The sequence below is a fragment of the Streptosporangium sp. NPDC023825 genome (genome assembly GCF_040639575.1).
Lineage (GTDB): Bacteria > Actinomycetota > Actinomycetes > Streptosporangiales > Streptosporangiaceae > Streptosporangium.
Genome location: NZ_JBFAAE010000032.1, coordinates 56346 through 97743 on the forward strand (window position 1 = coordinate 56346; position 41398 = coordinate 97743).

Consider the following 41398-nt stretch of genomic DNA (forward strand, 5'->3'; position numbering starts at 1 on the left):
GGTGTCCGTCATTCCCTGTCCTCTACGTTGTACTTATACGACGTACATGTACGGTGCACAGTGGAACCCGTACGGCGTATAGTTGTCAAGCGTGATGGGGAAACTGACCCGCGAGGCGGTCGTCGAGCAGGCGCTGGAGATCGGCGACGCCGAAGGGCTGGCGGCGGTGACCATCCGGAGGCTCGCCCAGGAGCTGGGCGTCACCCCGATGGCGCTCTACTGGCACTTCAAGAACAAGGAACAGCTGACCGCCGGCATGGCGGGCCACCTGATCGAGGGTTTCGTGATCGAGGGGGGCTACGCGGGCCCGTGGCAGGAAGGGCTCCGCGAGCTCGTCGCGGGCCTGGTCAGGGTGCTGCGGCGCCACCCGTGCGCGGCGGACGTGCTGGGCGCGGTGGACCACATAGAGGTGCCCGCCTACCTGGCGGTCTGGGACACGGCCCTCGGTCTCGCCAAGCGCGGCGGGTTCTCCGGCGACGAGAGCTGCATGATCTCCCAGTACCTGCTCAGCGGCGCGATCGCGCTGGCGGCGGGTCCGAGGAAGCCCTGCCCACCCGGGCTCCCCGAGCAGGAGGCGGCCGAGCGGATGCGTCTCAAGCGGCTCAGGCTCCAGTCGCTGCCGCCGGACGTCTACCCGCACATCGTGGAGATGGCCGTGCCCCTCTCCGAGGGCGGTGCCCCCGACCTCTACGACACCTTCGGCGTCGACCTCCTCATGGCCGGCATCGAGGCGCTGTCCGCCCGTTCAGGAGGGGGCTGACCCCGCGCGGCCGGAGCGGCGGGGCCGGGCGAGGGCGGCGGTCAGGGCGCCTGTGAGCGCGACGGCGAACAGGACGGCGTAGGTCCGCTGGAAGCCGGTCATCAGATGCTCGACGGCGACGGGGGAGACGCGCGACAGCGTGCCCGCGTACACCTGCCCGCGCAGCTCGGCGCTGACCGAGCCGGTCAGGACGCTGAGCGTGAGCGCGACGCTCAGCACGATCCCGACGTTCATGATCATGAGCCGGAAGCCGTTCACCACGCCCAGGCTCCCGGGGGGCAGGGCGGACATGACCTGGGTCGTGTTGCCGGTCAGGAAGGTGCCGCTGCCGCAGCCGCACAGGAACAGGCCCACCGCGATGATCCAGTACGGCGTGACGGGGTCGGTGTTCAGGAGCAGGACGCCCAGGCCGGCCGTGCTCATCAGGGCGCCGCCCACCGACAGCGCGTACGGCCTGACGCGGCGGCCGAGGGCGCCGGCGACGGGGGAGGCGAGGGCCATCCCGATCGGGACGGGGAGCACGCCCAGGGCCGCGGTGACGGCGTCGACGCCCATGGCAGCCTGGAAGTAGAGGGCGACCAGCAGGATCAGCGCGGAGCGCGCCAGCGCGTTGCAGAAGGAGGCGAGGTTGGCGAAGGCCAGCATGCGCTCGCCGAACAGCCGCAGGTCGAGCACGGGATGCGAGGCCCGGCGCTCCACCACGACCAGTACCGGCACCAGCACCGCCGCGATCGCCGCGCCGACGATCACCACGGGGCTCGACAGGCCGCGCGAGCCCGCCTCGGACAGCGCGATCAGGGCGGCGGAGAGGGCGGCGAACACGATCAGGTTGCCGAGCGCGTCCACCGGCCGGCGCTCTCCCCGCGGGACGCGGCGCAGCGTGAACGCGCCCCAGGTGAGGGCGATCAACCCGGCGGGCACGTTCATCCAGAAGATCCACTGCCAGCCGGCGGTCTCGGCGACGAGGCCGCCCAGGGTGGGGCCGGCGAGCTGGGCGACCGAGAGGGTGCCGATGTAGACGCCCATGCCCTGGCTGAGCCGGTCGGGAGGGAAGGCGTCGGTGATGATCACGGTTCCGTTGGCGAGGATCATCGCGGCACCGACCGCCTGCACCGCGCGCATCGCGATCAGGAACCAGATGCCCGGCGAGAGCCCGGCCAGCAACGACCCGGCGGTGAACAGGACGAACCCCGCCAGGTAGATCTCCCGGCGGCCGAGCAGGTCGGCCACCCGGCCGAAGAACACCAGCGTCGCGGTGTTGACGAGCAGGAAGGCGAGCAGGACCCATCCCGCGGAGAACGCGTCCGCGTGGAAGTGCCTGACCACGGTGGGAAGCGCCACGTTCAGGGTGCTGCCGGAGATGCCGATCATGACCAGGCCGAGGCTGGTGACCGAGCAGACCCGCCACGCGTAGCGGAGTTTCGAGAGGTATTCAGGAGATCCGGGCAGGTCTTGGGGGATTGCGACCATGGCTCCCAGTCTGACGTACGTTGTACGTCGGCCGTGATCCGGTCTCACCCCGAAGCGCGTCCCGGCCTCCGCGTGCCGAGGGCGTGCCCTTCCTCTCCGGGGCGGGCACGCCCCTCCGCTGATCCGCACGGCCGGTCGTGCGGCCCTTCTCGGTACGGCGTGCCCTCAGCGGGCCCGTTTGCGCAGGCCCTCCATGTCATGGATGATCACGCGGCGCCGGCCCGTCTCGATCAGCCCGCGGTCGCGCAGGGAGCGCAGCGCCTTGCTGACCGCCTCGCGGGAGGCCCCGGTCCAGCCGGCCAGCTCGTCCTGGGAGAGGGGCAGCGCCACCCGCACCCCGCCGTTGTCCGGCTCGCCGTACCGCTCGGCCAGCTCGACCAGCCGGGTGGCCACGCGGCCGGTGGTGTCGAACGCGCCGTACTCGATGCGCTTGCGGTCGGAGTCGCGCATCTTGCCGGTCACCATCTGCATCAGCAGTACGGCGACTCTCCCATGGGCCTGCAGGTACGAGGAGAAGTCGCGGACCGTGATCCCTTCCACGGGTTCGAGGGCGGTGACCGTGGCGGACCTGGGCAGCCCGTCGATCGCCGCGAACTCGCCGAGCAGCGCCCCGGGCCCGCGCACCGCGAGGACCACCTCACTGCCGACCGCGGTGTGCGAGGACACCTTGACGCGGCCGGAGGTCAGGATGAGCACCCAGTCGCTCACGTCGCCCTCGGTGCATATCGTCGCGCCCCTGTCCCAGCGCCGGGGCCGCCCGGCGGCGTACAGGGCCTTTACCTCGTCCTCTGTGAGCAATGTGATGAATTCGCCCGGTTCGGGGGAAGAAGTCATAACCACCTCCTGGCGATCTCGATTGTGTTCGGGTGGCTCTCGCGGCGAAAGGTACTTTTACGAGAGTCCAGACAGCACGTAGGCATGGACAGGTTGTTCCCTACCCTTGAGGTTGAGCCAGCCCAGGGACTGGGTCTTGGCCTGGGGGCCGATCAGGTCGAGGGTGGTCTGGCCGATCACGACGCTGCCGGGCTCCGCGATCCCCTCGAGCCGGGCGGCCACGTTGACGCAGTCGCCCATCGCGTTGAACCCGCGCAACTCGGGGCTGCCGATGTTTCCGACGAGTGCCTCACCGGTGTTGACGCCGATCCTGAACCGAGGATATCCAGGCATTCCCGCCGCGATCTCCTCGGCCGCCTCCTGCATCGCCAGCCCCGCCCGCACCGCGGCGAGGGCGTGGTCCTCCTGCCGGGCGGGGGCGTTGAACAGCGCGAGCAGCGCGTCGCCCACGAACTGCACGATCGTGCCGCCGTTACCGAGCACGATGGGCACGGCCGCGGTGTGGTAGCGGTTCAGCATCTCGACGATCTCACCGGGCGCCACGCGCTCGGAGAAGCTCGTGAAGCCCTTCAGGTCGGCGAAGAGCGCGGTCAGCTCCACCAGCTCGCCACCGAGCGCCGCCGTCTGCGGGTCGGCGAGCAGCGACTGGGCCACGTCCGGCGACATGTACTGCCGGAAGAGGGTCTCCAGCTCGCTGTAGAGCCGGGCGTTCTCCAGGGAGATGGACATCTGGCCGGCCAGCGTGGCGGCGAGCGCCTCGTCCTGCGGGGTCCTGCCGATCGGCACCTCCAGCGCCCCGGCCAGCCTGCCCTTCACCGTCAGCGGGTGCAGGACCTTCCCCTCCAGCCGGATCGGCCTGTCCTCGGGGAAGTCCCGCTGGCCGTACTCCTTGGAGTTCACGGTGACCCGGCCGTTGTCGACCAGCTTGATCCGGACGTCCCCGTACGCCTGCCGCACGCGGTCGAGGCCCTGGGCCAGCATCTCCTTCTCCGGCAGGCCCACGCGGGCCTGCCTGCCGATGTCGGCCAGCGCCGCGAGCCGGTCGCTCAGCTCCCGCTCGTTGGCCAGCGCCTCGCCCGCCCGGTCGAGCACCGCCACCTGCGCGTCGGTGAGCCCGAACTTGCCCGCCAGCCTGTTCGCGATCGGGACCCTGCTCTCCTCCCTGCGCCGCAGGTGGCCGACGAGCTCCTCCAGGGCGGCCTCGTAGTCGGCCCTGATCCTGCTGACCGTCGCCGACAGCGCCACCGAGTCGAACAGCCCCGCGCTCGTGCCCTCCCGCCGGAACTGCAGGTAGGCGCTGTAGGCGACGAAGACGAACGCCGTGGTCAGCAGCGCGTGCCACAGCCACCACGACAGGTGCCAGTTGCGGTGGGACAACCCCGCGATCAGCGCCTCGGCGAGCAGCGCGTACGCGGTGACCAGGCTGATCAGCACGACCGCCGGGCGCCTGCGGTGCAGCTGGAACATCATCGCCGCCGCCACCGCGAACAGGGCCACCCCGACCCACTCCACCCCGCCCAGGCCGATGTTCTCGGGAGGCGGACCGCTGAGCGGTGTCAGGCGCGGCACCAGGCAGGCCACCCCCCACAGGGTGATCAGGAGGGCGAGACCGCCGCGCAGCCACATCTGGTTCCTCAGCACGGCCGCGGCCGCCCGCTCGCCCAGCGGCAGTGCCGACGCGAACGCGAACATCGAGGCCACGAGAAGACCGACCGGGTGAGAGAGGTCGAAGCCGTAGCTTATTTTGTCCAGGATGACCGTCGGGGTGGTCAGCCCGTGCACCAGGAACGATCCCGCGCCGCTCAGGAAGACCAGCGAGACCAGCAGCAGCCGGGCGTCCGCCCGCCGGGCCGACGCCTCGCCGACCATGAGGCCCAGGACCAGGTTGATTCCGGCGATGGTGATGATCAACCAGAAGTGGCTGGGGTTGTCATGGAGGACGATGTTCAGGTCGGGCTCGGCGAGCAGCAGCCAGAGGCCGAGCATCGGCAGCGCCAGATGCAGCGCCCACACCACGGTGCGGATCGGCTGGGTCGCCGGTGGTAGGTACGGTTCCCGTCGGGCCCGGTCTTCCGTGACCGCGTCTGTCGGGTTGATGGTCGGCACGGTGGCCTCCGCGTCTGGAGAACCCTGCGGGTTCCCTGTCTTGTTCGTCCACGCCCAGCGGGCGGGTTCCCCCGAACGGTCCGATTATCCCGTACGGGGCCGGTGTCGGCAGGCGAGTTAATCGCCGGGCTTTCGACACCGAAGTGTGATGTTTCAGGTGGCAACCGTTGGAACGGTCGAAACGTGTACTACCTGTACCTCTCCCATCACACCATGCTCTGGTGTCGCAGAAAGGAAGCCCAGTGGCTATCACGTTGCCGGGCGGACGCACGCTCGCCGTAGTGACCGTCGGCGTGCTCGTTGGAACGTTGTTCACCGCGAGCGGCAGCGCCGTCGCCTCGTCGGCGGCGGCGGAGATTCACGCGTGCGTCCACAAGCAGACGCGCTACACCCGGATCGTCAACGCGACGGCCAGGTGCAGGCCGACCGAGGTCCGGATCAAGTGGGGGCAGACGACCCAGGGCCAGCAGGGCATCGCCTCCGCCGGCCCGCAGGGCCCGCGAGGCGCGCAGGGTCCCAAGGGCGACACCGGACCGCAGGGTCCGCAGGGGCAGCAGGGCCTCAAGGGCGCCGCCGGCCCGCAGGGTCCCAAGGGTGAGGCCGGCCCGCAGGGTCCCAAGGGGGATGACGGCAAGCAGGGGCCGCAGGGCCTCAAGGGCGACGACGGCCGGAACGGCATTCAGGGCGAGAGGGGCCCGGCGGGTCCGGCCGGTCCCAAGGGCGACGACGGCAGGCCGGGCGCCCCCGGCCCCAAGGGTGCCGACGGCAAGCCCGGCAGGGACGGCGACGACGGCCGGAACGGCAGGGACGGCGACGACGGTAAGAGCGCCTACGAGGTCTGGCTCGAACTGCCGGGTAACAGGGGCAAGTCCAAGACGGAGTTCATCGCGTCGCTGAAGGGCCCCAAGGGCGACCCCGGCACGCCGGGATCGGGTGGCGGCGGCGGAACCCCCACCGTCACCACCGTCAGCACGCAGTTCAGCTTCGGTGGCCAGGGCGGCAGCCAGAGCGTGAGCTGTGGTCCGGGCAAGGTCGCCACGGGCGGCGGCTTCAGCAGCAACGGCAGCGCTTCCGGCCAGATCTACACGAGCGCGCCCACCGGCTCCACGCCCACCGGCTGGACCGTGAGCGGCAAGAACAGCAGCGGCACCGTCTACGCGATCTGCATGTAGTCCTGACCCCGGGCCGGGCGCGGAACGCCGAACACGAGATCGAGAGAAGGCGTTCCCGCCGGTCACGGGGGCGAGGGCAACGGCAAGACCCAGGGCGTCGTGCACGTGATCCGCACGGCCGCCCGGTCGTCCGACCCGTTCGCGGGAACGCGACGGGCGGGCGGCGCGGCGGGAACCCCCCGTCCCCGTCGCGCCGTCCCCCGGCGCCGACCGTGTGATCCATATAAACGGGCCAGGCCCTTCACCCTCATGCGAGAGCGAAGGGCCTGGCCCACAGGAGCGTCTTCTCATCCGGGAGACGATCAGCCGAAGATGCCCGGCAGGGTAGCCGTGTGCGTCTCCCTGAGCTCGGTGACCGGGATGTCCAGGACGCCCGCCACGTTCAGGGAGTCGCCGCCGGTGGTGCCCAGGCCGTAGCAGGGCACCTCGCGGGCCGCGCACAGCTCCGCGAAGGCGTCGAACGACTCCGGCGCGACGGTCACCAGCACGCGGGCCGACGACTCGCTGAACAGGTCGACGAACGCGTCGTCGCCCGTCAGGGCGACCTCGCAGCCCACGCCCTGGGCGATGCAGGCCTCGGCGAGGGCGATGGCCAGCCCGCCGTCCGACAGGTCGTGGGAACCGGTCAGCAGCCCCCGCGAGGCGGCCTCGGCCAGCACGAGGGCCAGGTCGCGCTCCGACTCCAGCCGCGCCACGGGCGGCAGGCCGCCCAGGTGGCCGTGGGCCACGTGCGCCCACTCCGAGCCGCCGAACTCCTCCTCGGTCTCGCCGAGCAGGACGATCCTGTCGCCGTCGCCGGTGAAGCCGGTCCGCACGCGCGTGGCCACGTCGTCGATGACGCCCAGCACGCCGACGACCGGCGTCGGGTGGATCGGGACGGAGCCCGTCTGGTTGTAGAACGAGACGTTGCCGCCGGTCACCGGGACACCGAGGGTCTTGCAGGCGTCGGCGAGGCCGCGCACCGCCTCGGAGAACTGCCACATGACCTCGGGGTCCTCGGGAGAGCCGAAGTTGAGGCAGTTGGTCACCGCCAGCGGCGTCGCGCCGGTCACGGCCACGTTCCGGTACGCCTCGGCGAGGGCGAGCTGGGCCCCCGCGTACGGGTCGAGGCGGGCGTAGCGGCCGTTGCCGTCGGTGGCCAGCGCGATTCCCCTGGTCGTCTCCTCGGCACCGGGCATGGCCTCGCTGACGCGCAGCACGCCCGCGTCGGCGGGCTGGGCCAGCACGGTGTTGCCGCGGACGTACCGGTCGTACTGGGAGGTGACCCACTCCTTGGACGCGAGGTTCGGCGAGCCGAGGAGCTCCAGCAGCGCCGCGCGCAGGTCGGCGGGGCGGTCGAGGCGGCCGGGGTCGTCGCCGTTCAGCGCGGCCTGGCCGGCGGGCTCGTGGAACGGCCGCTCGTAGACCGGGCCCTCGTCGGCCGCGGTGCCCGGCGGGATGTCGACGATGGTCTCGCCGTGCCAGGTCATCACGAGGCGGTTGGAGTCGGTGACCTCGCCGATCACGGTCGCGGGGATGTCCCACTTCGCGCAGATCGCCATGAAGGCGTCGATGTCGTCGGGGGCGACGACCGCCATCATGCGCTCCTGCGACTCGCTCATCAGGATCTCCTCGGGCCGCAGCGACGGATCGCGCAGCGGGACGAGGTCGAGCCTGACGTCCATGCCGCCGGTGCCCTTGGCCGCCAGCTCGGTGGTCGCGCAGGAGACTCCGGCGGCGCCGAGGTCCTGGATGCCGACGACCACGTCCGCCTGGTACAGCTCCAGGCAGCACTCGATCAGCAGCTTCTCCATGAAGGGGTCGCCGACCTGGACGCTGGGGCGCTTGGCCTGCGACTCGTCCTCGAACGTGGCCGAGGCCAGCACCGAGGCGCCGCCGATGCCGTCGGGGCCGGTCAGCGCGCCGAACAGGACGACCTTGTTGCCCGGCCCCGGGGCCACCGCGAGCTTGATCTGGTCCTTGCGCAGCAGGCCCACGCACAGGGCGTTGACCAGCGGGTTGCCGATGTAGCAGGGGTCGAAGACGACCTCGCCGCCGATGTTGGGCAGCCCCAGGCAGTTGCCGTAGTGGCTGATGCCCTCGACCACGCCGGGCAGCACCCGCCGGGTGTCGGGGGCGTCGGCCGCGCCGAAGCGGAGCGCGTCCATCACCGCGATCGGCCGGGCGCCCATCGACATGATGTCGCGGACGATGCCGCCGACGCCGGTCGCCGCGCCCTGGTGGGGCTCGACGTAGGACGGGTGGTTGTGCGACTCGATCTTGAAGGTGGCGGCCCAGCCGTCGCCGATGTCCACGACCCCGGCGTTCTCCCCCATGCCGACGAGCAGCGCCGCCGACTCGGGGGCCTTGGTGCCGAACTGGCGCAGGTGCACCTTGGACGACTTGTAGGAGCAGTGCTCGCTCCACATGACGCTGTAGATGGCCAGCTCGGAGCCGGTGGGCCGGCGGCCGAGGATCTGGCGGACCCGCTCGTACTCGTCGATCTTCATGCCCAGCTCGGCGTACGGCTGGCGTTCGTCGGGGGTGTCCTCGGCCCGCTTGACGGTGTCGAGACTCATGCGTTCACCAGCTTCTTCAGGATTGAGGAGAAGAAGGCGCGCCCGTCCGTGCTCGGGGCGCCGGTGAGGTCCTCGACGGCGTGCTCGGGGTGCGGCATGAGGCCGACGACGTTGCCGGCCTCGTTGCGGATGCCCGCGATGTCGTTCAGGGAGCCGTTGGGGTTGCCGCCGGTGTAACGGAAGACGACCTGGCCGCCCGCCTCCAGCGCGCCCAGGGTCGCCTCGTCGGCGACGTAGCGGCCCTCGCCGTGCTTGACCGGCAGCACGATCTCCTGGCCCTCGGTGAAGTCCGTGGTCCAGGGGGTGGCGGTGTTCTCGACCCGGATGCCCTGGTCGCGGCAGATGTAGTGCAGCCCGGCGTTGCGCATCAGCGCCCCGGGCAGCAGGTGGGCCTCGCAGAGGATCTGGAAGCCGTTGCAGGTGCCGAGCACCGGCAGCCCGGCTCCGGCGGCGGGGATCAGCTCCTCCATCAGCGGCGCGAACCTGGAGATGGCCCCGCAGCGCAGGTAGTCTCCGTAGGAGAACCCGCCCGGCAGGAAGACCGCGTCCACCCCCTTGAGATCGGGGTCCGCGTGCCACAGCGGGACGGCTTCGCCGCCCGCGTGGCGCACGGCGCGAGCCGCGTCCTGATCGTCAAGAGTTCCGGGAAAAGTGACCACGCCCACGCGGGCAGCACTCATCGTCTTCCTTTCAGCGTGGAGACCCTCGCCTTTAGGCTTGGGAAGGAGACGCGGCAAGGCGTCGCACGGGCTACCCTGTTCGGACGGTGGCGATAACCAAGCCGCCGTACGCATGACCCGCACCACCCTCGCCGCTGGGCTGGCGGAGAGAAAAAACGCCTGTGGAGCCGGTGTAAGACCTCAAAGGGGAGAGTTTTTCTCTTGACGGGCAACCGGTGATGAAGCAGGAAAACCGACCCGTGAGAGTTGGAATCCCCTGGCTTCAGCCGTGGGGAAGAAGTCAAGACAGCGTTCCCCTCCACAAACGAGCACCGCGCCGGCGTCTCACACACTCGGACGTCGGTCCGCGGCGGTGCTCCCAGGCTATCCGCTCCCGGCGAGCGGTCAGGCGCGGAGTGTCCGATCGCACAGCTCAGCGGACGGCGGCCGGGTCCGTACGGTCTTGTTCCGTACGGTCTTATACGGCGGCGAGCACCCGGCCACGGGGGTAGGTGGCGTCGTCGTCCCAGTCGAGGTGCTTGCGCAGGTGCACGACGGTGCCCCGGCCGGGGGTGATGTCGAAGGAGATCTCGTCCACCACGGCCTGCATGATGAGCAGGCCCCTGCCGTTCTCGGCGTCGGTCGGCGGATAGTACTCCGGCACCCGGACGAGGCCCTGGCCCCGGTCGATGATGCGGACGTCGCAGCGGCCGTGGCCGACGGCGGTCTCGACCTCGTAGCGGTTGGCCGGACCCCCGTGCCGTACGGCGTTGGCGCACGCCTCGGTCACCGCCAGCAGGATGTCGGCGATGCAGTCTTCCGTGACTCCGAGCGAGCGCAGGGAGTCACCGAGCGCTCTGCGGACCATCGGAATACCGACGGCCTGTCGCGGCAGAGCCAGCGAGAACTCCATGTCCACCGGTTTCCTCCCGGGGTCAGACGTCACCTCGTGAAGGCTTCCCTGCAGAATCCGGGCTAACCGCAAAATAACCGTAATGTTATTGACTGGTGGTCAAGCCGTGGGATTGCTCCGCCCACAAAGTCGGATATAGCCGGATCTGGGCGGTTGATCTGCGGGGAGTGACGGCCTAGGACTCGACGGTGACGGTGTAGTCCTCGATCACCGTGTTGGCGAGCAGGGTCTCGGCCATTTTTCGGACGTCCGCAAGTGCCGCCTCGTCGGCGGGCCCTTCGACCTCCACCTCGAACCGCTTGCCCTGCCGTACCGCTGAGACACCGGAGAAGCCGAGCCGCGGCAGTGCGCGGGCGATCGCCTGCCCCTGCGCGTCGAGAATCTCGGGCTTCAGCATGACGTCGACGATGACGCGCGCCACGGTGTTCCTCCTGGTTGTGACGGGGACGGTCCGGCGCCTCAAGAGTAACGGGCTCCGGCCGCGCTCCGGCGCGGGGGCCGATCCGGATCCGGATCCCGTGCGAGGAAGCCCGGGCCGTACGCGCGAAGACGACGGGAGCCGGACCCGCGCCGGACCCGCGCCGGACCCGCGCCGTGCGCCCCAAGATGACGGGAGCCTGACCCGCGCCGTGCGCGCGAAGACGGCGGGAGCCCGAGGCCCGGGTCGTACGCGCGAGAGGGCCGGGGCGGCTCCGCGCCACGCGGACGAAACAGGCGGGTGAAAGGGAACGCGCGGGGAACGGGGAGCATATGGACGCCGAGGCAGGTCTTGCGCACATGTATGTGACCTCTGCCACGATGGCCACAAGCGCGGGCGAACCACCACCAGACGGGTCGAACGCGTCGCGAATCGGCCGGACCACGGTGGAGAACCCATCCAGACGGCCCCGAGCACACAGGAGTGGCACGTGACAGCCGACGCCTCTCGTGGTGCGGAAGCACCTCCGGAGCTCATCCAGCTGCTGACCCCCGAAGGAGAACGGGTCGAGCATCCCGACTACGACATAGATCTGACGCCCGAGGAGATCCGCGGGCTCTACCGGGACCTGGTCATGGTCCGCCGCGTCGACCTGGAGGCCGTGGCCCTGCAACGCCAGGGCGAGCTGGGCCTGTGGGCCTCGCTGCTCGGGCAGGAGGCCGCGCAGATCGGCTCCGGCCGGGCGCTGACCGAGGCGGACATGGCGTTCCCGACCTACCGCGAGCACGGCGTGGCCTGGTGCAGGGGGGTCGACCCGGTCAACCTCCTCGGCCTGTTCCGCGGCGTCAACCACGGAGGCTGGGACCCCGCCGAGCACAACTTCCACCTCTACACCATCGTGATCGGCAGCCAGACCCTGCACGCGGTCGGCTACGCCATGGGCATCCAGCGCGACGGCGCCGAGGCCGCGAGCATCGTCTACTTCGGCGACGGCGCCACCTCCCAGGGCGACGTGAACGAGTCGTTCATCTGGGCGTCGGTGTTCAACGCGCCGGTGGTGTTCTTCTGCCAGAACAACCAGTGGGCCATCTCCGAGCCGCTGGAGAAGCAGTCGCGCATCCCGCTGTACCGCAGGGCCAGCGGGTTCGGGTTCCCCGGCGTCCGGGTCGACGGCAACGACGTCTTCGCCTGCCTGGCCGTCACCCGCAAGGCGCTGGCCGACGCCAGGTCCGGGCAGGGGCCCATGCTGATCGAGGCCTTCACCTACCGGATGGGCGCCCACACCACCTCCGACGACCCGACCCGCTACCGGGTGGCCGCCGAGCTGGAGGCGTGGAAGCTCAAGGACCCGATCGAGCGGGTCAGGGCCTACATGTTCAAGAACCAGATCGCCGACCAGGAGTTCTTCGACGCGGTCGACGCCGAGGCCGACGAGCTGGGACGGGACGTCCGCAAGCGCTGCCTCGAACTGCCCGACCCCGAGCCGCTGGCCATCTTCGACAACGTCTACGCCGAGCGGCACTCCCTGATCGACGCCGAGCGTGCCGAGTTCGCCACCTACCTGGAGGGGTTCGAGGCATGAGCATTCTCACGATGGCCAAGGCGCTCAACGAGGGCATGCGCAAGGCCATGGAGGACGACCCCAAGGTCCTCGTCATGGGTGAGGACGTCGGCAAGCTCGGCGGGGTGTTCCGGGTGACGGACGGCCTGCAGAAGGACTTCGGCGAGCAGCGGGTCATCGACACCCCGCTCGCCGAGTCGGGCATCGTCGGGACGGCCATCGGCCTGGCGCTGCGCGGCTACCGGCCGGTCTGCGAGATCCAGTTCGACGGATTCGTCTTCCCCGCGGCCGACCAGATCATCACGCAGCTCGCCAAGATGCCGCTGCGCTCGCTGGGCAAGCTGAGACTGCCGGTCGTCATCCGGATCCCGTGCGGCGGCGGCATCGGCGCGGTGGAGCACCACAGCGAGTCGCCCGAGGCCTACTTCACCCACACGGCGGGGCTGCGCGTCGTGGCCTGCTCCAACCCGGCCGACGCCTACACCATGATCCAGCAGGCGATCCGCTGCGACGACCCGGTGATCTTCTTCGAGCCCAAGCGGCGCTACTGGGAGAAGGCCGAGGTGGACGTCGACCCCTCCGGCTGGACCCCCTTCGACGAGGCCAAGGTGGTGCGGCCGGGGACGGACCTCACCCTGCTCGCGTACGGGCCGATGGTGAAGACCTGCCTGGAGGCCGCGAAGGCGGCCGAGGAGGACGGCCGCTCCCTGGAGGTCGTGGACCTGCGCTCGCTCAACCCGCTCGACACCGCGAGGGTCGTGGAGTCGGTGCGCCGGACCGGGCGATGCGTCGTGGTGCACGAGGCGCCGGTCTTCAACGGCTTCGGCGCCGAGGTCGCCGCCCGCGTCACCGAGGAGTGCTTCTACCACCTGGAGGCCCCGGTCCTGAGGGCCGGAGGGCCCTCGACCCCCTACCCGCCCTCGCGGCTCGAGGACCACTACCTGCCCGACCTGGACCGGGTCCTGCACGCAGTCGACCGCGCGTTCGCGTTCTGAGGAAGGGCTGGAGATGAAGGAGTTCAAGCTCCCCGACGTGGGAGAGGGCCTGACCGAGGCGGAGATCGTCCGCTGGCACGTGAAGACCGGGGACCCGGTCAAGGTCAACCAGATCATCGTGGAGATCGAGACCGCCAAGGCCGTCGTCGAGCTTCCCTGCCCGTTCGAGGGCGTGGTGGCCGCGCTGATGGCGGACGAGGGCGAGGTCGTGGACGTCGGCAGGCCGATCATCTCGGTGGACGACGGCACGGGTCCCCCTCCGGCCCCCGCTCAGGCGGCGGAGGGGACGGCGGACCGGGCGGGAGCCCTGGCCGACGACATGGTGCCGACCCCGCCGGCCGAGGTGCGGCAGCCGGTGCTGGTGGGCTACGGCGTCAAGCCGGGTGCGGCCAAACGCCGTCCCCGAAAGCCGTCCTCCCCCGAAGGCGCGTCCGGTGCGTCTGCCGCGGCCGATACGTCCGGTACGCCTTCCGGGGCTACGCGGCCCGACGAGGCGGCGCCTGGCACGCCCGAGGGAACGGTGTCCGCGGCGCGGTCCGGCGTGAACGGACCTGGCGTGAACGGGCCCGGTGCGGTCACGGGCTCTTCCACGGCCTCGCCCACGGTTTCCCCGCCGGGGGCGGGGCGGGGCGCGGTCCTGGCGAAGCCCCCGGTGCGGAAGCTCGCCAAGGACCTGGGGGTCGACCTGACGTCCCTCCTGGGGACCGGTCCGCACGGGTCGATCACCAGGGACGACGTCCAGGCCGCGCTCGCCGCCCCCGCCCGGGAGAACGACGTCCAGGCCGCCCCCGCCCGGCCGCGGGTACCGGCCGTGACGTGGGAGGGCGAGGACGAGGAGCGGATCCCGGTCAAGGGGGTCCGGAAGGCGACCGCGCAGGCCATGGTGGCGTCCGCGTTCACCGCGCCGCATGTGACGGAGTTCCTCCAGGTGGACGTGACGGCGACCATGGACGCGGTCCAGCGCCTCCGCGGGCTGCCCGACTTCGCCGAGGTCAAGGTCTCCCCGCTGCTCCTGGTCGCCAAGGCGGTGCTCGTCGCCGCCCGCCGCTACCCGATGATCAACTCTGCCTGGGACGAGGCCCGCCAGGAGATCGTGGTCAAGCACCGCGTCAACCTGGGGATCGCCGCGGCCACCCCCCGCGGCCTGCTCGTCCCCAATGTCAAGGACGCCCACCGCCTGTCGCTGCCCGACCTGGCCGGCGCCCTGGGAGCCCTCGCCGAGACCGCCAGGGCGGGCCGCACCCAGCCCGCCGACATGGCGGGGGGCACGATCACGATCACCAACGTGGGCGTCTTCGGGGTGGACGCGGGGACCCCGATCCTCAACCCGGGCGAGTCGGCGATCCTGGCCTTCGGCCAGGTCAGGGACATGCCGTGGGTGGTGGACGGTCAGGTCGTGCCGCGCAGGGTCTGCACGCTCGCCCTCTCGTTCGACCACCGGGTGGTGGACGGAGAGCTGGGCTCGCTGTTCCTCCGCGACGTCGGCGCCATGCTCGAGGACCCGCTCCGCATGCTCGCCTGGGGCTGACCCCACGACACCGACGGGTCCGCCCCCTCCCGGGGGGCGGACCCGAGGACCGTTCGCAGGCGTGTCCCGTGGACGGCCTGGAGGGGCCCGTGGCCCCGTGGCCCCGTGGCCCCGTGGCCCCGTGGTCCCGGTGGCCTGCGTGTCTCGTGGATGGCCGGGAGACAGGCGCGTGTTCCGTGGCCGGACGGGAAGCCCGGCGTGGTCCCGTGGACGGTTCGAGGCAGGACCCTTCCCCGCCCCCAGGGGTCTGGCCTTTCCCGCCCCCCAGGGATCCTGCTCTCTTCGCGCCCGCTCCCCGGGGGTCCTGCTCTCTTCGCGCCCGCGCCCTGGGGGGCCAGGTCTCCCTGGGGGGCCGGGTCTCTTCGCGCCCGTCGGAAGGCGGGGAGGGCGGGGCCTTCCGATATACCCCGAAGTGCCTGCCTGGCATTTTCCGGCTTCGCGTGTCAATTGCCGCGACGGGAAAACGACGAGGGCTTCGAACGGTCTCACCCGGCCGCCGGGACGCCGTACCGGCCGTCGGTCGGGCGGTAATGAGAAACCCCTTTTTGGCTCCTGTGGATCAAGCTTTAAGGTGTGTATCCCCAGCTCGGACGAGGGTGTGGAGCGACACTGGGAACTTGTGTGAGCCTTTACCCTCAATACGTTTTATGGCTTCCGCGAATGGCTTGTTAAAACATCTTTAATGCGTGCTGAATTTGGTGATTTGTCAGGGTATGGGTGCTAGTGTCGTGGTTGGTAAGCGCGACAAGCTCAGCACGAAGGGGGAAGCCATGACTTTCAAGCAGCTCTTCCCGACCGGCCGGTTCTTGGAGTGGGGATGCTGCCGTCGTCGCCGCCGCTGTGGATGCGGGGGCGGCGGGTGGTGGTGGTAAGCCAGATCCGGTGCTAGCGGAAACAAATGAGAGCCGGCGGGTCAACCGTCGGCTCTCATTCTCAAAGTCGCTCTCGCCTCACGGGGCGAGGGCCGCGGTGCGCCGTCCCCCGCTGGCGCCGACGGTCTCCATTCGCAGGACATTCCGGGAATTCTGGCCCTACACCCGCGGCATCCGCCATCTGCTCGTGGCCGGTGGCGTGCTCGCCATCGTCGCGGCCGTCTGCGAGGTCGCCGCGATCGGCCTGTTCGGGTACATCACGGACGAGGTCCTCAGCAAGCAGAACCTGGGGGCCTTCTGGCTTCCCGCCGCCGCCTGGCTGGGCCTCGCGGCGACCGCGGGACTGGTCTCCTTCGTGGGCTCCTACCTCACCGCCCTCGGCGGCGAGCGCTTCCTGCTGCGGTTGCGCGACAGGGTGTTCGAGCACATCCAGACGCTCACGCCCGACTTCTTCGACAACCGCCGCCTGGGTGACCTGATGGCCAGGCTCACCGACGACATCGAGGCCATCGAGGAACTCATCGGCTCCGGCCTGGTCAAACTCTTCACCACGCTCGTCAGCATCGTCTTCTTCGCCGGTGCGGCCTTCTACATCAGGTGGGATCTGGCCCTGCTGACGTTCCTGCTGGTCCCGGCCTTCCTGCTGGTCGCCAAGATCTTCGCGAGCAGGTTCAGGACCGTGTCGGCGCGCGAGCGGCTCAGTAACGGGATCATGAACAGCGTCATCGAGGAGGGCCTGTCCAACCAGTCGCTCGTCCAGTCCTACAACCGCCAGGGCGTCGAGGCCGAGCGGCTGCACGGAGAGGGAAGCACCTGGATGCGGGCCAACGTGGCACAGGCGTGGCTCTCCTCCCTGTACGGGCCCGTCCTGCAGGTCATCGAGACCGTCTGCCTGATCACCATCCTCGGGTTCGGCGCGTGGGAGATCTCCTCGGGACGCCTCACCATCGGCGGCCTGCTCGCCTTCGCCGCCTACCTCGCCTACCTCTACCCGGCGGTGCAGAACCTGGGGCAGATCGCCCTCACCGTCTCCGAGGCGGCGGCGGGCTCCGACCGCGTCATCGAGATCCTGACCACCCGGCCGACCGTCACCGACCGCGACGACGCCGTCCACATGGGACGCGGACGGGGCCACATCGAGTTCCAGGGGGTCGGCTTCACCTATCCGAACAGGAGGAGGCCCACGCTGCGGGACCTGTCCTTCGCCGTCGAGCCGGGGGAACTGGTCGTGTGCACCGGGCCCAGCGGCGTGGGCAAGTCCACGATCGCGAAGCTCCTGCTGCGCTTCTACGACCCCACGGCCGGGCGCGTCCTCCTCGACGGGATGGACATCCGGGAGCTGTCACGTGAGTCGCTGCGCGACAACATCACCATCCTGCAGCAGGAGAATCTGCTCTTCTCCGGGACCGTACGCGAGAACATCGCCTACGGAAGCCCCGGCGCGGACCCGGACGCCGTCGTCAGGGCCGCCGTGATGGCGGACGTCCACGACTTCGTCACCACGCTTCCCCTCGGGTACGACACGCCGATCGGGCAGCGCGGCAGGCTGATGTCGGGCGGGCAGCGCCAGCGGATCGCCATCGCCAGGGCCATCCTGCGCGACGCGCCCGTGCTCGTCCTCGACGAGCCGATGACGGGCCTCGACGCGCCCACCGCGGCGCGGATCATGGAACCGCTCAAGCGGTTGATGGCCGGGCGCACCACCATCCTGATCACCCACGACCTCCGGTTCATCCCCGAGGCGGCCCACAAGATCGTGCTCGAAGCCGTGCCGAGACGCTCCAGCCAGATAAGGATCAAGTCCGCCGGGCGCCGCGGGTCCGCACTGCGCCCGGCGTGAGGGCGGATTTCCCCGCAAAATCGGCGGATCGGCGGCAGCATCGTTCGGCGCCGCCGTGGCGCCGCCAGGGAGCCACCGTGAAGGCGCCAGGGAGCCACCGTGAAGGCGCCAGGGAGCGGCCGGGAGGCGGCCGGAATCCGGTCGAGATGTGACCCGGGGCCCGGCCGGGACGGGCAGGGCCTGGTCCGGACGGGGTGCGGGGCGCGGGGCCGAGGATGGGACCGGGGCGCCGCAGGGTCCCGAAGCGCCTGGCCGTACGCTGGCCGGGCACTCAGGACACCTGGGTCACCCGAACGAAGGGAAGATCATGTTCCGGCATGTCGTGCTGTTCACCTGGACGGAAGAGGCCACCGAGGAGCAGCGGGCCAGGGCCGCCACGGAGATCGGCAAGCTGCCCGAAACCATCACGGAGATCCGCTCCTACACCCTCGGTTCCGACGCGGGCGTGAACCCGGGCAACCACCAGTTCGCCATCGTCGCGGACTTCGACAGCGTCGACGACTACATCGTCTACCGCGACCACCCGCTGCATGTGGCCACGGTCGCCGAGCACCTCAAGCCGATCATGGCCTCGCGGGCGGCGGTGCAGTTCGAGGTCTAGGGCGGCACGGTCTTCGAGCTGCCGGCGTATTCGCATCCCCCCACAGGACCGTCCACCGGTCTCCGAGGGGTCGATCGCCGCCGGTGGCTGCGCGTCGTCCACGGGCTGGGCTCCGCGCCGCACCGGCTCGTGACCACGGCGGGGACGCGGGCGGGAACGCCCGGTTCGAGACGCGCGGGCGATGGCCATGCCGCGCGTCACCAGGGTACTTCGCCCGCGTCCTCGAAGAACTTCCCGGTCGGGCCGTCGTCGGGGAGGGTCGCGAGTTTGACGGCGATCGCCGCGCCCTGTCCGGGGGTGCGCACGCCGCGGAAGCCGTTGAGGTCGGTCGCGACGAAGCCGGGGCAGCCGACGTTGATCAGGATGTTCGTGCCGCTCAGCTCCCGGGCGTACTGGACGGTGACGGCGTTCAGGAAAGTCTTCGACGGCGCGTACGCCACGGCCACCGGACCCGTCGTCTGCTCACCGGCGACTCCCGACTGCCGGGTGAGGGAACCGACGCTGCTGGACGTGTTCACGATCCGCGGCGAGGCGGAGCGGCGCAGCAGCGGCAACATCGCGTTGGTGACGCGGATGACGCCGATCACGTTGGTCTCCACGACCGCCCGGATGGTGGCCGGATCGACCCGGCTGGGCTCCTGCGGCATGCCACCGGTGATGCCCGCGTTGTTGACGAGCACGTCGAGGCGCCCGGCCCGCTCCTCGATCAGCCGTGCGGCGGCGGTCGCGCTCGCGTCGTCGGTCACGTCCAGCGGTACGCCGAACGCGTCGACGCCGGTCGCGCGCAGCTTCTCCACCGCGTCCGTACGGCGCTGGTCGTCGCGGGCGCCGACGCCGACGCTCCAGCCGAGGGCGCCCAGGCCCGCCGCGATCTCGTACCCGATTCCCTTGTTCGCGCCCGTGACCAGCGCGATCGTCCGTTGACTCATGGGAACGATGCTGCCCCGGACCTCGGCGAGGGGTCCAACACCGATCAGGTGAGCAGCGATACCGTCAAGGTATCGATCCCGGGTAGCATGACCACGTGGAGACCCGGGAACTGCGTTACTTCGTCGCTGTCGCCGAAGAGCTGCACTTCGGGCGCGCCGCGCGGCGGCTCGGGATGGCACAGCCGCCTCTGTCGCGGGCGATCCAGCAGCTCGAACGCCGGCTCGGGGCAGCGCTGCTGGACCGGACCAGCCGCACCGTCACACTGACCGAGGCCGGCTCGGTGCTGTTGGCCGAGAGCCGGGCGGCCCTCGCCGCGGTCGACGCCGCCGAGCGCCGGACCCGCCGCGCCGCCCTCACCGCGACCGGCGGTCCCGGCCTGATCCTGGCCGCCAAGGCCGGCGCGTCCAGCGAGCTGCTGGCGAAACTGCTCGGCCTCTACGCCGCCGAACCCGGCGCGACCCCCGTCGAGGTCACCCTGTGCGGCCCGGGCGAGCAGGAACGGCTGCTGCGCGAGGGCCGGGCCGACGTGGCGCTGCTGCACCGGCCGTTCGACTCGACGGCCGGGTTCGACACCGAAGAGCTCAGCACGGAGAGCCAGGTCGTGGTCCTGCCGGCAGGGCATCCACTCACCCTCCGGACCCACGTGCACCTGGCCGACATCACCGCGCTGCCAGGCCTGCCGCTGCCACGCTGGCCCGCCCCCGACGGCACCTACCCGCCCGGCCCCGGCCCGCAGGTCCGCGACCACACGCAGTTGCTGCAGACGGTCGCACTCGGCCGCGCGTGCACGATCTTGCCGGAGTCGTGCCGGAACCAACTGCACGATGACCTCGCCGCCGTGCCCGTGCTGGACGCGCCGACGGTCACCACCGTGATCGCCTGGCCACCGCACAGCCGGTCCAGAGCCGTCGCCGACCTCATCCGGATCGCGACACGCCTTTGAGGCCCTAGACCTCCGGCGGATGGTTCTCGCGGTGCATCAGGCGTTCCTCGGACGTGTGCCCGCGCTTGGGGGCCATCACGATGCTCAGCACGACTCCGACCGCACCGACGATCATGAAGATCACGCCGATCACGTCGATGTGCACGGCCTCGCCGAGGACGTCGGGTTCGATGGCGAAGCGGAGGATGGCGCCGAGCGTGAGAAAGAAGATGCTGACCCCGACACCCATGAGTTCCTCCGGGTAAGGCTGTCCGCCAGGTAAAGGGAAGGTCCGAGGTTGGTCATACCCTCTCTGGCGTGATCACACCACCGAGAAGGACCTTGTCCGCGGCGGTGGGCCCGGACGAGCCCAGCCACACCGGCACCCCGAGGGCCTCCGCCACCGCCGCGGGCCAGTCGTCGATCCCGTCGGCGTAGCGCGGCCCGGCCTCTCGCAGCCGTTCCGTCAGCCCGGCCTGCCCGTCGAGGTCGCCCGCCGCGCCCACCGGAAGCTCGCCGATGTCGTACGACACGCACATCCGCGACACCGGCGCGTCCAGGTGGGTGAGCGCGAGGGCGTCGGCCCCGCCGGAGACCGCCAGCGCGTAGCGGTGGGCCACCGCGTCGAAGTGGCCGGTGCGGAAGGGCCCCTGCCAGGGGCCGGTCCCGTTGTGGGCCTCGGGCAGCGCGAGCGCCGCGTCCTCGGTGACCAGCGGCCCCGGGCCGTGGCGCGGGGTGTAGGTCCGCAGCACGCCCAGCCGCGTGGCGGGCACCCCGTCGAGCAGTTCCAGCGCGTTGGCGAAGGTCGTCGTGCTCCAGGTGGTGTACGGGTGGAAACCGTGCCACTCGTCGAGCAGCACGCCCTGCGCCCCCTCGAAGACCACGGGCCGCCGGCGCAGCAGTGCGGTCATGAACGAGGAGCCGACCAGGATCACCCGCTCGGCGAACGCCCGGTAGGCGTCGACGCAGTCCTCCACGGGCGGCCCGGTCACCCCCAGGGCCTCGCGGAGCGCGCGCAGTTTGCGGGCGAGCCTGACCGGCTCCTCGCAGTCGCCCGCGACGGGCGCGAGATCGGGGTGCTCCAGGGCGTAGGCCATGGTCTCGCCGACGCCCATCCCGCACGACCCGTGCCGGTCCGCACCGCGCGCCAGCTCCCTGGCCCGTCCCGCCGCCACGTGGTACGGCGTGGCGAGCAGGGCGTCCCGGTCCACGGTGAGCAGGCAGAACGGGTCGGCGACGCCCAGCTCGGCCAGGTGGTCGGCCTCCCTGGCCAGCGACAGCGGATCCACGACCATGAACCTGGACAGATGGGTCGGCACACCCCTGAGCGTGCCCGAACCGAACTGCGCGAACGTGTGCTGTCTCCCGTCGGGCAGGACGACGTTGTGGCCCGCCTGCCCACCCCCGTTGAACCTGACGACGGCCTGGACGGGCTCGCGGGCGCAGAGCCAGTCGACGACGGTGCCCTTCCCCGCGTCGCCGTACCCGAGGTCGGTCACGATCACGTGCTCACGCATGCGGCCACCCGTTCACCCTCGTCTCCTCCCCTTCCCGTCTCCCCGGCGAGTCGTTCCTCGCCGGCCCCTCCACACGAGTCCCCACCGGCGGGGGCGTCTCGGTCCTTTCACCGGAGTTCGCTCTCCCCGCAGGGGCGTTGTCCACCGGAGGTCCGCCCGGCGGGGGCGTTGTCCACCGGAGGTCGCTCTCCCGGCGGGGGCGTTGTCCGCTCGGCGCCGGACCGGAGGTCCCTCCCCGGCGGGGCGTTGTTCCCGCCGGGGAGGGACCGTCTCCCTTCGTGATGGCACTCCCCGCCGCTTTCGCGGTGGCCGCCGCACGGCGGGGAGGTCTTCTAAAGCCGCATCACGCCGCTGTCGCCGCCCAGGTCGAGCCCGTCGGCCACCACGAGGGTGCCCCGGTCGAGCTTGGCGAGGGCCTTGCCCACGACGGTTCCGGCGTTCGAGCCGAGCTCGTCGAGGTCGTCCAGACCCTCCCGCAGGTCGATGGCGTCCTCGCCGAGGCCGACGGTGAGCGCGATGGTCTCGCAGACCGCGTCCAGGTCGTCCAGCTCCAGCACGTTCTGGCCGAGCAGCTCGCGCCAGGCGGCCAGCACCTGGCCGTTCCCGGCATAGTGCGTCCCGGCGGGAAGGATGTAGTAGACGTCGTAGATCCTGGTCAGCTCGGCGACCAGCTCCTTGGTGGGGATGTCGCGCCTGAGCCGCTCGCCGACGACCTTCTCGACCTCGCGCCGCTTGACCTGCGGGTAGGGGAGCTCGTCGCCGATGATGAACAGGTAGCCCCGGCGGCCCCGCTTCTCGAAACAGTCGATCGAGGTGTGCCTGGCCATGAAGTACATCGCCAGCTCGTACGACTCGGTCATCTGGCCGCCGCCCCCGCCCTCGAGCAGGATCTTGCCCAGGTGCTCGTCCATCCGGTTGTCGGACTCGAACTGGCCGACCTGCAGCGGGGCCCGGTCGCAGGTGGCGTCGCCGATCGCGCCGAAGAGGATCTGCGGGTCGGTGGCGTACCCCTTGCGGAGCAGCAGCCCGAGCAGGTCGGGCAGCTTGGTCTGGAGGGTGCGGGGCACCCCGCCCATCGAGCCGGTCACGTCGAACAGGACGGCCACGGCCAGGGAGTTGGGATGCTCGGCGGAGTCTCGGCTCTCGCGGAGCGTCACACCGTGCGGGTCGAGGTCGGGGTGAGCGGAGCGGGCGCCGCCGTCGCTGTAGGCGAAGGCGCTCGAACCCTTCGCCGCGCGGTAGCTCGCGGCGGCGGAGTAGACGTCGGTGGACCAGTTTCCGCTTCCCACGGGTGATCTCCTCGGATCAGGGGTGGAACGTTCTATGAAAATCGCGAAGGTCAGGGTCAGAGATGGAGCGGCCGGTACTTCCTCGGCCCGTACAGGTCGTCGAGCAGGTCGTCGAGCTCTCCCAGCAGCCGCCAGGCGTCGTCCGGCGGGCCGAGCAGGCTGCCCCGGACGAAGTTCCTGACCGGGGCGGGGACGGGGTCGCCCATGAGGGCGGCCACGCAGCGGGTGGCGAGGTGGATGTCGGTGGCCGGGGTCGCGGGCTTCCTGGCCAGGACCGAGGGCGGATAGTCGTCGCGGTGCCTGGCCACGAGGGCGGTGATCGGGGTGCCGAGCGGGACCGACTGGCTCCAGTCGACGAGCACCAGGCCGTGGTCGATCGGGTGGACGAGGACGTGCTGCCCGAACACCGCGCCGTGCACGACCCCCGCCCGGTGGGCCGCGCCGACGGCCACCAGCAGCCGCCGCCAGATCCACGCCGCGTCCCGCACGTCGAGCACCGGCCGCCGTCGCCTGATCTCGTCCAGGCTCAGGAACCCCTCCGGCACCCGGCTGATCACGTTGGCCTGCCGCTCGACCCCCTCCGAGCGGTGCCGGAACGACTCCACCAGACGGGGTACGTACGGCAGGAGCAGCGGGTCGCCGTCGCGCGCGATCGTCTTCAGCGACTCCGCCTCGCGGCGCATGAGGTCGTTGTCCGAATGGCTGCGCGGAAGTTTGAGCAGCGTGTCGGGGCCGCTCTCGTAGAGCACGGCCGACGCGCCCCGCCGGAAGACGCCGCCGATCCGGTAGGTGCCCCGCCTGGTGGTGATCATCGTCTCCTTGGCCCGCCCCGGGGCTCGTCCCGGGGCCCCGTCGCGGGCCGCCCACAGCCACGCCAGCCGGGCGAACGCCTCGGCGGCCTCCGCTCCCGGCGCGAGGTCGGGGTGGAGCAGCCTCGCCAGCCTCCGGTACGTCCGGTGCGGGAAGTCCTCGCCGAACAGGTCGCCGGGCTTGCGGGCGGCGGTCACCAGCGCGATCGCCTCGGCCGTGGTCGTCATCTGATCTGCTCCTCCCTGGCCGGCCGCAGCAGGGCGGGGTGCAGGAGCCGGGCGTCGCCGGCCCGGTAGAGCTTGGCGCGCGGCCCGCCCCTGGCCCCGCCGCTCTCGGTGGTCTCGCCGGTGCTCTCCACGAAGCCGGGCACCGACAGGATCTTGCGGTGGAAGTTGCCCGCGTGCAGCGGCACGCCCCAGACCGTCTCGTAGACGCCGCGCAACTCGGAGATCGTGAACCTCTCACCGGCGAACGCGGTGGCCAGCGGGGTGTACTCCAGTTTGCCGCGGGCCCGCTCCAGCCCGTGCGCCAGGATGCGGTCGTGGTCGAACGCGAGCTCCGGCAGCTTGTCGACCGGGTGCCAGGAGGCGTCGGCCGCGTCCGAGCCCGCCCGGGGGTCGGGCAGGTCGGGGGCGAACGCCAGGTAGGAGATCGACACGACCCTCATCCGCGGATCACGCTCGGGCGCCCCGTAGCTGGCGAGTTGCTCGATGTGGACGCGGTCCGACAGCCCCGTCTCCTCGGCCAGCTCGCGCGCCGCGGCCTGCGGCAGGTCCTCTCCCGGCCGGATGAACCCCCCGGGCAACGCCCACAGCCCCGCATGGGGTTGCTCGGCCCGCCTGATCAGCAGAACGCGCAACCCGCCCCCGCGAATGGTGAGCGCCACCACGTCGACCGTCACCGCCACCGCCGGGTATGCCCGCGGGTCGTATCCGGCCAGGAACTCGGATTCATCCATCACATGTCCTTCTCAAGTTGAGACAATCTCAGTATGAGAATAACAAGGGATCGATGTCAATGACTTTGCGGTGATCCATCCTTCTTCGCCCTTTCCCGCGCCTCGGTGGCCTCCGGCGCCTGGACCCGGGGCGAGATGACGCGGCCCGACGGCCGGACGTCCGGCTTTCCGCCGCCGGACGCCCGTGAGGTCCCGTCGCGGCGCGAGGAGCCTGAGAACGGATGAGGGACCGGCCCCCGAGAACGGGGCCGGTCCCTCATCGTGCCTGCCGCGGGAGCAGGTGGTCTTCCCGCCTGAACCCGCTGGTTCAGGAGGATTTAGGTCGGATCAGGCCTTGCCGGGCCGGGTCGGGCCGGATCAGAAGGCCTCTTCGGGCAGTTCCATCAGGTCCTGGTCGGTGGCGTCGAGCGTGCGGCGCTCGGCGGCGATGCGGGGCAGGACGGTCTGGGCGAAGAACGAGGCCGCGGAGACCTTGCCGGTGTAGAAGGCGTGGTCGCTCCCCTCGGTGGCCGACCCCAGCGCGGCCAGGGCCACCTCGGCCTGGCGCAGCAGCAGCCAGCCGATCACCACGTCGCCCAGGGCGAGCAGGAACCGGGTGGTGTTCAGGCCGACCTTGTAGACCTCCTGCGGGGTCTCCAGCGAGCCGATCGCCCAGCCCGCCATGGTGTCGGCCATGGCCTTGACGTCGTCGGCGGCCTCGCCCAGGAGCTTGCGCCCCTCCTTCAGCCGCCCGTTGCCCGCCTCGGAGGCGGCGAAGGCCTTGACGTCGGCGTACAGCGAGCCGAGAGCGGCCCCCTGGTTGCGCAGGACCTTGCGGAAGAACAGGTCCATGCCCTGGATCGCGGTGGTGCCCTCGTACAGGGAGTCGATCTTCGCGTCCCTGATGTACTGCTCGATCGGGTAGTCCTGCAGGTATCCGGAACCGCCCAGGGTCTGCAGCGAGCGGGCGAGCAGCTCGTACGAGCGCTCGGAGCCGACGCCCTTGACCAGCGGCAGCAGCAGGTCGTTCATCGCCTCGGCGTGCTCGTTCCTGCGGCCCTCGTGCTCGGCGATCAGCACGTCGTCCTGGTAGGTGGCGGTGAGCATGACCAGGGCCCGCATGCCCTCGGCGTACGACTTCTGGAGCATCAGCTCCCGGCGCACGTCCGGGTGGTGGGTGATCGTCACGCGGGGGGCCGACTTGTCGGCCATCTGGGTGAGGTCGGCGCCCTGCACCCGCTGCTTGGCGTAGGCGAGGGCGTTGAGGTAGCCGGTGGAGAGCGTGGCGATCGCCTTCGAGCCGACCATCATCCGGGCGTGCTCGATGATCATGAACATCTGCTTGATGCCCTCGTGCACCTCGCCGATCAGCGTGCCCACCGCCGGGTGCTCGCCGCCGAAGGTGACCTCGCAGGTCGTGGAGACCTTGAGGCCCATCTTCTTCTCGACGTTGGTGACGTAGACGCCGTTGCGCTCGCCGAGCTCGCCGGTCTCCAGGTCCACCTGGTACTTCGAGACCAGGAACATCGACAGGCCCTTGGTGCCGACGCCGTGCCCCTCGGGGCGGGCCAGCACCAGGTGGAAGATGTTGTCGGACAGGTCGTGCTCGGCGCTGGTGATGAAGCGCTTCACGCCCTCGATGTGCCAGGTGCCGTCGTCCTGCTTGACGGCCTTCGCGCGGCCCGCGCCCACGTCGGAGCCGGCGTCCGGCTCGGTGAGCACCATGGTGGCGCCCCACTGCTTCTCGATGGCCAGCTCGGCGTAGCGCCGCTGGTCCTCGGTGCCGATCATGTGGAGGATGTGGGCGAATGCCGGGCCGCTGGAGTACATCCACACGGCGGGGTTGGAGCCGAGGACGAGCTCGGCCAGGGCCCAGCTCACGCTGCTCGGCAGGCCGGGGCCGCCCATCTCCGTGGGAAGGCCGAGGTTGGTCCAGCCCGCGTCGCGGTAGGCGGCGAAGGACTTCTTGAAGCCCTCCGGCATCCTCACCGTCCCGGTGGCGGGGTCGAACACCGGCGGGGTGCGGTCACCCTCCTCGAAGGAGTCGGCGAGCACGCCCGTGGCGAGACGGTTGACCTCCTCCAGGACGCTCCGCACCACGTCCTCGTCCAGATCGGCGTAGAGGCCTGTGCCCAGGATGTCCCGGCGCCCGAAGACCTCGAAGAGGTTGAACTCCAGGTCACGGACATTGCTCTTGTAGTGGCCCATGGGGTCTGCTCCTTGAAACCGGGGGTCCGGAACTTTCCATACTCGCCAGTAACGTTACCTGTAATGCTACCCGTGAGTAACCCCTAGAAAACAACCCCGGCTGGGACGTTCGTCACGCCGCCCCAAGGCGCTCCGGGGCGGCCGATCGACGGGCGGGGGAAGCTCTCCTAGGCTCGTCCCATGGACGAGCAGTGGCGGGCCGACCTCGGGATGTGGGGCATCCCCGAGGAGATCGCGGCCAGGGCGCCGGTCAATCCCTGGGGTCACTCCCCGGCGCGGTTCGCCGAGCGCACCGACCTCGCCCTCGCGGTTCCGGAGGGGCCGACCCTGGCACGGATCGCCGAGGCCCTCCCGCCCGGAGGGAGCCTGCTGGACGTCGGCGCCGGCGCCGGAGCGGCCTCCCTGCCGCTGGGCCGGGACCTGGGGGAGCTGATCGCGGTCGACGCCTCCGCCGCCATGCTCGCCGAGCTGGCCTCCAGGGCCGCGGCGCTCGGCGTCCCCGCCCGGATCGTCGACGGCCGCTGGCCCGACGTCGCGGCCCGGACCCCGGTCGCGGATGTCGCCGTCTCCGCCCACGTCGTCTACGACGTGCCCGACCTGGCGGAGTTCCTCACCGAGCTCACCCGCCACGCCCGCGCCCGGGTCGTCCTGGAGCTCACCGGCCGGCACCCGATGAGCTGGCTCAACCCCCTCTGGCAGCACTTCCACGGCATCACCCGCCCCGGCAGGCCCACCGTCCACGACGTGATCGCCGTCGCCGAGAGACTCGGCCACGAGGTTCGCCACGAGTGGCGGGTGGCCCCGCTGCCCCGCTTCACCCGGCTCGAGGACCTCGCCGAGAGCGCCTGCCGGAGGCTCTGCCTCGGACGGGAGCGGGCCGACGAGGTGATCGCCGCGGTGGTCGAGCTGGACATGTGGCCGGTGCCCCGCGACCGGTGGTTCACCCTCTGGTGGGAATCAAAGTGAGACCCGGCTCGTTCCTCCCGTAGAACGCTCAGAAGGGCGTTCCCGGACGAGACGCGCCGTACCCGGTGGGCAAAGACGACGCTCCTGATCAAGGAGGAGCCGTCATGGCCTGGGTCTTCATCGTGGTCGCCGGTCTGTTCGAAGTCGCGATGGCGTACTCGCTCAAGCTGAGCGACGGGTTCTCCGCACTGCTGCCGAGCGCCGGTTTCGTGGTCTTCAGCGTGCTCAGTTTCGGCCTGCTCGCCCTGGGCCTGAAAACCCTGGAGGTCGGGACGGCCTACGCCGTCTGGACGGGCATCGGAGCCGTCGGCACCGCCGTGCTCGGCATCATCGCGCTCGGCGAGGACGCGTCGGCCCTCAAGATCGCCTCGATCCTGCTCATCATCGCGGGCGTCGTCGGGCTCAACCTCGCCGGAGGTGGCCACTGACCGCGCGCCCGGACGTTCCGGCGGATCGTACGGGACACCTCAGGCAGCGCTCCGCGGACCGCGAAACGACTCACCCGCAACCAGCTTGACGGCTTTGGTGGTGTCGGGTTGGGTGGGGGCATGATTGACGTTCACTGCGTGACCTTCGACTGCGCCCAGCCGTACGAGCTGGCGACCTTCTGGCGCGACGCCTCCGGCGGGGAGCTCCACCCGGACACGGAGAAGAACGACGAGGAGGTCCTTCTCCAGGGCGGCCGGGTCGATCTGCTGTTCATCAAGGTCCCCGAGGACAAGGCGGTCAAGAACCGCGTCCACCTGGACATCACCGGCTCGGCGGGCACCACCCGCGACGAGGAGGTCGAGCGCCTCACCGGACTCGGCGCCACGATCTCCGAGGACCACCGCAGTCCCGACGGGAGCGGCTGGGTCACGATGCTCGACCCCGAGGGCAACGAGTTCTGCGTCTGCCGCGCCGAGTACGAGAGGGTCTAGCGTCTTCTGACGGTCCCGGCCCGGTCCGCCGAAAGGCTCGGCCGGGCCGCGAGACCGGGCGGTCCTGCGGGACCGGCCGGTCGCGTGGGAGCGGGCAGCCGCCGGGGCCCGGACAGGGCCGTGCCCGGCCGGCCGGGAGGCTTGGGGACGCCGGGCCGCGAGATTCGGGGACGCCGGGCCTGAGGTTCGGGGACGCCGGGCCGTGAGGCTCAGCGGCTGCCGGGAAGCGAGGCCTGGCCGCGTCCCTTGAGGGTGAGCGCCACGATCGCCGTGATCAGGTAGACCACGACACCTCCCTGGAGCGCGTCCAGCGCCGCCCCGAAGACACCCTCGCCGTCGAAGACGAGCTGCACCGGATACAGCAGGATCGCCGAGCCGAGCGCGGGATAGAGGGAGAACCTCCAAGGGTGGCGCAGCGCCCAGAGCCGGGCCTGCCGGGTCACCCGGTCGCCGACGGCGGGCTTGCTGATCGAGCCGATGGCCGCGACGAGCGAGAACAGGCCGATACCGGCCATCATCGCCCACGCAAGATCCAGGCTTCCGGAGAGCAGGCTCAGCCCCAGGCTGGTGGCCGCCACCGCGCCGCCGGTCACCGCCGCGGCCTTCCAGGGAGCACCGCGCAGCGCCGCTCCGGCGAGGGACATCTCGTCACGTCGAGTCAGTTCGTCGTTCATGTCCCCAGAGTGCCTCCCGCACCCCCTTGCCCACATCGGGGAGCAACCCTGACTGTCCCCGGAGTCGCCCCATCGGGGACGCCGCCCGCGCCGTCTTCCCGGGCGGGGACAAGTCCTAGGCTGACGTGCATGGACGGATCACCGGCACGCCTGGTTCGAGAGTTTCACGAGAAGATCGGGCTTCCCCTCTCCGACGCCCCCGGCCTGCCCTCCGCCGAGCTGGCCCGCCTGCGGCAGAGGTTCCTCGACGAGGAGACGGCCGAGGTGGCGCAGGCTGCCGAGGCGGGCGACCTGGCCGGTGTCGCGCACGAGCTGGCCGACGTGGTCTACGTCGCGTACGGCACCGCCCTGACGTACGGGATCGACCTGGACCGGGTGCTCGCCGAGGTGCACAGGGCCAACATGACGAAGTCCGGGACCGAGAACGGCAAGGCCGCCAAGGGGCCGGGGTTCACGCCCGCCGACGTGGCCGGGGTGCTGGCGGGGGGAATCAGCGGTTCCGGACAGGCCGGACAGGCCGGATAGGTTGGCCGTCATGCAGGTGGAATTCCGTATCGCCCGTGCCGAGGACGTCCCGCTCATCGTGGCCATGCTCGCCGACGACGCCGTCGCGGCCTCGCGCCAGGGGACCTTCGGCGACGAGCACCGCGCCGCCTTCGAGGCCATCGACGCCGACCCCGGCAACGAGCTGATCGTCGCGGAGCTGGACGGCGAGGTGGTGGGCACCATGCAGCTCACCTACATTCCCGGCATCTCCCGTCGCGGTGCGCTCCGGATGCAGATCGAGGCGGTGCGGATCGCCTCCGGCCTGCGGGGACGGGGGCTGGGCCGCACGATGATGGAGTGGGCCCTCGACCGAGGGCGGGCCAGAGGGTGCGCCCTGGTCCAGCTGACCACGGACAAGTCCCGCGCGGACGCTCACCGCTTCTACGACTCCCTCGGCTTCGTCGCGTCCCACGAGGGGTACAAGCTCGCGCTGACCTGATCGTCGGGTGAGTCCGCGGCTGCATGCCAAGGGTTCGCGAAGAACGCCAAGGGTTCGCGAAGACCGGACCTCCCCGCCGGGCCCGCCGGTCACCCGGTGGCGCACGGGGCGAGTTCCACCAGGTTGTCGTGGTAGACGGCGCCCCGGCCCAGGTCGGCGTCGCGGGCGGCCACCACGGCGTTCGCCGTCGCGCCCCCCGGGCTGAGCTTGCGCCAGTGTCCCTTGGTGGACGCGACCACGCCGGGCCGTACCCTCTCGCTGATCTCCACCACGGCCTCGAACCCGCCCTCGTCGTTGAACACCCGGGCCCGCTGCCCCTCGCTCAGCCCCCTTCGCGAGGCGTCCTCGGGGTTGACCAGGACCCGCGGGCCCTTCGAGCGCTTCAGCAGCTCGGGGTTGTTGCCGAAGGTGGTGTTCAGGAAGGTGTGGGAGGCGGGCGTGATGAGCGCCAGCGGGTACGGCCCCGGCGCGGCCGAGGCCGTGTGCGACGGGACGTAGGCCGGTCCCGAGCCGAACTCCATCCGGCCCGAGGCCGTCGGGAAGCCGTCGGTGAACGGCACGAACGGCTGGGGGACGCTGAGGCGGACCCAGCCCTCCTTGCGCAGCCGGTCGAGTGTGATCCCCTCCAGGGAGGGATGCCCGGAGGTGAGCAGCTCCTCGGCCAGCTCCAGGTCGGAGTCGTACAGGGACGGCTCGGTGAGCCCCATGTGCCGCGCCAGGCGGCGGAACGTCTCGGTGGTGGACAGGCACTCGCCCGGCGGCTCGACGGCGGGCTCGTTCCACATCAGGTACATGTGCCCGTAGCCCGCGTGCAGGTCGGCGTGCTCGATCTGCATGGTGGCGGGAAGGACGATGTCGGCGTAGTCGACGGTGTCGGTCGGGAACTGCTCCATCACGACGGTGAACAGGTCCTCGCGCATCAGCCTCTCGCGGACCCGGTTCTGGCCGGAGGTGGAACCCATCGGGTTGGCCGCGTACACCCACAGGCACTTGACCGACTCGTCCAGCTCGTCGGCCAGCCGCGTCATGGTCAGCGTGCGGACCGGCCCGGGGAGCAGGTCGTCGCGGGTGTCGATGTTCAGGTGGATGTGCCCGCTGGTGGAGTACGCGATCCCGCCGCCGGGGTGGCGCCAGTCGCCCGTCACACCGGGGATGGAGGCGATCGTGCGCATCGCGGTGCCGCCGCCCGCGTGCCGCTGCACGCCCATGGTGGCCCGGATGCCGGTGGGCCGCGTACGCGCCAGACGCATCCCCAGGGCCCGGATGTCGGCCTCGGGCAGCCCGGTGATCTCCGCCACGCGGGCCGGGGGATGGCGCAGGATCTCCTCGCGGAGGTGCTCCCAGCCGGTCGTGTGGTTCTCCAGGTAGTCGCGGTCCTCGGCGCCCTCGGCCAGGACGACGTTCATCAGCCCCAGGGCGAGGGCCGCGTCGGTGCCCGGCCGGATCGGCAGGTGCTCGTCGGCCTGCTCGGCGGTGCGGGTGCGGATCGGGTCGATCGCCACCACGTGCGCCCCGGCCGCGCGGGCGTCCTGGACGAACTTCCACAGGTGGTGCCCGCTCGTCAGCGTGTTCGTCCCCCACAGCAGGATGAGCCTGGACAGGGCGAACGTCTCCGGGTCCATGCCGCCCGGCGTGCCGTAGACCTGCCGCAGCCCGGTGTTCCCGGCCGAGGAACAGATGTTCAAAAAGTGCCTCGACGCCCCGAGGACGTTCCAGAACCGCCTCCCGGCGATCCCCTCCGACCCCTGGACGTATCCCAGCGTGCCGGTGCCCAGGTAGGGCCAGATCGCCTCGCCGCCGTGCTCGTCGACGATGCCCCGCAGCCGTACGGAGATCTCCTCCAGGGCCTCGTCCCAGCTGATCCGCTCGAATTGGCCGGACCCCTTGGGGCCGACCCGCCGCATCGGGTGCAGGATGCGGTCGGCCGCCCGGGTGTGCTCCAGGTAGCGGTTGACCTTCACGCAGAGCGCGCCCCGGGTGTACGGATGGTCCGGGTTGCCGCGCATCTTGACGGCACTGCCGTCCTGGACGGTCACCACCCAGGAGCAGGTGTCGGGGCAGTCCAGCGGGCACGCCCCCAGCACTCGCAATTCGCCTGACGACATGCCCCGACTGTAGCCGCGCCCCCAGGCCGGGACGCACGCGCGTTCCCCTTTCCGGCCCCTGCCGCCCCTGCCGGACTCCTTACGGCACCGGTCCCCTCAGGCCCTCCCGGCGGCGCGCCCGCCGCGCACCGCCCGGCTCTCCCCGCACGGTACGCCGCGCGGCCCGGACGTCATCGGTGAAGGCGCCTCACCTGAGAAGGCCGCCGTGCTCGTGGTCGTGGCCGGACTCCAGGCCGCCCGCGCCGGTTCGCGGCCCGGCGGTGTCCGGCGTGCCGGGTACGACGGCACCCTTGCCGGGCACCGCGGTGCCACCGGGGCCGCCGGGAACCCCGAGAGTGCCGGGACCGGGAAGGTCGCGGGCGTACCCGTAGACGAACGCCGCCGTCGCGATCGCGCCGGCGTTCACCTCCAGCGCCTTGTCGTTGATGTTGGCGATGGTGTCGCACGCCTGGTGGTAGCACTTGTCGTACGCCACCCCGGCGCTGCCGCCGAACTTCTCGGCCTCCTCGGCGGTCTTGAGGCGCTCGGCGCCGGTGAACAGCCCGCCCGAGGGGATGCCGACCGCGATGAAGGGGCCGTAGTCGGAGCGGCCGCTGAACTCGGCGTCCTGGTACGGCTCGCCCACCGCCTCGAAGTACGCCTGGAAGAGCTTTTCGATCGGGCCCGACCCGGGGGGCGGAGTCGCGCCGGAGATCGCGCCGGACGAGTCGCCGTCGTAGATCCCGAAAACGTAGTTGGGCGAGGCGATCATGTCGAAGTTCAGGTAGAGCTTGATCTTCGCCCGCTCCCTCGGGGGCAGGGCGGCCACGTAGTGCTTCGAACCGAGCAGGCCCAGTTCCTCGGCGCCCCAGAAGGCGAAGCGCAGCCTGTTCGTCGTCCGCAGCGACTTCGCCGCCAGCGCCGTCTCCAGGATGCCCGCGGTGCCCGAGCCGTTGTCGTTGATGCCGGGGCCCATCATGACGCTGTCCAGGTGGGCGCCGAGCATGACGACCCTGTCCGGGTCGCCCCAGCGGCTCTCGGCGATGAGGTTTCGCGTCCTGCGGTCGGGAGCGCTCTCGGCGTCCACGACGAGCGTCGCCTTCGTTCCCGGCGCGGCCAGCTCCTCACCGGTCGCGAAGCCGGTGCCGACGACCGGGATGCGCACGGTGGAGGTGTTGACCGAGCCGCCGAGCAGGGCCCGGCGGTCGGCGTTCCCCTCGCCCGCCTGGCCCTCGTTGAAGATGATCACGCCGGACGCGCCGGCGGCCTGGGCCCGCTCCGCCTTGTCCTGGAAGCTGCAGGTGCCGCGCTGGATCAGCGCGATGTTGCCCCGGACGAATGAGGAGAAGTCGCTCGCCTCGCACCCCGAGGTGGATTCCACCCCCTGCTTCGGCGGCAGGACCAGGTCGACCTTCTGCACCGGGGCCGTCGTGTTTCCCGAGCCGGAGTACGTCATGGTCCTGAAGTCGGTGCCGGGCACGTACGTCTTGGCCGCGGGCCGGGTCCTCTTGAGCACGGGGGCCGCGACCTCGCGGAAGAAGGAGATCTTGAACTCCTGCGAGGTGACCCGGTACCCGGCGGCACGGAGCCTGTCCGCGACGTAGGCGAGCGAGGCGTCGTAGCCCGGTGTGGCCGCCGCCCGGGTGTCGCCGTCGGCGTCGGCGATCTTCTGGAGCCTCTCCAGGTGCCTCCTGAGGGACGCGAGCCTGACCGACGCCCCGAACGCCTCCGCGCCAGCGGGGAGGGGGTTCCCGGCCGACGGTTCCGAGTCGCCTTCTCCGGGGACGGGCGTCGCTTCTCCGGGGGCGGGCGTCGCGCCGGCCTGCCCGGGGGCACCTCCTCCGGGGGCGGGCGTCGCGCCGGCCGGAGCGGTGGACACGGCGGACACGGCGGCCAGGGACATGGCCGAGACCATGGTGATCGCGGCCAGCAATTTCCTCGGAGCGATCGAAGGGGCTTCCCGGCCCTCGGGCGCGGCTCGGAAGGGCGCGGACGGGTGACGGAACATGATGGTCAGTTTTTCAGGCCGTCACCCATCAAATCGATTGTTCCCGCAGGTGGAACAGTCAATTCTCCATCCCGGACAGGTACGCTATGTTCGCCCGGTCCCCCTCGTCGAGGCTGGGGCTCCCCGCGAACCAGGCGTCCAGGATCTCCTCGAGCAGCGGGGCGGAGATCGACCGGAGGCTGATCGCCAGCACGTTGGCGTCGTTCCAGCGACGTGCCCCGTCCGCCGTGGCCGCGTCCGCGCACAGCGCCGCCCGCACCCCGGGCACCTTGTTCGCCGCGATCGACGCGCCCGTCCCGGTCCAGCAGCACACGATCGCCTGATCGGCGGCCCCCGAGGCCACATCCCCGGCGGCACGCGCGCAGCACCACGCCCAGTCGGCCCGCTCCTCGGCCAGAGCACCATGAGGTATCACCGTGTGCCCCCTTTTCTCGATCGCGGAGACCAAGATGGAAGCCACACCGTCAAGACTGTCGGAGGCCACTGAGATACGCATGACTCTGATTGTGGACACTCAAGGAGAAGATCGGTGACGCACCTGTAATGCGGAACGTGCAGAATCGCAGGCGGTGACGAAAATCGGGGAACTGGACGAAACGACGTCCGTCGACGGCACAGGGCCGACGACGGGCGACGATCTCGCCGTGCACGTCGTCGAGCCGCTGCTCCCGCAGCGGATCCGCCGCCCCTCCGACCTGTTGCGGTTCCTGGCGACCCTGCTCGCGCTCGTGGCCGTGGTCATGCTCGCCTTCGTCGCGCAGAAGACCCTGAACGGCCTGGAGGGCGATGTCGCCGACGGCACCAGCCGGGCGCCATTCCTGCTCAGCGGCCTGGCCGGGGTGCTGAGCGCGTCGGCCATGCTCGGCGTGCCCGTCGCCTTCGCCATCGAGCGGGTGCTCCACCGCGACGGCCTCCGGGTGGCCGAGGGACTCTTCGCGGCCATCGCCGCGATGGTGTTCTCCTTCGTGCTCGGCGAGTGGATCCTCAAGGCCGGGCCCGAGGACCTGCGGGTCCTGCTGACCGGCGGGCGGGCCGGGGTCGAGCCGATCAACACCCTGCTCACCCCGATCATCGCCTACGTCACCGCGGTGCGAATATCCCGGCGGCCCACCTGGCGGGCGGCCCTGTGGAGCGCGGTCGCGCTCAACGCCGTCGCCCTTTTCGCCGGTCTCGCCGCCACCATCCTCGGCATCGTCGTCTCCATCCTGGTCGGGCTGGCCGTCGGCTACGCCACCCTGTACGGCGTGGGCAGCCCCAACACCCGCCCGCCGGGCAGCATGGTCGTCGCGGCGCTCCGCAAGCTGGGCTTCGTCCCCGTCAAGGCCCGCAGGCTCGACGACGACCACCAGAGCAGCCGCCGCTACGCCGTCGACCTCAAGGACGGCAGCCGCCTCGACGTCACCGTCCTCGACCGTGACCGCCAGGTCGCCGGGGTGCTCTACCGCCTCTGGCGGCGCATCCGCCTCAACTCCGAGACCCGCCGCAAGGCCATCCGCTCGCTCCGCGCCGAGCTGGAGCGCGAGGCCCTGATGGCGTACGCCGCGCAGGCGGCCGGGGCGAGCACCCCCAGGCTCGTCGGCACCAGCGAGATCGGCACCGAGGCGGCGCTGCTCGTCTACGAGCACACCCCCACCCGCGCGCTCGACAGCATCCCCGACAACGAGATCGACGACAACCTGCTCGCCCAGATCTGGGAGCAGGTCCTGTTGCTGCAGGTCCAGCGGCTCGCCCACCGGCGGCTGACCGGCGACAGCATCCACGTCGACGGCGAGGGCCGGGTCATCCTGACGGACGCCCGCAGCGGTGAGATCGCCGCCGGCGACCTGCTGCTCCGTCTCGACATCGCCCAGCTGCTCACCTACCTCAGCCTGCGCGTCGGCGCCGAGCGGGCGGTCGCCGCCGCCGCGGCCGTGGCCGGGTCCGGAGTGCTCGCCGACGCGCTTCCCCTGCTCCAGCGGATCGCGCTGACCCGGGAGACCAGGGCCGCGCTCACCAAGGACAAGGAACTGCTCACCGAGATCCGCGACCGGATCGTCGAGCTCAAGCCGAGGACCGAGGCCGAGGAGGTGCGCCTGGAGCGCTTCCGTCCCCGGACCCTGATCACCATCATCGGCACCGCGTTCGCCGCGTACTTCCTGGTCTACTACATGACCCAGATCAACCTCAACATGATCACGTCGGCCAAGTGGGGCTGGACCGGGGTGGCGCTGGTCGCCGCGATGCTGAGCTACGTCGCCGCGGCCCTCATGCTGATGGGATTCGTGCCGGAGAAGCTGCCCCTCGGCCGTACGGTGCTCGTCCAGTTCGCCGGGTCGTTCGTCAAGCTCGTCGCGCCCGCCGCGGTGAGCGGGGTCGCGATCAACACCCGTTACCTGCAGAAACGCGGCGTCCCTCCGGGGCAGGCGGTGGCCAGCGTGGGCGCCTCACAGCTCATCGGGCTGGTCTTCCACATCGCCCTGTTGCTGCTGTTCGCCTACATCACCGGTTCCAACACCGCCTCGTCGTTCACCCCGTCGCGCACCCTCGTGATCACGCTGCTCGCCGTGGCCGTGCTGATCCTGGTCATCGTGAGCGTGCCGCGCCTGCGCCGCATGATCACCTCGCGGCTCCGCTCGCTGTTCTCCGGCGTCATCCCGCGCCTGCTCGACATCCTCCAGTCACCCCGGAAGATCATCGAGGGCTTCGGCGGCACCCTGCTGCTCACCGTGTTCTTCGTGGTCTGCCTGGACGCCTGTGTCCGCGCCTTCGGCGGCTCCATCAACTTCGCCGCCGTCGCCATCGTCTTCCTCGCGGGCAACGCCATCGGCTCGGCCGCCCCGACCCCCGGCGGGCTCGGCGCCGTCGAGGTCTCCCTCACAGCCGGGCTCACCCTGGCGGGCCTGTCTCCCGAGGAGGCGACCTCGGCCGTGCTGCTGTTCCGGCTGATGACCTTCTGGCTGCCGGTCCTGCCGGGGTGGGCCTCGTTCACGTACCTGCAGAGGCACGAGGCGCTCTGACCCGTCCGGCTCCCGCCCGGCTCCGGCTCGTCCTCTCGCGTTTTCCCGGGCCTTTCAAGGGCTCTTCCCGGGCCTTTCGCGGACGGAGGCCGCCAGTCACGTGACCGGCGGCCTCCGTCCGCGAGAGTGGACGAGCGGGGGAGGTCAGGCCTCGCTGGACCCGGCCCAGATGTTGATGCCCGCGTCGACCGCGTCCTTGTCGATCGCCTCCAGCTCTCCGGCGTCGAACGAGAGGTTCTCCACCGCCGCGAGGCTGTTCTCCAGCTGCTTGACGCTGCTCGCGCCGATCAGCACCGAGGTGACGCGCCTGTCGCGCAACGCCCAGGCCAGCGCCATCTGCGCCAGCGACTGGCCGCGCCGGCCCGCGATCTCGTTCAGGGTGCGGATGTGCCGCATCGTCTCGTCGGTGAGCATGTCCGGGGTGAGGAAACGCCCCTGCGAGGCCCGCGACCCCTCGGGGATCCCGTTCAGGTAACGGTCGGTCAGCATGCCCTGCGCCAGCGGCGAGAACGCGATGCAGCCCACGCCCTCCTCCAGGACGTCGAGCAGCCCGCCCTCGATCCACCGGTTCAGCATCGAGTACGAAGGCTGGTGGATCAGCAGCGGCGTGCCCATCTCCCGCAGGATCCGCGCGGCCTCCTTGGTGTGCTCGGGCGAGTAGGACGAGATGCCCGCGTACAGCGCCTTGCCCGACCGGACCGCGTGGTCCAGTGCGCCCATCGTCTCCTCGAGCGGGGTGTCCGGGTCGAACCGGTGGCTGTAGAAGATGTCGACGTAGTCGATCCCCATCCGCTCCAGAGACCGGTCCAGGCTGGACAGCAGGTACTTGCGCGACCCCCACTCGCCGTACGGGCCCGGCCACATGTCGTAGCCCGCCTTGGTGGAGATGACCAGCTCGTCCCGGTACGGCGCGAAGTCCTCGCGGAAGTGCCGTCCGAAGTTGGTCTCCGCGGTCCCGGGCGGCGGGCCGTAGTTGTTGGCCAGGTCGAAGTGGGTCACCCCCAGGTCGAAGGCTCTCCTGAGGATGTCCCGCTGGACCTCGAAGGGCTTGTCGTCACCGAAGTTGTGCCAGAGCCCCAGGGAGACGGCGGGCAGCTTGAGCCCACTCTTGCCGACCCTGTTGTACGGCTGCCGGTCGTCGTACCTGTCGTTCGCCGCGATATATGTCACTGAGTCACCTTCGTCGTGTCGAGAATCCAGGAGAGGGTGAAGGCCTCTTCGCGCCAGGAGTCGTACCTGCCGCTGCGGCCGCCGTGCCCGGCGCCCATCTCCGTCTTGAGCAGGAAGGGCCCGCCGCGTGCGACGTCGCGGAGCTTCGCTATCCACTTGGCGGGCTCGTGGTAGAAGACCCTCGTGTCGTTGAGGCTGGTGATCGCCAGAATCGGCGGGTAGACCCGGCCGTCCACGTTCTCGTAGGGCGTGTACGACTTCATGTACGCGTACACCTCGGGATCGTGCAGCGGGTCGCCCCACTCGTCCCATTCGATCACGGTCAGCGGCAGCGACGGGTCGAGGATCGTGTTCAGCGCGTCCACGAACGGCACCTCCGCGACCACGCCCGCGAAGGTCTCCGGCGCGAGGTTGGCGACCGCGCCCATCAGCAGCCCGCCCGCCGACCCGCCCCGGGCGACGATCGCGCTCGACCAGTTCGCGGCGGAGAGGTGCTCGGCGGCGGCGACGAAGTCGGTGAACGTGTTCTTCTTCTTCTGGAACTTGCCGTCCTCGTACCAGCGGCGGCCCATCTCACCGCCACCCCTGATGTGCGCGACGGCGAACACGAAACCCCGGTCGAGCAGGCTGAGCCTCGCGATGGAGAACGACGGGTCGATCGAGGTCTCGTAGCTTCCGTAGCCGTACAGCACGGTGGGGGCCGGTCGCTCCGTGCCCTTCTTGACCACGATCGAGATCGGCACGCGGGTGCCGTCCGAGGCGGTCGCCCACTCGCGGAACTGCTCGTAGCCGGCCGGGTCGTAGCCGCCCAGCACCACCTTCTGCTTCAGCAGGACCAGCTCACGCGCGCCGAGGTCGTAGTCGTAGACCGACGGCGGAGTGACCATGCTGGTGTACCCGAGCCGCAGCCGTCCCGTGGCGAACTCCGGGTTGCCCGACGGGGCCACGTCGTAGATCGGCTCTGGGAAGGAGATCTCGTACGCCTCCCCGTCGCGGGGCAGGATGCGGATGCCGGTGAGGCCGTCCCTGCGGAAGTGCACGACGGTGTGGCCCTCGAAGGCGTCGATGTCGAGCAGCCGGGTGTCGGCGCGGTGCTCGATGATCGGAGTCCAGCTGCCGGGGTCGTCGAGGGGCGCGACGGCCAGCTCGAAGTTCTCCGCGTTCCGGTTGTGCAGGATCAGGAAGTGGTCGCCCGCGTGGTCGACGCCGTACTCGACACCGGTCTCCCTGGGCCTGACGATCCGGAACTCGCCGGTGGGGTCGTCGGCCTCCAGGACGCGCACCTCGCTGGTGATCTTGCTTCCGGCGGAGAGGACCAGGTAGCGCTCGCTGCGGCTGAGCCCGATGCCGACCCAGAACCGCTCGTCGGACTCCTCGTGGACCAGCGCGTCGTCCTCGGCCGGGCTTCCGATCGTGTGCCGGTGGACCTGGTTGGGCCGCCAGGCCTCGTCGACCGTCGTGTAGAAGAACGTCGTGCCGTCGGCGGACCAGGCGCCGCCGTAGAAGATGCCGGGAATCTCGTCGGGGAGGGTCTCGCCGGTGGTGAGGTTCTTCACCTTCAGGGTGAAGCGCTCGTCGCCGGTGAAGTTGGTGGAGTAGGCCAGCAGGGTGCCGTCGGGGCTGACCGAACTGGTACCGATCGAGAAGAAGTCGGAGTCTCCGGCGAGCTCGTTGCCGTCGAGCAGGACCTCCTCGCCGGGAAGCGATTCGCCGGCCTTCACCTCGGGCGGCGTCTCGCCGTCCGCCGCCACCCGGCACTGGAGGCCGTACTGCTTGCCCTCCTCCGTCCGCGAGTAGTACCACCAGTCGCCCTTGCGGGTGGGGACCGAGAGATCGGTCTCCAGGGTGCGTCCCTTGATCTCCTGGAAGAGCGTCCCCTGCAGGGGCTTGAGGTGGGCGGTCGCCTCCTGCGTGTAGGCGTTCTCCGCCTCCAGGTAGGCGACCACCTCCGGGTCGTCCTTGACCGTCAGCCACGCGTAGTCATCGACCACGGTGTCCCCGTGGTGCACGCGCTCGCTGGGAACCTTCTTCGCCGTCGGCGGCGTCTGGCTGCTCACTCAGCCGAGTCTATGTTTCCGCCGGTGTCTGTTCGGATCCACCCGCTCGGCCGGTGCGGCCGGTTTGTTCGGCCCGCCGGGCGCGGTCGGTTCGACCGGTTCGGTGCGCTTCGTTCGCCGGCCTGGCTCGGCCGGCTCGGGGGAACCGGACGGTCGGGGCGGTTCGGTGGGATCAGGCGGTTGGACGGTCGGGGCTTCGGTGGTTCGGCGGCCGGGCGGTTCGGCTCGCCTCGCTCGCGGACCGGGGCGCCTTCTGCTCCGCCCACCTACCGGTTGCGGGGTTCGCCGTTACGTCTCGAGCGGTCTTCGGGGGCTGCTAATCTTTTGACGTCGGCAAGGTCCGGCGCAAACCACTCCAATCACTCCGGTGACTTCCGTATGGCTTGTGTCGTGTTTGCCGACAATCCCTTTGAAACCAACGGTCTCGAAGATCGGTTCGCAGAGCCGCTCAAGGGCTGGTAAGTTAGAGGGGTTGCTCTGGAAACGGAGCCGCCGGAATTCCAGCAGGGCCAGCTAGATCGAATCAACCGGATCAAAACAAGCCGGTTTGACACGAAAAAGCGGGCCTGAAAGAATAAAGGCACAACGAAAGAACAGAATAAAACAAAACGAACGCCCCGGAGTTGTGGCCGGACCGC

At 70.6% G+C, this 41398-nt stretch carries 35 protein-coding genes and 1 riboswitch (1 of these 36 running past the window's edge); of the genes, 14 read left to right on the forward strand and 21 right to left on the reverse strand.

Annotation, left to right across the window (positions count from 1 at the left end):
- Window positions 1-12: the beginning of an MFS transporter gene (locus AB0G15_RS25720; protein WP_362844433.1), read on the reverse strand. Its footprint begins 1425 nt before the window's first position; the window shows 12 of its 1437 coding nt (coding positions 1-12); its start codon is at window positions 10-12; its stop codon lies beyond the left edge, outside the window.
- Window positions 13-94: 82 nt separating this feature from the next.
- Between AB0G15_RS25720 and AB0G15_RS25725 the strand changes: the two genes are divergently transcribed.
- Window positions 95-760, forward strand: coding sequence for a TetR family transcriptional regulator (locus AB0G15_RS25725; RefSeq protein WP_362844522.1), 666 nt, complete (start codon window positions 95-97; stop codon window positions 758-760).
- On the opposite strand, the gene AB0G15_RS25730 is transcribed toward AB0G15_RS25725, so the two are convergent.
- The 3 genes from AB0G15_RS25730 to AB0G15_RS25740 all read right to left on the reverse strand — a co-directional run bounded on the left by AB0G15_RS25730 (window position 746) and on the right by AB0G15_RS25740 (window position 5170).
- Window positions 746-2230, reverse strand: coding sequence for an MFS transporter (locus AB0G15_RS25730; RefSeq protein ID WP_362844436.1), 1485 nt, complete (start codon window positions 2228-2230; stop codon window positions 746-748). The two genes, AB0G15_RS25725 and AB0G15_RS25730, sit on opposite strands and share 15 nt — an antisense overlap.
- Before the next feature lie 165 nt (window positions 2231-2395).
- Complete coding sequence (locus tag AB0G15_RS25735; protein ID WP_362844439.1) at window positions 2396-3064, reverse strand: Crp/Fnr family transcriptional regulator; 669 nt, start codon at window positions 3062-3064, stop codon at window positions 2396-2398.
- A gap of 57 nt (window positions 3065-3121) precedes the next feature.
- On the reverse strand, window positions 3122-5170 hold the full coding sequence (locus AB0G15_RS25740) for an adenylate/guanylate cyclase domain-containing protein (RefSeq protein ID WP_362844442.1): 2049 nt from the start codon (window positions 5168-5170) through the stop codon (window positions 3122-3124).
- Between the two features lie 242 nt (window positions 5171-5412).
- Between AB0G15_RS25740 and AB0G15_RS25745 the strand changes: the two genes are divergently transcribed.
- Window positions 5413-6342 carry a hypothetical protein gene (locus AB0G15_RS25745; protein ID WP_362844445.1) on the forward strand — a complete coding sequence of 310 codons (930 nt, stop codon included), beginning with the start codon at window positions 5413-5415 and terminating at the stop codon, window positions 6340-6342.
- Window positions 6343-6644: 302 nt separating this feature from the next.
- Here the strand turns inward: AB0G15_RS25745 and purL are convergent, their stop codons facing one another.
- The 4 genes from purL to purS all read right to left on the reverse strand — a co-directional run bounded on the left by purL (window position 6645) and on the right by purS (window position 10893).
- Complete coding sequence (gene purL, locus AB0G15_RS25750) at window positions 6645-8900, reverse strand: phosphoribosylformylglycinamidine synthase subunit PurL (protein WP_362844448.1); 2256 nt, start codon at window positions 8898-8900, stop codon at window positions 6645-6647.
- Window positions 8897-9580 carry a phosphoribosylformylglycinamidine synthase subunit PurQ gene (purQ, locus tag AB0G15_RS25755; RefSeq protein WP_362844450.1) on the reverse strand — a complete coding sequence of 228 codons (684 nt, stop codon included), beginning with the start codon at window positions 9578-9580 and terminating at the stop codon, window positions 8897-8899. The genes purL and purQ overlap by 4 nt, the downstream gene beginning before the upstream one ends.
- A 457-nt stretch (window positions 9581-10037) precedes the next feature.
- Complete coding sequence (locus AB0G15_RS25760) at window positions 10038-10472, reverse strand: ATP-binding protein (RefSeq protein WP_362695710.1); 435 nt, start codon at window positions 10470-10472, stop codon at window positions 10038-10040.
- A 175-nt stretch (window positions 10473-10647) separates the two neighbouring features.
- Window positions 10648-10893, reverse strand: coding sequence for a phosphoribosylformylglycinamidine synthase subunit PurS (purS, locus tag AB0G15_RS25765; RefSeq protein WP_362695712.1), 246 nt, complete (start codon window positions 10891-10893; stop codon window positions 10648-10650).
- Window positions 10894-11380: 487 nt separating this feature from the next.
- Here purS and pdhA point away from each other — a divergent pair, with 487 nt between their 5' ends.
- From pdhA to AB0G15_RS25790, 5 genes are all read left to right on the forward strand, one after another.
- Window positions 11381-12472, forward strand: coding sequence for a pyruvate dehydrogenase (acetyl-transferring) E1 component subunit alpha (gene pdhA, locus AB0G15_RS25770; RefSeq protein WP_344747633.1), 1092 nt, complete (start codon window positions 11381-11383; stop codon window positions 12470-12472).
- Window positions 12469-13446: an alpha-ketoacid dehydrogenase subunit beta gene (locus AB0G15_RS25775; protein WP_362844454.1), complete on the forward strand. Its 978-nt coding sequence runs from the start codon at window positions 12469-12471 to the stop codon at window positions 13444-13446. Before pdhA ends, AB0G15_RS25775 begins: the two co-directional genes overlap by 4 nt.
- Before the next feature lie 13 nt (window positions 13447-13459).
- Complete coding sequence (locus tag AB0G15_RS25780; protein ID WP_362844456.1) at window positions 13460-14974, forward strand: dihydrolipoamide acetyltransferase family protein; 1515 nt, start codon at window positions 13460-13462, stop codon at window positions 14972-14974.
- A 969-nt stretch (window positions 14975-15943) separates the two neighbouring features.
- Complete coding sequence (locus tag AB0G15_RS25785) at window positions 15944-17686, forward strand: ABC transporter ATP-binding protein (protein WP_362844459.1); 1743 nt, start codon at window positions 15944-15946, stop codon at window positions 17684-17686.
- A 307-nt stretch (window positions 17687-17993) separates the two neighbouring features.
- Window positions 17994-18287 carry a Dabb family protein gene (locus AB0G15_RS25790; RefSeq protein ID WP_362695722.1) on the forward strand — a complete coding sequence of 98 codons (294 nt, stop codon included), beginning with the start codon at window positions 17994-17996 and terminating at the stop codon, window positions 18285-18287.
- A 197-nt stretch (window positions 18288-18484) separates the two neighbouring features.
- Here AB0G15_RS25790 and AB0G15_RS25795 read toward each other — a convergent pair whose 3' ends face one another.
- On the reverse strand, window positions 18485-19216 hold the full coding sequence (locus AB0G15_RS25795; protein ID WP_362844462.1) for an SDR family NAD(P)-dependent oxidoreductase: 732 nt from the start codon (window positions 19214-19216) through the stop codon (window positions 18485-18487).
- Between the two features lie 95 nt (window positions 19217-19311).
- Here AB0G15_RS25795 and AB0G15_RS25800 point away from each other — a divergent pair, with 95 nt between their 5' ends.
- Complete coding sequence (locus tag AB0G15_RS25800) at window positions 19312-20160, forward strand: LysR family transcriptional regulator (protein WP_362844464.1); 849 nt, start codon at window positions 19312-19314, stop codon at window positions 20158-20160.
- Window positions 20161-20164: 4 nt separating this feature from the next.
- On the opposite strand, the gene AB0G15_RS25805 is transcribed toward AB0G15_RS25800, so the two are convergent.
- The 6 genes from AB0G15_RS25805 to AB0G15_RS25830 all read right to left on the reverse strand — a co-directional run bounded on the left by AB0G15_RS25805 (window position 20165) and on the right by AB0G15_RS25830 (window position 26900).
- The gene (locus AB0G15_RS25805) at window positions 20165-20389 is read right to left on the reverse strand and encodes a DUF6458 family protein (RefSeq protein ID WP_362844467.1); all 225 of its coding nucleotides are present in this window, start codon (window positions 20387-20389) and stop codon (window positions 20165-20167) included.
- Between the two features lie 52 nt (window positions 20390-20441).
- Window positions 20442-21656: an adenylosuccinate synthetase gene (locus AB0G15_RS25810; RefSeq protein WP_362844470.1), complete on the reverse strand. Its 1215-nt coding sequence runs from the start codon at window positions 21654-21656 to the stop codon at window positions 20442-20444.
- Between the two features lie 332 nt (window positions 21657-21988).
- Window positions 21989-22945: a hypothetical protein gene (locus AB0G15_RS25815; RefSeq protein WP_362844473.1), complete on the reverse strand. Its 957-nt coding sequence runs from the start codon at window positions 22943-22945 to the stop codon at window positions 21989-21991.
- A gap of 56 nt (window positions 22946-23001) precedes the next feature.
- Window positions 23002-23982 (reverse strand): lipopolysaccharide kinase InaA family protein, encoded by a 981-nt coding sequence (locus AB0G15_RS25820; RefSeq protein ID WP_362844475.1) that lies wholly within the window; start codon window positions 23980-23982, stop codon window positions 23002-23004.
- Window positions 23979-24713 carry an NUDIX domain-containing protein gene (locus AB0G15_RS25825; RefSeq protein ID WP_362844478.1) on the reverse strand — a complete coding sequence of 245 codons (735 nt, stop codon included), beginning with the start codon at window positions 24711-24713 and terminating at the stop codon, window positions 23979-23981. Before AB0G15_RS25825 ends, AB0G15_RS25820 begins: the two co-directional genes overlap by 4 nt.
- A 357-nt stretch (window positions 24714-25070) precedes the next feature.
- On the reverse strand, window positions 25071-26900 hold the full coding sequence (locus AB0G15_RS25830) for an acyl-CoA dehydrogenase (RefSeq protein ID WP_362844481.1): 1830 nt from the start codon (window positions 26898-26900) through the stop codon (window positions 25071-25073).
- Window positions 26901-27080: 180 nt separating this feature from the next.
- Here AB0G15_RS25830 and AB0G15_RS25835 point away from each other — a divergent pair, with 180 nt between their 5' ends.
- The 3 genes from AB0G15_RS25835 to AB0G15_RS25845 all read left to right on the forward strand — a co-directional run bounded on the left by AB0G15_RS25835 (window position 27081) and on the right by AB0G15_RS25845 (window position 28786).
- On the forward strand, window positions 27081-27866 hold the full coding sequence (locus AB0G15_RS25835) for a class I SAM-dependent methyltransferase (protein ID WP_362844484.1): 786 nt from the start codon (window positions 27081-27083) through the stop codon (window positions 27864-27866).
- 19 nt (window positions 27867-27885) lie between these two features.
- Window positions 27886-27951, forward strand: a riboswitch (guanidine-III (ykkC-III) riboswitch).
- Window positions 27952-27970: 19 nt separating this feature from the next.
- Window positions 27971-28294, forward strand: coding sequence for a multidrug efflux SMR transporter (locus AB0G15_RS25840; protein ID WP_362844487.1), 324 nt, complete (start codon window positions 27971-27973; stop codon window positions 28292-28294).
- A gap of 120 nt (window positions 28295-28414) precedes the next feature.
- A complete protein-coding gene (locus tag AB0G15_RS25845) occupies window positions 28415-28786 on the forward strand; it encodes a VOC family protein (protein ID WP_362844490.1) in 372 nt (123 codons plus the stop codon).
- Between the two features lie 209 nt (window positions 28787-28995).
- Here AB0G15_RS25845 and AB0G15_RS25850 read toward each other — a convergent pair whose 3' ends face one another.
- Window positions 28996-29460: a hypothetical protein gene (locus tag AB0G15_RS25850; RefSeq protein WP_362844492.1), complete on the reverse strand. Its 465-nt coding sequence runs from the start codon at window positions 29458-29460 to the stop codon at window positions 28996-28998.
- Between the two features lie 129 nt (window positions 29461-29589).
- On the opposite strand from AB0G15_RS25850, the gene AB0G15_RS25855 reads away from it, so the two are divergent.
- Window positions 29590-29985: a MazG nucleotide pyrophosphohydrolase domain-containing protein gene (locus AB0G15_RS25855; RefSeq protein ID WP_362844495.1), complete on the forward strand. Its 396-nt coding sequence runs from the start codon at window positions 29590-29592 to the stop codon at window positions 29983-29985.
- Between the two features lie 10 nt (window positions 29986-29995).
- The gene (locus AB0G15_RS25860) at window positions 29996-30445 is read left to right on the forward strand and encodes a GNAT family N-acetyltransferase (protein WP_362844498.1); all 450 of its coding nucleotides are present in this window, start codon (window positions 29996-29998) and stop codon (window positions 30443-30445) included.
- Between the two features lie 89 nt (window positions 30446-30534).
- On the opposite strand, the gene AB0G15_RS25865 is transcribed toward AB0G15_RS25860, so the two are convergent.
- The 3 genes from AB0G15_RS25865 to AB0G15_RS25875 form a co-directional block, all read right to left on the reverse strand.
- On the reverse strand, window positions 30535-32550 hold the full coding sequence (locus AB0G15_RS25865) for a molybdopterin oxidoreductase family protein (protein WP_362844500.1): 2016 nt from the start codon (window positions 32548-32550) through the stop codon (window positions 30535-30537).
- A gap of 187 nt (window positions 32551-32737) precedes the next feature.
- Entirely contained in the window at window positions 32738-34537 is a 1800-nt protein-coding gene (locus AB0G15_RS25870) for a M28 family metallopeptidase (protein ID WP_362844503.1), read from the reverse strand.
- A 58-nt stretch (window positions 34538-34595) separates the two neighbouring features.
- Window positions 34596-34997, reverse strand: coding sequence for an RpiB/LacA/LacB family sugar-phosphate isomerase (locus AB0G15_RS25875; protein WP_362844505.1), 402 nt, complete (start codon window positions 34995-34997; stop codon window positions 34596-34598).
- Window positions 34998-35106: 109 nt separating this feature from the next.
- Between AB0G15_RS25875 and AB0G15_RS25880 the strand changes: the two genes are divergently transcribed.
- Window positions 35107-37533: a lysylphosphatidylglycerol synthase transmembrane domain-containing protein gene (locus tag AB0G15_RS25880; protein WP_362844507.1), complete on the forward strand. Its 2427-nt coding sequence runs from the start codon at window positions 35107-35109 to the stop codon at window positions 37531-37533.
- 144 nt (window positions 37534-37677) lie between these two features.
- Here the strand turns inward: AB0G15_RS25880 and mgrA are convergent, their stop codons facing one another.
- Together mgrA and AB0G15_RS25890 are read right to left on the reverse strand one after the other, a co-directional pair.
- Window positions 37678-38703 carry an L-glyceraldehyde 3-phosphate reductase gene (gene mgrA, locus AB0G15_RS25885; protein ID WP_362844509.1) on the reverse strand — a complete coding sequence of 342 codons (1026 nt, stop codon included), beginning with the start codon at window positions 38701-38703 and terminating at the stop codon, window positions 37678-37680.
- The gene (locus AB0G15_RS25890) at window positions 38700-40760 is read right to left on the reverse strand and encodes a S9 family peptidase (protein ID WP_362844512.1); all 2061 of its coding nucleotides are present in this window, start codon (window positions 40758-40760) and stop codon (window positions 38700-38702) included. The genes mgrA and AB0G15_RS25890 overlap by 4 nt, the downstream gene beginning before the upstream one ends.
- Between the last annotated feature and the right edge of the window lie 638 nt (window positions 40761-41398).

Bases quoted from the DNA above. Each gene is read 5' to 3' on its own strand.
- AB0G15_RS25830 (WP_362844481.1), bottom strand. From the start codon at position 26,900: ATGGGCCACTACAAGAGCAATGTCCGTGACCTGGAGTTCAACCTCTTC.
- AB0G15_RS25810 (WP_362844470.1), bottom strand. From the start codon at position 21,656: ATGCGTGAGCACGTGATCGTGACCGACCTCGGGTACGGCGACGCGGGG.
- AB0G15_RS25840 (WP_362844487.1), top strand. From the start codon at position 27,971: ATGGCCTGGGTCTTCATCGTGGTCGCCGGTCTGTTCGAAGTCGCGATG.
- AB0G15_RS25850 (WP_362844492.1), bottom strand. From the start codon at position 29,460: ATGAACGACGAACTGACTCGACGTGACGAGATGTCCCTCGCCGGAGCG.
- AB0G15_RS25860 (WP_362844498.1), top strand. From the start codon at position 29,996: ATGCAGGTGGAATTCCGTATCGCCCGTGCCGAGGACGTCCCGCTCATC.
- AB0G15_RS25730 (WP_362844436.1), bottom strand. From the start codon at position 2,230: ATGGTCGCAATCCCCCAAGACCTGCCCGGATCTCCTGAATACCTCTCG.
- AB0G15_RS25820 (WP_362844475.1), bottom strand. From the start codon at position 23,982: ATGACGACCACGGCCGAGGCGATCGCGCTGGTGACCGCCGCCCGCAAG.
- AB0G15_RS25835 (WP_362844484.1), top strand. From the start codon at position 27,081: ATGGACGAGCAGTGGCGGGCCGACCTCGGGATGTGGGGCATCCCCGAG.
- AB0G15_RS25775 (WP_362844454.1), top strand. From the start codon at position 12,469: ATGAGCATTCTCACGATGGCCAAGGCGCTCAACGAGGGCATGCGCAAG.
- AB0G15_RS25805 (WP_362844467.1), bottom strand. From the start codon at position 20,389: ATGGGTGTCGGGGTCAGCATCTTCTTTCTCACGCTCGGCGCCATCCTC.
- purQ (WP_362844450.1), bottom strand. From the start codon at position 9,580: ATGAGTGCTGCCCGCGTGGGCGTGGTCACTTTTCCCGGAACTCTTGAC.
- purL (WP_362844448.1), bottom strand. From the start codon at position 8,900: ATGAGTCTCGACACCGTCAAGCGGGCCGAGGACACCCCCGACGAACGC.
- AB0G15_RS25760 (WP_362695710.1), bottom strand. From the start codon at position 10,472: ATGGAGTTCTCGCTGGCTCTGCCGCGACAGGCCGTCGGTATTCCGATG.
- AB0G15_RS25825 (WP_362844478.1), bottom strand. From the start codon at position 24,713: ATGGATGAATCCGAGTTCCTGGCCGGATACGACCCGCGGGCATACCCG.
- AB0G15_RS25795 (WP_362844462.1), bottom strand. From the start codon at position 19,216: ATGAGTCAACGGACGATCGCGCTGGTCACGGGCGCGAACAAGGGAATC.
- AB0G15_RS25855 (WP_362844495.1), top strand. From the start codon at position 29,590: ATGGACGGATCACCGGCACGCCTGGTTCGAGAGTTTCACGAGAAGATC.
- AB0G15_RS25865 (WP_362844500.1), bottom strand. From the start codon at position 32,550: ATGTCGTCAGGCGAATTGCGAGTGCTGGGGGCGTGCCCGCTGGACTGC.
- AB0G15_RS25735 (WP_362844439.1), bottom strand. From the start codon at position 3,064: ATGACTTCTTCCCCCGAACCGGGCGAATTCATCACATTGCTCACAGAG.
- AB0G15_RS25780 (WP_362844456.1), top strand. From the start codon at position 13,460: ATGAAGGAGTTCAAGCTCCCCGACGTGGGAGAGGGCCTGACCGAGGCG.
- AB0G15_RS25790 (WP_362695722.1), top strand. From the start codon at position 17,994: ATGTTCCGGCATGTCGTGCTGTTCACCTGGACGGAAGAGGCCACCGAG.
- AB0G15_RS25870 (WP_362844503.1), bottom strand. From the start codon at position 34,537: ATGTTCCGTCACCCGTCCGCGCCCTTCCGAGCCGCGCCCGAGGGCCGG.
- AB0G15_RS25845 (WP_362844490.1), top strand. From the start codon at position 28,415: ATGATTGACGTTCACTGCGTGACCTTCGACTGCGCCCAGCCGTACGAG.
- AB0G15_RS25725 (WP_362844522.1), top strand. From the start codon at position 95: ATGGGGAAACTGACCCGCGAGGCGGTCGTCGAGCAGGCGCTGGAGATC.